This is a genomic window from Mesorhizobium sp. M2E.F.Ca.ET.219.01.1.1, assembly GCF_004016445.2.
Classification (GTDB): Bacteria; Pseudomonadota; Alphaproteobacteria; order Rhizobiales; family Rhizobiaceae; genus Mesorhizobium.
Map to the genome: position 1 here is coordinate 287,755 of NZ_SADT02000008.1, position 57,671 is coordinate 345,425.

54 protein-coding genes, 1 pseudogene and 1 riboswitch (2 of these 56 only partly in view) are annotated in these 57,671 nt (G+C 58.9%); of the genes and pseudogenes, 31 read left to right on the plus strand and 24 right to left on the minus strand.

Features of this window, described 5'->3' with window-relative positions; translation table 11 throughout:
- Nucleotides 1-463, minus strand: partial view of an XRE family transcriptional regulator gene (locus EN862_RS32390; RefSeq protein ID WP_127864748.1) — the 5' portion only. 194 nt of this gene lie to the left of the window's left edge; 463 of the gene's 657 nt are visible here — the first part of the coding sequence; it begins with the start codon at nt 461-463; the stop codon falls past the left edge of the window.
- Between the two features lie 434 nt (nt 464-897).
- Between EN862_RS32390 and EN862_RS32395 the strand changes: the two genes are divergently transcribed.
- Nucleotides 898-1,962, plus strand: coding sequence for an ABC transporter substrate-binding protein (locus tag EN862_RS32395; protein WP_127864858.1), 1,065 nt, complete (start codon nt 898-900; stop codon nt 1,960-1,962).
- A gap of 200 nt (nt 1,963-2,162) precedes the next feature.
- On the opposite strand, the gene EN862_RS32400 is transcribed toward EN862_RS32395, so the two are convergent.
- From EN862_RS32400 to EN862_RS32410, 3 genes are all read right to left on the minus strand, one after another.
- The gene (locus EN862_RS32400) at nt 2,163-3,311 is read right to left on the minus strand and encodes a mandelate racemase/muconate lactonizing enzyme family protein (protein ID WP_189401913.1); all 1,149 of its coding nucleotides are present in this window, start codon (nt 3,309-3,311) and stop codon (nt 2,163-2,165) included.
- Nucleotides 3,312-3,374: 63 nt separating this feature from the next.
- Nucleotides 3,375-4,871 carry an aldehyde dehydrogenase family protein gene (locus EN862_RS32405; protein WP_127864750.1) on the minus strand — a complete coding sequence of 499 codons (1,497 nt, stop codon included), beginning with the start codon at nt 4,869-4,871 and terminating at the stop codon, nt 3,375-3,377.
- Between the two features lie 70 nt (nt 4,872-4,941).
- Nucleotides 4,942-5,781, minus strand: coding sequence for an enoyl-CoA hydratase/isomerase family protein (locus EN862_RS32410; protein ID WP_189401911.1), 840 nt, complete (start codon nt 5,779-5,781; stop codon nt 4,942-4,944).
- Between the two features lie 163 nt (nt 5,782-5,944).
- On the opposite strand from EN862_RS32410, the gene EN862_RS32415 reads away from it, so the two are divergent.
- The 12 genes from EN862_RS32415 to EN862_RS32470 all read left to right on the plus strand — a co-directional run bounded on the left by EN862_RS32415 (nt 5,945) and on the right by EN862_RS32470 (nt 17,899).
- On the plus strand, nt 5,945-6,265 hold the full coding sequence (locus tag EN862_RS32415) for a hypothetical protein (RefSeq protein ID WP_127864752.1): 321 nt from the start codon (nt 5,945-5,947) through the stop codon (nt 6,263-6,265).
- Nucleotide 6,266: 1 nt separating this feature from the next.
- Entirely contained in the window at nt 6,267-7,436 is a 1,170-nt protein-coding gene (locus tag EN862_RS32420; protein WP_127864753.1) for an LLM class flavin-dependent oxidoreductase, read from the plus strand.
- A gap of 16 nt (nt 7,437-7,452) precedes the next feature.
- Nucleotides 7,453-8,397 carry an ABC transporter permease gene (locus EN862_RS32425; protein ID WP_127864754.1) on the plus strand — a complete coding sequence of 315 codons (945 nt, stop codon included), beginning with the start codon at nt 7,453-7,455 and terminating at the stop codon, nt 8,395-8,397.
- Nucleotides 8,394-9,215: an ABC transporter permease gene (locus EN862_RS32430; RefSeq protein ID WP_127864755.1), complete on the plus strand. Its 822-nt coding sequence runs from the start codon at nt 8,394-8,396 to the stop codon at nt 9,213-9,215. The genes EN862_RS32425 and EN862_RS32430 overlap by 4 nt, the downstream gene beginning before the upstream one ends.
- Nucleotides 9,212-10,303, plus strand: coding sequence for an ABC transporter ATP-binding protein (locus tag EN862_RS32435; protein WP_127875783.1), 1,092 nt, complete (start codon nt 9,212-9,214; stop codon nt 10,301-10,303). Before EN862_RS32430 ends, EN862_RS32435 begins: the two co-directional genes overlap by 4 nt.
- Before the next feature lie 37 nt (nt 10,304-10,340).
- Nucleotides 10,341-11,951, plus strand: a complete 1,611-nt coding sequence (locus EN862_RS32440) for a GMC family oxidoreductase N-terminal domain-containing protein (RefSeq protein WP_127864756.1) — start codon at nt 10,341-10,343, stop codon at nt 11,949-11,951.
- Between the two features lie 167 nt (nt 11,952-12,118).
- A complete protein-coding gene (locus EN862_RS32445) occupies nt 12,119-13,435 on the plus strand; it encodes a D-serine ammonia-lyase (RefSeq protein WP_189401909.1) in 1,317 nt (438 codons plus the stop codon).
- Nucleotides 13,436-13,440: 5 nt separating this feature from the next.
- Complete coding sequence (locus EN862_RS32450; RefSeq protein ID WP_127864758.1) at nt 13,441-15,066, plus strand: class I adenylate-forming enzyme family protein; 1,626 nt, start codon at nt 13,441-13,443, stop codon at nt 15,064-15,066.
- Between the two features lie 2 nt (nt 15,067-15,068).
- A complete protein-coding gene (locus tag EN862_RS32455) occupies nt 15,069-15,527 on the plus strand; it encodes a PaaI family thioesterase (protein WP_127864859.1) in 459 nt (152 codons plus the stop codon).
- A gap of 47 nt (nt 15,528-15,574) precedes the next feature.
- Nucleotides 15,575-16,063 (plus strand): flavin reductase family protein, encoded by a 489-nt coding sequence (locus tag EN862_RS32460; RefSeq protein WP_189401907.1) that lies wholly within the window; start codon nt 15,575-15,577, stop codon nt 16,061-16,063.
- Nucleotides 16,056-16,895, plus strand: coding sequence for an amidohydrolase family protein (locus tag EN862_RS32465; RefSeq protein ID WP_127864760.1), 840 nt, complete (start codon nt 16,056-16,058; stop codon nt 16,893-16,895). Before EN862_RS32460 ends, EN862_RS32465 begins: the two co-directional genes overlap by 8 nt.
- A 38-nt stretch (nt 16,896-16,933) precedes the next feature.
- Nucleotides 16,934-17,899, plus strand: coding sequence for a D-2-hydroxyacid dehydrogenase (locus EN862_RS32470; RefSeq protein WP_127864761.1), 966 nt, complete (start codon nt 16,934-16,936; stop codon nt 17,897-17,899).
- 156 nt (nt 17,900-18,055) lie between these two features.
- On the opposite strand, the gene EN862_RS32475 is transcribed toward EN862_RS32470, so the two are convergent.
- Nucleotides 18,056-19,225, minus strand: coding sequence for an MFS transporter (locus tag EN862_RS32475; RefSeq protein WP_189401906.1), 1,170 nt, complete (start codon nt 19,223-19,225; stop codon nt 18,056-18,058).
- Nucleotides 19,226-19,595: 370 nt separating this feature from the next.
- Here EN862_RS32475 and EN862_RS37040 point away from each other — a divergent pair, with 370 nt between their 5' ends.
- Entirely contained in the window at nt 19,596-19,766 is a 171-nt protein-coding gene (locus EN862_RS37040) for a hypothetical protein (RefSeq protein WP_245519795.1), read from the plus strand.
- Nucleotides 19,702-19,866 (plus strand): HAD hydrolase family protein, encoded by a 165-nt coding sequence (locus EN862_RS37045; RefSeq protein WP_245519776.1) that lies wholly within the window; start codon nt 19,702-19,704, stop codon nt 19,864-19,866. Before EN862_RS37040 ends, EN862_RS37045 begins: the two co-directional genes overlap by 65 nt.
- Before the next feature lie 241 nt (nt 19,867-20,107).
- Here the strand turns inward: EN862_RS37045 and EN862_RS32485 are convergent, their stop codons facing one another.
- The 5 genes from EN862_RS32485 to EN862_RS32505 are packed head-to-tail and all read right to left on the minus strand — an operon-like array spanning nt 20,108 to nt 24,994.
- Entirely contained in the window at nt 20,108-21,028 is a 921-nt protein-coding gene (locus EN862_RS32485) for a 5'-methylthioadenosine phosphorylase (RefSeq protein WP_127864763.1), read from the minus strand.
- A 13-nt stretch (nt 21,029-21,041) separates the two neighbouring features.
- Entirely contained in the window at nt 21,042-21,833 is a 792-nt protein-coding gene (locus EN862_RS32490) for an ABC transporter permease (protein ID WP_127421430.1), read from the minus strand.
- On the minus strand, nt 21,826-22,701 hold the full coding sequence (locus EN862_RS32495) for an ABC transporter permease (protein ID WP_127864764.1): 876 nt from the start codon (nt 22,699-22,701) through the stop codon (nt 21,826-21,828). Before EN862_RS32495 ends, EN862_RS32490 begins: the two co-directional genes overlap by 8 nt.
- An 8-nt stretch (nt 22,702-22,709) precedes the next feature.
- Nucleotides 22,710-23,747, minus strand: a complete 1,038-nt coding sequence (locus EN862_RS32500; RefSeq protein ID WP_127421431.1) for an ABC transporter ATP-binding protein — start codon at nt 23,745-23,747, stop codon at nt 22,710-22,712.
- A 35-nt stretch (nt 23,748-23,782) separates the two neighbouring features.
- Nucleotides 23,783-24,994, minus strand: a complete 1,212-nt coding sequence (locus EN862_RS32505; RefSeq protein WP_245519777.1) for an ABC transporter substrate-binding protein — start codon at nt 24,992-24,994, stop codon at nt 23,783-23,785.
- Between the two features lie 35 nt (nt 24,995-25,029).
- On the opposite strand from EN862_RS32505, the gene EN862_RS32510 reads away from it, so the two are divergent.
- Entirely contained in the window at nt 25,030-26,028 is a 999-nt protein-coding gene (locus EN862_RS32510) for a LacI family DNA-binding transcriptional regulator (protein WP_127864765.1), read from the plus strand.
- A gap of 213 nt (nt 26,029-26,241) precedes the next feature.
- On the opposite strand, the gene EN862_RS32515 is transcribed toward EN862_RS32510, so the two are convergent.
- The 7 genes from EN862_RS32515 to EN862_RS32545 form a co-directional block, all read right to left on the minus strand.
- Nucleotides 26,242-27,033: a hydroxymethylpyrimidine/phosphomethylpyrimidine kinase gene (locus tag EN862_RS32515; RefSeq protein WP_127864766.1), complete on the minus strand. Its 792-nt coding sequence runs from the start codon at nt 27,031-27,033 to the stop codon at nt 26,242-26,244.
- Entirely contained in the window at nt 27,024-27,629 is a 606-nt protein-coding gene (locus tag EN862_RS32520) for a thiamine phosphate synthase (RefSeq protein WP_127864767.1), read from the minus strand. Before EN862_RS32520 ends, EN862_RS32515 begins: the two co-directional genes overlap by 10 nt.
- A complete protein-coding gene (locus EN862_RS32525; protein ID WP_127864768.1) occupies nt 27,626-28,399 on the minus strand; it encodes a thiazole synthase in 774 nt (257 codons plus the stop codon). Before EN862_RS32525 ends, EN862_RS32520 begins: the two co-directional genes overlap by 4 nt.
- A 5-nt stretch (nt 28,400-28,404) precedes the next feature.
- On the minus strand, nt 28,405-28,602 hold the full coding sequence (gene thiS, locus EN862_RS32530) for a sulfur carrier protein ThiS (protein ID WP_127864769.1): 198 nt from the start codon (nt 28,600-28,602) through the stop codon (nt 28,405-28,407).
- Nucleotides 28,586-29,569 (minus strand): glycine oxidase ThiO, encoded by a 984-nt coding sequence (gene thiO / locus EN862_RS32535; RefSeq protein WP_127864770.1) that lies wholly within the window; start codon nt 29,567-29,569, stop codon nt 28,586-28,588. Before thiO ends, thiS begins: the two co-directional genes overlap by 17 nt.
- A complete protein-coding gene (gene thiC, locus EN862_RS32540) occupies nt 29,566-31,386 on the minus strand; it encodes a phosphomethylpyrimidine synthase ThiC (protein ID WP_127864771.1) in 1,821 nt (606 codons plus the stop codon). The genes thiO and thiC overlap by 4 nt, the downstream gene beginning before the upstream one ends.
- 112 nt (nt 31,387-31,498) lie before the next feature.
- Nucleotides 31,499-31,610, minus strand: a riboswitch (TPP riboswitch).
- A gap of 85 nt (nt 31,611-31,695) precedes the next feature.
- On the minus strand, nt 31,696-32,877 hold the full coding sequence (locus EN862_RS32545; RefSeq protein ID WP_127864772.1) for an MFS transporter: 1,182 nt from the start codon (nt 32,875-32,877) through the stop codon (nt 31,696-31,698).
- 668 nt (nt 32,878-33,545) lie between these two features.
- On the opposite strand from EN862_RS32545, the gene EN862_RS32550 reads away from it, so the two are divergent.
- From EN862_RS32550 to EN862_RS32565, 4 genes are all read left to right on the plus strand, one after another.
- Nucleotides 33,546-34,688: an ABC transporter ATP-binding protein gene (locus EN862_RS32550; protein WP_127864773.1), complete on the plus strand. Its 1,143-nt coding sequence runs from the start codon at nt 33,546-33,548 to the stop codon at nt 34,686-34,688.
- 21 nt (nt 34,689-34,709) lie between these two features.
- Complete coding sequence (locus tag EN862_RS32555; protein WP_245519778.1) at nt 34,710-36,083, plus strand: extracellular solute-binding protein; 1,374 nt, start codon at nt 34,710-34,712, stop codon at nt 36,081-36,083.
- A gap of 12 nt (nt 36,084-36,095) precedes the next feature.
- Nucleotides 36,096-37,028 (plus strand): sugar ABC transporter permease, encoded by a 933-nt coding sequence (locus EN862_RS32560; protein ID WP_127864774.1) that lies wholly within the window; start codon nt 36,096-36,098, stop codon nt 37,026-37,028.
- A gap of 153 nt (nt 37,029-37,181) precedes the next feature.
- A complete protein-coding gene (locus tag EN862_RS32565) occupies nt 37,182-38,060 on the plus strand; it encodes a carbohydrate ABC transporter permease (protein ID WP_127864775.1) in 879 nt (292 codons plus the stop codon).
- 330 nt (nt 38,061-38,390) lie between these two features.
- Here the strand turns inward: EN862_RS32565 and EN862_RS32570 are convergent, their stop codons facing one another.
- Entirely contained in the window at nt 38,391-39,986 is a 1,596-nt protein-coding gene (locus tag EN862_RS32570) for a GMC family oxidoreductase N-terminal domain-containing protein (RefSeq protein ID WP_245519779.1), read from the minus strand.
- Between the two features lie 464 nt (nt 39,987-40,450).
- On the opposite strand from EN862_RS32570, the gene EN862_RS32575 reads away from it, so the two are divergent.
- Both EN862_RS32575 and EN862_RS32580 read left to right on the plus strand, forming a co-directional pair.
- The gene (locus EN862_RS32575; RefSeq protein ID WP_245519780.1) at nt 40,451-41,158 is read left to right on the plus strand and encodes a hypothetical protein; all 708 of its coding nucleotides are present in this window, start codon (nt 40,451-40,453) and stop codon (nt 41,156-41,158) included.
- 154 nt (nt 41,159-41,312) lie between these two features.
- Nucleotides 41,313-41,903 carry a DUF1349 domain-containing protein gene (locus tag EN862_RS32580; RefSeq protein WP_245519781.1) on the plus strand — a complete coding sequence of 197 codons (591 nt, stop codon included), beginning with the start codon at nt 41,313-41,315 and terminating at the stop codon, nt 41,901-41,903.
- An 86-nt stretch (nt 41,904-41,989) separates the two neighbouring features.
- On the opposite strand, the gene EN862_RS32585 is transcribed toward EN862_RS32580, so the two are convergent.
- Nucleotides 41,990-42,373, minus strand: a complete 384-nt coding sequence (locus EN862_RS32585) for a hypothetical protein (protein WP_127864777.1) — start codon at nt 42,371-42,373, stop codon at nt 41,990-41,992.
- A gap of 97 nt (nt 42,374-42,470) precedes the next feature.
- Here EN862_RS32585 and EN862_RS32590 point away from each other — a divergent pair, with 97 nt between their 5' ends.
- From EN862_RS32590 to EN862_RS32615, 7 genes and pseudogenes are all read left to right on the plus strand, one after another.
- Nucleotides 42,471-43,349: a dihydrodipicolinate synthase family protein gene (locus EN862_RS32590; RefSeq protein ID WP_127864778.1), complete on the plus strand. Its 879-nt coding sequence runs from the start codon at nt 42,471-42,473 to the stop codon at nt 43,347-43,349.
- 76 nt (nt 43,350-43,425) lie between these two features.
- Entirely contained in the window at nt 43,426-45,006 is a 1,581-nt protein-coding gene (locus EN862_RS32595; RefSeq protein ID WP_245519782.1) for an ABC transporter substrate-binding protein, read from the plus strand.
- A 64-nt stretch (nt 45,007-45,070) separates the two neighbouring features.
- Complete coding sequence (locus tag EN862_RS32600) at nt 45,071-46,039, plus strand: ABC transporter permease (RefSeq protein WP_127864779.1); 969 nt, start codon at nt 45,071-45,073, stop codon at nt 46,037-46,039.
- A 17-nt stretch (nt 46,040-46,056) separates the two neighbouring features.
- A pseudogene (locus EN862_RS37565) lies at nt 46,057-46,128 on the plus strand (hypothetical protein); the annotation flags it as partial.
- A gap of 156 nt (nt 46,129-46,284) precedes the next feature.
- The gene (locus EN862_RS32605) at nt 46,285-46,887 is read left to right on the plus strand and encodes an ABC transporter permease (protein WP_245519784.1); all 603 of its coding nucleotides are present in this window, start codon (nt 46,285-46,287) and stop codon (nt 46,885-46,887) included.
- 1 nt (nt 46,888) lies between these two features.
- Nucleotides 46,889-48,466 carry an ABC transporter ATP-binding protein gene (locus tag EN862_RS32610; RefSeq protein ID WP_245519785.1) on the plus strand — a complete coding sequence of 526 codons (1,578 nt, stop codon included), beginning with the start codon at nt 46,889-46,891 and terminating at the stop codon, nt 48,464-48,466.
- Nucleotides 48,467-48,525: 59 nt separating this feature from the next.
- A complete protein-coding gene (locus EN862_RS32615) occupies nt 48,526-49,341 on the plus strand; it encodes an IclR family transcriptional regulator (RefSeq protein WP_245519786.1) in 816 nt (271 codons plus the stop codon).
- An 89-nt stretch (nt 49,342-49,430) separates the two neighbouring features.
- On the opposite strand, the gene EN862_RS32620 is transcribed toward EN862_RS32615, so the two are convergent.
- Nucleotides 49,431-50,486 carry a Gfo/Idh/MocA family oxidoreductase gene (locus EN862_RS32620; protein ID WP_245519787.1) on the minus strand — a complete coding sequence of 352 codons (1,056 nt, stop codon included), beginning with the start codon at nt 50,484-50,486 and terminating at the stop codon, nt 49,431-49,433.
- A 131-nt stretch (nt 50,487-50,617) separates the two neighbouring features.
- On the opposite strand from EN862_RS32620, the gene EN862_RS32625 reads away from it, so the two are divergent.
- Nucleotides 50,618-51,439 carry a helix-turn-helix transcriptional regulator gene (locus tag EN862_RS32625; protein ID WP_127421570.1) on the plus strand — a complete coding sequence of 274 codons (822 nt, stop codon included), beginning with the start codon at nt 50,618-50,620 and terminating at the stop codon, nt 51,437-51,439.
- 544 nt (nt 51,440-51,983) lie between these two features.
- Here the strand turns inward: EN862_RS32625 and hisN are convergent.
- The 3 genes from hisN to EN862_RS32640 all read right to left on the minus strand — a co-directional run bounded on the left by hisN (nt 51,984) and on the right by EN862_RS32640 (nt 55,577).
- A complete protein-coding gene (gene hisN, locus EN862_RS32630; RefSeq protein ID WP_127864781.1) occupies nt 51,984-52,775 on the minus strand; it encodes a histidinol-phosphatase in 792 nt (263 codons plus the stop codon).
- 506 nt (nt 52,776-53,281) lie between these two features.
- Nucleotides 53,282-54,307 carry a glycoside hydrolase family 3 protein gene (locus tag EN862_RS32635; protein WP_189401904.1) on the minus strand — a complete coding sequence of 342 codons (1,026 nt, stop codon included), beginning with the start codon at nt 54,305-54,307 and terminating at the stop codon, nt 53,282-53,284.
- A 100-nt stretch (nt 54,308-54,407) separates the two neighbouring features.
- Nucleotides 54,408-55,577 carry a Gfo/Idh/MocA family oxidoreductase gene (locus tag EN862_RS32640; RefSeq protein WP_127864783.1) on the minus strand — a complete coding sequence of 390 codons (1,170 nt, stop codon included), beginning with the start codon at nt 55,575-55,577 and terminating at the stop codon, nt 54,408-54,410.
- Nucleotides 55,578-56,079: 502 nt separating this feature from the next.
- On the opposite strand from EN862_RS32640, the gene EN862_RS32645 reads away from it, so the two are divergent.
- Nucleotides 56,080-56,838 (plus strand): DeoR/GlpR family DNA-binding transcription regulator, encoded by a 759-nt coding sequence (locus EN862_RS32645; protein WP_127864784.1) that lies wholly within the window; start codon nt 56,080-56,082, stop codon nt 56,836-56,838.
- 46 nt (nt 56,839-56,884) lie between these two features.
- Here the strand turns inward: EN862_RS32645 and EN862_RS32650 are convergent, their stop codons facing one another.
- A protein-coding gene (locus EN862_RS32650; protein ID WP_127864785.1) for a sugar phosphate isomerase/epimerase family protein crosses the window boundary here: on the minus strand, nt 56,885-57,671 show its 3' portion. It continues 98 nt past the right edge of the window; the window shows 787 of its 885 coding nt (coding positions 99-885); the start codon falls outside the window, past its right edge — the gene reads right to left on this strand; its stop codon occupies nt 56,885-56,887.

A 57,671-nucleotide genomic window follows, 5' to 3' on the forward strand; every position in this document is an offset into this window, starting at 1 on the left:
TCACGACGAAGATGAATTCTTCGCCGTCGTGTACTGACCAATTAGCCCGCGGTGGAACCTCACGCGTGCGAATTGTCATAACCAACGGGATCATGCCTTTGTGAAGAAGTTCGGACGAATGGACTTCATAATCATAGTAGTCCGACGCAAACGGCTGCCCTTCACCGCGGCGGGTGGAGACCCTCCTTGCAGTATAGTGTCTCGGCGCTTCCACACCTGGAGCTGAATTATGCTCTGTACTCTCGAAAAGCTCCGCAACAGGCATTCCAAGTCCGTGAGCGATCTTCACCACGGTGTCGAATGATGTCGACACCTGCGCGTTTTCGATCTTCGAAAGAGCGGATATGGACAGCCCCGAAGCTTCACCCAATGTCTCAAGTGTCCAGCGCTTCTTCCGGCGCAGGTGTTTGATATGGGCCCCGAGATTGAACTCGCTACCGTCCTGTTCCATAGGTTTTTTCATTACTTGCTCCGCTTTGCCTTGCGGCCGAAAAGATAGTTCTCACACGAAAAATCGTTTTACTATAATCAAATTTGGTTCGCTAGGGGCAGACGACACCTGCGGTATGCGTTTGAGCCACTTTCCCTGGCCGCAGCGCGGCAAACAAACTACCGCGAGAAGGCTCTTCCGTCCGCAGAATCCTTGGGAATTGGCGTTGGCGAACCGCAAACGGGGACATAACGCACTCGACGCAAATGCGGGTGCGCACGTTACCCAGTTTCGCTCCTTTCGGTCCACCGCAACCGGGACGAAGGGAAAATTTGCCCTCTACGTTTTCCGATAGGAGAAATCCTTGACATTTTTCCCATAGGAATGTTCAGTCTGCAAACCATGGGTGCGAGGCGGTGGCATGCGTGGGTAGGAAACGAGAGCTAACTCAACCAAAGGGGACTGCGATGATCATGCAAAAAAATAGACTGAAAATGAGCCGACGCGATATGCTCAAGGCTGGTGCGGGCCTGGCGGCCGCTGCGACCCTTGGCGCCCCCAGCATTGTTCGAGCGCAATCCAAAACGATCACCGTTGCAAACAGCGGTGGCGCGCTCGAAGCCGCGTTCAAGGCTGCATATTTCGACACCTTCGAGCAGAAGACCGGGATCAAAGTCATCAGCGCGCCCTACCTGGACTCGGCAAAGCTCAAAGCAATGGTCGACGCGAAGTCAGTCGATATCGACGTTTCGGATCTCGATGCCGCGGAGGCTGCCCCCGCCGCCGGGTTGGGACTTCTTGAAGAAATTGACTATAAGATCGTTCCGACCAAAGGTCTTCAGAATGGCTCTGCAAACCCATACTGGACCAACATCTACATTGCTGCTTCGGTGATCGCCTGGAACGTCGACGCCGCGAAGAGTATGGCAATACCGAAGAATTGGAAGGAGTTCTTCGATCCGAAAATGAAGGGTCAGCGAACGCTCTGGAAGAGCGCGAACCAGACTCTAGAGCTTGCGGCGTTGGGATCCGGTGTCGACCCCAAGAAGCTCTATCCGATCGACCTCGATGCGGCCTTCAAGGCTTTAGACGGAATTCGTTCGGACATTTCGTGGTTCGAGTCCGGCGCGCAGGCAGCGCAGCTCGTAAGCGACAACCAAGTCGATTTTGGCATGGTCTGGAACGGCCGTATCCAGCCGCTGAAGGCCAAGGGTGCGCCCGTCGATTACACTTTCAATAATGCACTGTTCACCTACGGAGACCTTTGCGTCCCTAAAGGCGTCCGAGATAAGGCGCTCTCCATGGAATTTGTCGCCCACTGCGTCGATCCCAAGAATCAGGCGATCTTTGCCGAAAACATCGCCTACGGCCCGACAAACCAGGAAGCGTTCGCCCAGCTGTCCCCTGCTCGACTGGCGGAAATCCCTAACTCGCCGGAGAATTTCCCCAAGGGAACGATGATCGACATCGACTACTGGGTCAAGAACGGCAAGGAGGTCTTCGACCGGTTCAACAACTGGGTGGTCGGCTAGAGATTGCTAACTGAACGTATCCCGCCGCAGTGTGGAAACCTGCGGCGGGAAGAGGTGGTCATAATTTCGAACAGAATGCCAACAGCTGGGTTAGGCATTCGCTACTGTCGTGAACGTATTTTCGACCACAACTGCCCAAACAAAGGCGCGGACCCATCGGCCAGCGCCTTCCATCGTTGCTATCGATCGCTCGCAGTGGACTACGTCTCTGCAGACACCGTGCGCAGCGTCCTGAACGGCGTGCCGATCGCCGCGCGCTTTAGCAGCTCGTCTTCTTTCAGCGCGATCCCGATGCCCGGCCGTTCGGGCAAGTCGATGAAGCCGTTCACGGGAATGAGTGGCACATCGCAAATCTCGCAACCGACCTTATCGAAACTTAGGAAATACTCGGTCAGCAGGAAGTTCGGCATTCCCGCGCTCGCCTGCATGGTGGCGGCAAGTGAGACCGTCGTCGAATTGTAGTTGTGCGGGCTGACACCGACATGGTGCGATTCCGCGGTAGCTGCGATCTCCTTCAGCTCCAGAAGGCCTCCGCACACCGAGATGTCGGGATTGATGATGTCTGCGCCGCGAGCTGCGAAAAGTGAGCGAAAGTCGTCCTTGGTGTATAGGGTCTCGCCCGCCACAATCGGAGAATCCGAAACCTGCCGCACTTCTTGCAGTCCCTCCAGATCGAACGCAGGTACAGGCTCCTCGATCCAATAAGGGTGCAGTTGCGCGATTGCCTTGGCGAAACGGGAAGCGATGTTGGGGCTGAAACGTCGGCTGCATTCAATGAGCATTTCTACGTCGTCGCCGACGGCGTCGCGTACCGCCGACACCATTGACACGGCATGCCGCTCGACATCCTTGTCGATGTAGGTGCGCACGGGCAGGGGAAATGGATCAAACTTTAGAGCCGTGAACCCCCGGCTGACGACAGCCTCGGCCGCCTTCGCTATGTCAAAGGGCGTTTTTGCCTCGTAAGCCCAGCCATTCGCATAGACCCTGATCCTGTCGCGGTATCGTCCTCCGAGAAGGTTGTGAACAGGCTGATTGCAGGCCTGCCCGACGATATCCCAAAGCGCTATCTCGAGCCCGGAGAGCGCACTGTAGAACTCCATCGATCCGCGGCGATGCACGTAATCGTCGCGCAGCATGGTCACTGCGTACTTGATCTGAAACGGATCGCGGCCGACCAGGTATCGGCCGAATTGGACGAGGTGACTGACAATGGCATTTTCTCTGTCCGATTGCGAATACGCTTCGCCCCAGCCAACAATGCCGGCGTCCGTCTCGATACGAACAAATATCCAGTGTTTCTTCGTTCCGTTATCTACAACGTAGGACCTGATACTCTTGATCTTCACACTGTAGTCTCCGTGTTTGCCCACTCGGGAGCATGGAGCCTTGAGGCCCATGGGGTCGGCAACTCAGTCCGACGGCGCAATCCAGACCGATTTGACATTTGTGTATTCTTCAACGTGCTGACGACCCGACTCCCGCCCGAAGCCGCTCATTTTGTATCCCCCAAAGGGAACCGCCGGATCGGCAAGTTGGTATGAGTTCGCCCAGACAACTCCGGACTTGATACGTCTTGCCAATGCATGCACGGTGTCAAGCCGGCTAGACCAGACGCCCGCGCCAAGGCCAAAAACGGTGTTGTTCGCCAAAGCGACGACCTCTTCCAGGCTGTCGAAAGGAAAGACGGTCAGCACAGGACCGAATATTTCTTCCCGCCCGATGGCCGCGTCGGGGCTAACGTCCGCGAATACCGTTGGAGCGACAAAATTTCCCCCAGATAATTCGCCGTCGATAAGGCGGCATCCTCCCGAGACAAGTCGCGCTCCTTCGCTGATACCGCTTTCAAAGAAGCCACAGACGCGGTCCAGTTGTTTCATCGAAACGAGCGGACCGATTTGCGTAGAGGGATGAAGGCCGTTTCCGATCTTGAGATTCCTGCCGTATTCGGCAACGCCATCGACCACCTGGTCGTAAACCGACCGTTCGGCAAAGAGGCGCGAACCGGCACTGCAAATCTGTCCACTATTGTTGAAGATGGCCTGCGCAGCCCCTGGTATCGCTCTACCCAGATTGGCGTCGGCGAAGACGATGTTCGGCGACTTGCCGCCGAGTTCCATGGTCAGTCGCTTCATCGTTGGCGCGGCAGCCTTCATTATCCGTTGACCAGTCACATGGCTTCCGGTGAACGCGATCTTGTCGACTGCCGGATGTTCCACGAGCCTTGCGCCCGCTACCGTTCCGGACCCGGTGACAATATTGAACACGCCCTTCGGTATTCCTGCCTCCAGGGTCAGTTCACCCAATCGCAACGGCACAAGGGGAGCCTCTTCCGCGGGCTTCAGCACCATGGTGCAGCCGGTTGCCAGCACGGGGCCCAGCTTCCAGATGGTTGAGGGGATCGGACCATTCCAGGGGGTTATCGCTCCGACGACGCCGATGGGTTCACGAAGCGAATAGGAAAAAATGTCGCCGCCATGGGAATTCTGGATTGTTTCGCCGTGTATGGATACCGCCATCGCCGCGTAGTACCGAAGCAGACCGACCGCGCGTTTACAAAATCCCATCTGACGTGAGATCGGCGCGCCCATGTCGATCGTCGCAAGTACAGCGAGTTCCTCGAAGTTCGCATCCACGAGATCGGCAAGCCTCAAGAGGAGGTTCTGGCGATCGTATGGTGTCATCGTGGTCCACGGACCTGTCTCGAAGGCGCGACGCGCCGCCGCGACAGCGCGATTGATGTCCTCCTCGTCGCCCATGGCAACATCGACAATGGTTGTCCGGGTCGCGGGGTTGATAGAGGGATAGGTGCCGCCAGATGCTGGTTCGACCCACTCTCCGTCTATGAGAAGTTTTTTGGTTCCCCGTAGGAACGAGTAGTCGGTTCGCACGGACGGATCTTGAGGCACTTCACTTCTCCTTTTCCCCGCTCGCAATTGTTCCCGACGCCGGCCCCGCGCGCAGTGCGCGCCTTCAGTTTCATTCTTCGTCGGAGGGTTCGGTCTTGCGCTTTTCGAATGGGGCGAACTGCTGCTTGCGCCATTCCAACGCGGCTTGAAGACTTACATTCGTCCGAAGCTCGTCGAAGGCGTCGCGTTCGGGCGACCCGGCGGTCCGCATCATGGCGGCCATATCCGCGCCGTGGCGCAAGGCCGTGAACAGGCCCATAGTCTCAAAGCTTTGATTGATCGAGCGCTTGTTCCACCGTTGGCAATTCGCGGCGACACGTGACATCCGCTTTGCAATAAGCAAAGTCTCTTCAAAGAGCGAGGCCGCTGGAAAAACGCGCTCGACCAGGCCCACTTCCAAAGCTTCGTGCGCATCCAGGACGTCGCCGGTATAGATAAGCTCGCGGCATCTGCTCCCGAGTATCCAGGGAGCCATCATCGTGCCGATCGCGCCCGCGAACCGAGCCTCCAAGACGCCGATTCGGGATCGGTCGGAGCAATATCTAATGTCGCAACACAACGCCAACTCAAGGCCGCCCGCCAAACAAAACCCGTCGATCATGGCAATCACAGGTTTACTGCAGCGCCAGTTCGACAGAAGGAATTGCTGCTGATCCAGATACCGATCATTGATCTGTTCGATGTTCCGTTTGGCCCCGGGATACTCCTTTAAATCGTATCCGGCCGAGAATGCGCGGCCTCCGGCGCCCCTCAAAATGATCACCCGGACATCCTCGTTGCGATCGAGGTCAGCGATCAGTTGCCGGTATTCGACCGTCAACTGATCATTGATCGCGTTCATTCGGTCCGAGCGGTTGATGGTGATCACGGCGACACGATCATCGACTTCGACAAGAAGCGTTTCGTACATTGGGGGCCCCATTTTTCGGATCGCACTTTTACCGAATTTGTTCTGGGCGTCTAGTTTTTTTCTTATGGGAAAGATATTTCTTGACACGCAATGTTCCGAAAGCTTTGAATGCCCTTCATCAAGGACGCTAAAAGCGCCGAAAATGAAAACGGGGAGGGTCTGTGTGATCGTTAGTCTGGGCAGGGACCTGACAGCTGCGCTGTTAGCTCCAGACGATTTCAAGGCACTTTCCCTAAGGCTGGATGCGAGCTGGCCCGCGGGCTTATCGGATGAGGATATCCGATCCGGCCTGTCTGAGTGGGGTAGCCTCGAAGACCTCAGTCACGTCTGGGTGCCAGTCCAGCAGTTGCGACGACTCGGCCCTCAAGATGTCAACTGGCTCACCCGTTTCGACGCGATGATCGAAAGGGCCGCCCAATACGGCTGGACCCGCAAGCAGGCGGCCGAGGTCCGCATGCATATTGACCCATACTCAAGAAAATAAAGTGACGAAGGAAAAACGCATGTCTCACCTGCCTTTAAAGCACGGGCTCTTCCTACCGCCGTTCCACAAGGTAACCGAAAGCCCGACAATCTCGCTGCACCGAGACATGGAGATCATTCGCTGGGCGGATGAGCTTGGCTTTGACGAAGCTTGGGTCGGAGAGCACCATTCGGGAGGATTCGAGATCATCTCGTCACCGGAAATTCTGCTGGCCGCCGTCGCGGAGCGGACTCGCAGGATCCGGCTCGGAACGGGCGTGGTATCGCTGCCCTACCATAACCCCTTGATGGTCGCGAACCGGATCGTCCAACTCGACCACATGACGCAGGGACGGGTCATCTTTGGCGTTGGCCCTGGGCTGCTTGTCACGGATGCGAGGATGCTCGGCATCGACCCTCAGCACACTCGCGACCGGATGGCGGAAGCACTCGAAGTCATCGTGCGTCTTTTCCGGGGCGAGACCGTTAGCCACACCTCCGACTGGTTCGTCCTGAAGGACGCACGGCTGCATTTTGCACCATTCCAGCTCCAACACCCTGAAATAGCCCTCGCCAGCTCGATTTCACCGTCTGGTGCGAAGGCAGCTGGAAAATTCGGGTTTTCCATGCTTTGCGTGGCCGCGGCTGATCGCGCCGGCTTTGACGCCCTTAAGACGAACTGGGAAATCGCCAACCAGGTCGCGGAAGCCAATGGCAAGAAAATGGACCCGCGAGGGCTTCGTCTCGTCGCACCCATTCACATCGCCGAGACCCGCGAGCAGGCGGCCAAGAACGTTCAGTTCGGCCTTCGCGACTACATGGACTACTCGAACAGCGTCGCGCCGGGCCGTTTCCCCGTCGACGGCGATCCGGTCGCCTACATGAACGGAATCGGCGGCGCCGCAATCGGCACGCCCGACGATGCGATTGCTTTGATCGAGCGCCTGATCGGCCGCCAGGGAGATTTCGGAGTCTTCCTTCAGATGGCACACAATTGGGCGGATTGGGATCAGACGCGTCGATCCTACGAACTCTACGCGCGCTATGTCATTCCACACTTCACGAAGGTGAATGCCAATCGCAACGCCTCGCTGAGCGAGATGGCGCGTAATGCCTCGAACAACGAAGCCGAACGTAGGCGAGCGGTCGACGCCCAGATCACTAAGTACGCGACAGAATCGAAGAAGGGCTAGCCTCTATTGAGGTGTCATGAGTGAAGCTCCGCGCGGCCCAAGTTTGCTGGCGCGATCAACAAGGAGCCGTTCAGGCAAATCGGCAAGGCTTTGGGAATTAGCTATGGGTGGACATCTGGAAAAGCGACGTTCCCGCGGTTTGAACGGCCATCTATGGCTACTGTTGCCCGCCGCGTTTCTAATCCTGCCGTTCTTTGTTTGGCCTTCCGTGCTAATTATCGGCAAGAGTTTTTCCGGCGATACGGGGCCGTTAGAGCAGTACAGGATCGTGTTCGCGAGCCCCGGCATCAGAACCGTGATGGCCTACACCTTCTATGTTTCCGCTGTAGTCACGGGGATCACTCTCGTTATCGGGTATCCGGTTGCCTTTGTCGTGACCCATCTACCCAAGAAGATCGCTGCTATCTGTGTTGCTTTGATATTCCTTCCATTCTGGGTCAGCACAGTCATCCGGACTTTTGCCTGGATGATCATTCTGGCGCGTAAAGGTCCGCTCAATGAAAGTCTGCTGGCGATTGGGATCCTCAGCCAGCCACTGCGCCTGCTCGATAACGGAGTGGGGATGATCCTCGCGATGGTCTATATCCAGATACCTTTCATGGTGATCCCCCTCATCAACACGATGAGGACTATCGACCCGAGTTACATGCGAGCGGCAGCCATATTGGGAGCCAACCCATTCTGGCAAATCGTCCGGGTCTATTTTCCGCTGTCTCTGCCCGGCGCAATGGTCGGATCGATACTGGTCTTTATCTCCTCCCTGGGCTTCTTTGTCACTCCCTCGCTTCTCGGAGGGTCTCGAACGATGTTGTCCATCCTCATCAACCAGCAGGCATCTCGACTTCTGAACTGGCCTCTTGCGTCCGCCCTGGCGACGGTCGCGCTCGTTCTAACCGCAGCATTGTTCCTTATTTACAAAATGGTGCGCCGCGCCGCCGCAACCAGCGGAGGCATCGCATGAAGAACGAAGGTGTCCTGTGGAAGATCTTACGGTTATCCGTTCGCGCCATGACGATGCTGCTGTTGCTTGCGATGCTCGTGCCTCTGGCGATCATCGTCATACTGTCGCTATCGGATCAGTCGTATCTTTCGTTTCCACCAACCGCCTATTCATTCCGTTGGTATCGGTCGTTCCTCGCGAATTCGGACTACCAGAGCGCGATCATAAACAGCCTGACCATCGGCGTGTCGGCGGCATTTTTGGCTACCGTCGCCGGAACACTGGTGGCGATAGCCGTTATTCGTGGAGCAATCCCAGGCAAGGACCTCCTGTCGACCTTGATGATGGCTCCGGCGATCTTGCCACAGATCATCCTGGCGATCGGTCTTTATCCCATCAGCGTGCTGCTGTCGTTGAACGGCACGTACTGGGCGGTAATCCTGGCGCACGCTGCGGTATCGATACCCTTTCCATTCATCGCTGTGTGCGGGGCGTTGCAGGGATATTCTGATCGCATCGAGTACGCGGCGATGAGCCTCGGGGCTTCCCCTCGCCAGACTTTCCGGCACATCACCCTGCCTATGATCGGCCCTAGCGTTTTCTCGGGCTTCGTCTTCGCGTTGGCTTTCTCGATCGACGAACTCGTCCTCGCAATTTTCCTGACAAGTCCGTCGACCAGAACGCTACCACTGCTCCTGTGGCAGCAGTTGAATTATCAAGTGACGCCCGAAATCGCAGCCGCGGCCACTGCCCTTCTCACGTTTACGCTGTTGCTGATCCTTAGCGCCACGATTGTGCGACGGTTCAGCCAACAGAAATACAAGGTCTCAGGCGCATGATGATGGGTATTGGAAAAATCAAGGCTGGTTGCGCTGTTGCCATCAGAGAACTCACCAAAGAATATTATCCCATTGTCGCCGTGGCCCCGACCAGCGTCGATGTGGCGTCGGGCGGGTTCTTTGCGATCATTGGTCCGAGCGGTTCTGGAAAATCCACGTTGTTGGGCATTTTGGCGGGATACGTGCAGCCCACAGCCGGCAGAGTCGAGGTCAATGGGAAGGACATCCTTTCCGAGCCGATGTATCGACGCAACATCGGCATGGTCTTCCAGAACTACGCGCTCTTCCCCCACATGACCGTTGCGGAGAATATTGCGTTCCCCTTGAAGATGCGCGGCCTGCAAAAGTCAGAGGTCACCGAACGAGTTAGACATTCGCTGGCGATGGTGCGGTTGGAACAGTACCGTGATCGCAAACCCGGGATGCTATCGGGTGGACAACAGCAGCGTGTCGCGCTCGCGAGAGCGGCAATCTACCAGCCCTCGCTACTGTTGATGGATGAGCCGCTCGGCGCCTTGGACAAGAACCTGCGAGACGAAATGCAGGAAGAAATCAAACGCTTCCAGCAGGAACTCGGCATAACGGTCATCTACGTCACGCATGATCAGCAGGAAGCTGCGTTTCTGGCGGACCGTATCGGCATAATGAAGGATGGAGCCATGGTGCAGATCGGCACTCCGCGAGAGCTTTATGAGCGTCCGACAAGCCGATTTGTCGCGGGCTTTCTCGGTGAAGCCTCTGTGTTTGCGATTACCGGCTTGTCGGCAGGCTCCGAGGCTTCAGCTACCATCGAAGGAGGCCTTTCGATGAGGATCAATCCGGCCAACGCCGCCCGCGGCGGAAAATATGTCTGTATTCGCCCGGAAAATGTGATGATCGGCCAGGAAGCGGCCCGGTTGCCCAACGTCTACGAGGGCGTCATTACCGAATCCTTATACACCGCCGGGAGCGTTAGGTATCGCATCACTGCACCGGCTGGACAGAGCCTCGTTTCGCGAGCGCTGCCCCACACTGGGTTTCAGCTTTACGAGACGGGCCGGACGGTCAAGTTCGGCTGGTCGCCCGACGACGTCTGCGTCATCAACTAACAAGCTGCGTGCTTGCCCTTTCCCCGGAGAAAATGCGGTGTCGCATTCAAAGACTTTTGATTTCATCGTGGTGGGCGCAGGTTCGGGCGGCGCGGTCGTGGCGGCCAGACTCAGTGAGTCGGGTAAATACAGCGTACTTCTGCTCGAAGCCGGACCCGAAGATAGGAGCCCACTGATCAAGATACCTCTCGGTCACCCGCTCCTTTACAACAATCCGAAGTATAACTGGAACCTGGAGAGCGAGCCGGAGCCCGAGCTCAACAACCGGACCTCCTTCCAGCCTCGGGGCCGTGTACTTGGTGGCACCAGCAGCATCAACGGCATGATCTATGTCCGTGGTAATCGCCTTGACTATGATGACTGGCGCCAGATGGGATGCATCGGCTGGTCGTACGACGACGTCCTTCCATTCTTCAGGAAGGCAGAATCCAACATGAGGATATTCGACGAATATCACGGGAACGAAGGTCCGCTGACGGTGTCCGATCAGTCGCCACCGAACCCGCTGGTCAGGGCGGCACTTAAGGCGTACGGAGAATCCGGCATCCCACATAATCCGGATTTCAACGGAGCCGTGCAGGATGGTTATGGACTTTATCAATTCGCCATCAACAACGGGCGCCGAGCAAATACCTCGGCAGCTTACCTGCGCCCGGCTCGGTCGAGGAAGAACCTCGTTGTCCAGACCAATTCCAACGTGAAGCGGATCTTGTTTAAAAATCACCGCGCCGTAGCAGTGGAAGTGTTTCGGGAGGGCGGGACTGAGACGGTATTCGTCCGCCGTGAAATCGTCGTCTCCGGGGGTGCGTTTCACAGCCCGCATATCCTCCAGCTCTCCGGCATCGGCCCGGGCGACCTCCTTCGACGCCACGGGCTGGCGATCGAGGTCGACCTGCCCGGCGTTGGTGAGAACCTGCAGGATCACTTCTGGACGTCGATCATCTACAGGTCTTCCGCGGCGATGACCCTGAACGACATCGCAAACAGCTATCTTAGGCGCGGTGTAGCCGCGCTCCAGTACCTATTTGGCCGGGGGCCGATGCGCGGTACCGGAATGCACATCGGCGGCTTTGTGCGAAGCGACGAGCGATTGGACCGCCCAGATCTCCAAATCCACATGGGGACCTGGGGGGCGAAATCACGAACGGCCGCCGGCGTCGTCCCGCATCCGTTTTCGGCGTTCTCTTTAAGCCCTGTGCATCTGGCGCCCCAAAGCCGCGGCATGGTGCGGATCAGAAGTTCGAACTTCCAGGACAAGCCGGAAATACGCTTTAATTTCCTCAAGCACGACGAAGATATGGAGACGCTGAAGCGCGGCATCAAACTGTCCCGCAAAATCGCGCGTCAGGCTGCATTGAGAGAATTCATCGTCGAAGAGGTGCTGCCCGGCCCGACGGTGAACACCGATGACGAGATTGAGGCCGACATCCGCAATCGGGGTATGTCGAACCTGCATCCGACCAGCTCATGCAAGATGGGCGTCGATAACGCAGCCGTAGTCGATCCTCGCCTTAAAGTGAGGGGGGTCGAGGGACTTCGCGTCGCCGACGCGTCGATCATGCCGCGGATTATCGTCGGAAACACAAATGCACCCACGATAATGATCGGGGAAAAGGCCGCCGCAATGGTACTGGAAGACGCACGTTGACCATGCAGGCCTAGCTTCAGTCTCGTCCACGAAGGGCCGGTCGCAATTATTTTCTGTGGCTCTAAATTTTCCTATAGGCAATAATTTTCTAGATATGTCCGTGGTTGTCAGATATGTTTGGCTTTAGGAAAACCACCAACTCTCTCGTCAAAAACGAGGAACGAACCATGCAGGAAATTTTGCCGCAGTTCGCGGGAGCAGGGTCGTCTTTAACGGTGGTGCAGGACGAACTGAACTCGCTGAAGGCCGGCTACCCGATGGTGTGGCAGAATGGTCGTTGGCGGCCCTTTGTAGAAGCGGTCACGCACGCTTCGATTACGGCGACGGATTTGGAGGCCGCCGCAGCATCCTGGAAAAGCTACCGGGCGGTGCTTGCGGCTCTATTCCCTGGAGAAGTCCCGGAGTCGGGCGTAGTCGACTCGGAACTTGCGGACATCAGCTCAATTGCGGGCCGGAAAAACACCTTTCTCAAAGCGGATCATGACTTGGCGATAGGTTCGTCTATTAAGGCGCGTGGGGGTGTGTTCGAAGTATTGCAGCACGCCGACGATCGTGCAGCCATAGATGGCATTCCGTTTGACCCCGCAACGCCCGACTGGGCGCTGCTGCGTTCAAATCTTCGGACGCGAAGAATTGTCGTTGGAAGCACGGGCAACCTTGCCTACAGCGTGGCGCGCACGGCGCAAGCGTTGGGTTTTCAAGCCGAAGTCCACATTTCCGTAGACGCCACACCTTTCAAGAAGGGTAGGCTCCTCGAGCTGGGTGTCGAAGTAGTCGAGCATAGCGGCGACTATAGGCAGGCGGTAGCGGCCGCCCGGAAGTCGGCGGCGCATGACGACGCGGCCTATCTGATTGACGACGAGAGTTCCTCGCGCCTGTTTCTAGGCTATTCGTACGGCGCGCGGCTTCTCGCCGACCAATTGGCGTCGCGCGGGATCAGCATCGACGAAACCCGTCCCCTCGTGGTTTATCTGCCGTGTGGCGTAGGCGGCGCTCCGGGCGGATTGACGTTCGGGCTCAAGGCGATTTTCGGGGACAACTGCGCTTGCGTTTTTGTAGAGCCCACTCAGTCGCCATGTTTTCTTGTCCAGTTGATGTCGGGCAAAAATAACCCGACCTCTGTCTACGATATCGGGCTCAACAACAAGACCATCGCAGACGGCTTGGCGGTGCCTTCGGCGTCGCTCTTCGCGGTCGCTCAGGTCGCTGAGATGGTCGAAGCCTGCGTCACTGTCGCAGACGTCGATATGCTGGAACTTTCGGCCAAGCTCGGCAAGCACGGATACCCGGTCGAGCCATCGGCAGCGTCAGCGCTCGGCGCGTTGGAGCCCTTTACCCAAGCCTGTGGCGAGCATTTGGACGAACGGAAAAGGCGCTTCGCCAGCGCTAGTTCCACTCATGTCGTCTGGAGCACGGGCAAGAGCACTCCGGATACCCTCAAGCTTCTATCGCAGGTCGCAAATCAGAATAGAGTCGGAGCATAGAAGTTATGACCCCGCGCGAGGAAATCGAGCTTATTGAAAATGGTCGGCGAGTTATCGAAGCCGGAACCCTCGCGGCCAGTCTGAGCGAACTGCTCAGGCTTAATGCCGACAGGTATCCTCAGCAGACGGCGTTAAGGGAGATCGACGGGCAGGGGAGGGTCCTTACGTATCGTGGTCTCAACGGCCTCGTCTGGCGGGTAGTGGCGTTGCTCTCCTCGCTCGGAGTTAAGAGAGGCACGCATGTTGCCATCGCGTTGTCGAACTGCGTCGAAATCATTGCTATCTGGATCGCCCTCTCCCGTATCGGGGCGGTTGCGGTCGGCGTCAATCCAAGCCTGACTGAAAAAGAGCTCGAGTACATCCTGGATACGTCGGACTCGGAATTCCTCGTCCTTGATGAAGGGCGGCGGGATTGGGTGTCCGATTGGAAGCGCTTTCTACTCCCCTCGGAGCGGATAATAGTGGTCGGGACCGGGGCCGGGCAGGAGGTCGGCCGATCCTTCAACGCCGACCTAGCTGGGCAGGGGTACCGAGAAACTCCGGTCGCAAGCCCCGATATCGATGCGCCGGCGAGCATTCTCTACACCTCAGGTTCAAGCGGTCGCCCCAAGCCCGCGCTCTTGCCGCATCGTTGGCACACCATGATGGGACACGTGCGTTCTCTGCAAGGCCCCCGAGTTACAAACGTTCTGATCGAAAATCCCATCTATTACATGGGCGGGCAATGGCGACTGGCAATGGCCCTGACACAAGCCGCCACAGTGCTGGTGGCCAGCAAGCCTACGCTCAATCATTTTGCAGAACGAGTTGCTGGTTACGAAGTCGAGTTTTCCTCCCTGTCAAACTTGATCGCCAAACGACCGGACTTCTCACTCGATGTCCAGTCTCGGTTGAAATGGATGGCGTGCTGCGCCCTTCCCAAAGAGTTGCATGCGGAAGCCGAGAGAAAAATCCGAGCCCCAATCCGCGAAATCTACGGCTCGACGGAGATGGGTTCGACGATCGTGATGCCGACGCAGGCGACAACCATGGTTGGATCCGGCTCAGTTGGCCTTCCCGCAGCCTTTCGGTCCTGCCGTATCGTGGACGCGCTTGGCAACGAAGTTTCGCGGGGAAGTGTCGGCGAGCTACAAGTTCGAGGGTCGGGAATGCTGACGGGCTATTACAAATTGCCTGAGGCCTCCGCCGATGCCTTCGACATGGGATGGTTCAAGACCGGCGATCTGTTCCGTCAAGACAGTGACGGTTACTACTTCTGGGTTGCCCGTGCCAAAGACGTCATCAGGCGAAGCAATGAAAACATCTCGGCGACCGAGTTGGAGGAGGAAGTCGGTAAACTCGCCGGCATACTGGAGGTCGCGGCACTTCCCGTGCCCGATGATTACCGTGGGGAAGAGGTAAAACTATACATCCGCCTACAGCCCGGGTTTTCGAACAGCGAGGTATCGCCAAAAGCGATCCTTGAGCACTGCCGCAGTCGACTGGCTACTTATAAGCTGCCGAGATACATCGAGTACGTCGACGAGTTTCCGCTCACTGTCTCCCTCAAGATTTCGAAGCCCGACCTGAAAAAGGCAAAACCCGATCTGCGAGTGGGCAGTTTCGATCTGGCTGAGAACCTGTGGCGATGACAATGCCCCCAAGGCCAGACACACGAGGGCTCATCGAACGAATAGGTGCGAGCGATCGCCATGAATTCGGGGACTTCTTCATTTCAAGGCTTCTCGGGCTAAGGATCGAATACCCAACCGAGGGATGCGACGTCACGTTCGAAGTAGTGCCGGAGCTAACCAATCCCGTGGGCACTCTCCACGGAGGAATTATGGCAACGGCGATCGACGTATCCATGGGCCATCTTCTCTTCAAAACCCACGCGTCTCCGGCGGCCACTCTCGAAATGAAGATTCAGTATCTAGCCCCGGCGTTAGTGGGCGAGATGGTGGTATGTCGGGCGTCATTTCTCAGGGCAGGCAAGTCGATCAATTACGTCAGATCGGAGGCGCGCAACGCCTCCACGGAGGCACTCTACGCCTTTGCAACCGCGACATGGAAGGCAACAAAACCGTCAGGCAATGAGGGAAGACAGTCATGAATGCATGCCCTTCGAATGCACATCCGCTAACAGGATCGTCAAATCTCATGAACAACCCGGAAGTTGCGCGTGACGTTTTCCGTTCGATCGCCGGGCATTGGCCGAGTGGCGTCGCAGTGATTACGAGTGTCAGTGAATCGGATGAGCCGGTGGGGCTGACGATGAGCGCCGTCATGTCGCTTTCGGTTGAGCCGCTTCAGTTTCTTATCAGCGTCGACAACAAATCGAACACGCTGCCTTCGATCATTTCCAGCGGCCGCTTTTGCATCAATTTCATGGCGCAAGGTCAGGAAGCTATCGCGATGCGTTTTGCCAGCAAGAAGGGCGAGAAGTTCGAGGGCCTTGCCTCAAGGCGGCTCGAGAGCGGATCAATCTTGATTGAGGGCGTCCTCGCTTATGCCGATTGCGAGGTGGGCGCGGTCTACGACGGAGGTGATCATCGTATTCTGGTCGGGAGGGTGAAAGACATGGCGCTGCTTGGAAGTGTGCCGCTGGCATACTTCGCAGGAAAATTTCGAAGGGTAACGGATGCCTGAGAGTCAGGATCTCACCTGGGATTGCCATGTCCATGTCTTTGGCGACCCGCGGCAATTTCCCTTCGACCCCTCAAGGACATATACGCCGGGGCTGGCGGACGCAGATGCCCTCAAGAGTTTCAGGCTACGCCACGGCATCGACCGTACAGTAATTGTCCAGCCGAGTGTGTACGGCAACGACAACAGCTGCCTGATAGATGCGCTCCAGCGTTTCGACGGAAGCGCGCGGGGAATTGTGTCGCTCAATCCGGAGACGAACATCTCCACCCTTCGCGATTACCACTCCGCGGGCGTTCGAGGTGTGCGTCTCAACCTTGAAACAACTGCGCTCAGAGACCATCCCGCGCTAGCGCGTAAAAGGCTGCAGGATGCTGCCAGGCAGATCGACGGGTTGGGGTGGCACATACAGATATACACCAACCTCGCAGTGATAGCCGCTGTTGGCAAAGTAGTCGCCAGTCTGCCGGTGCCAGTTGTCGTCGATCATTTTGGCCTTGCCCGAGCCGAATACGGTCTCGATCAACGGGGCTTCGCCGAGCTTACCGACATGGTCAGCCGTGGCTCCTATGTGAAGCTGTCGCTCGCGGATCGGCTGGCCAAGTCTCCAGATGAGATGATCCCTTTTGCAAAGCGACTCATCGATGCCAATCCAGAAAGGGTGCTTTGGGGATCGGACTGGCCGCACTCCAGGCGGGGAGCCCGTGTAGACGAACCAGCGCCGTTCGGAGCCGTCGACGATGCGCTTTCAATGCGGCTGGTCCGAGATTGGTGTGAGACCGAAGAGCGACTCAGGCTGACGATGAGTACCAACCCGGCCCGTCTTTTTGCGTAAAGGCGAAGCCATGCCAACTTTCGAAGATATCCAGTGTCATGATAAATTTCGTCTTCGTTCCACCTCAGTCAGATGTGTCGCGAGCTTTCGGAGCGCAGTTGCGGCGTGACGTCGAGGGTATGGTCGTTCATGTCCCCGAGACAGAAGCGGAAGCGATCGCGTACCTGGCGGATGCTGACGCAGCTTTTGGAGCGCTCTCTCCGGAACTGCTTCAACATGCCCGGAAACTGCGCTGGCTTCACTCCCGGCAGATCGCTCCGCCGCCTGGCTATTTCCACGAGGCTCTCATAGAGCATCCGGTGATCGTAACCAACACGCGGGAAGTCTATAATGACCATATTGGCGCGCACATCCTGGCTTTCGTTCTCTCGCTTTCGCGGGATCTGCCTTACTATCACACTGAGCAACTGAAGGGTCGATGGGCTCCCAAGCCTTTGAATAGCGGGGTCGTGTTCCTTCCGGAAGCGACGGCCCTCATCGTTGGCGTGGGCGGCATCGGGGCAGAAGCTGGACGCATGCTTTCGGCTTTCGGCACGCGAATTGTCGGGATCGATGCACGACGCACCTCGGTGCCGCCTGGCTTTGCCGAAATTCACGGCGTCGAAGCTTTGAATGATTTGCTTCCGTCTGCGGATTTCGTGATCCTTACTGTACCTCATACTCCGCATACCGAAGGCATGATGAACCTCGATCGGTTTCGACGTATGAAAACGTCGGGCTTTTTCATCAATATCGGCAGGGGGTTGACCACCCGACTTGACGATCTGGTCGTCGCGCTCGAGGAGGGAAGCCTGGCAGGAGCGGCGCTTGACGTGTTCGATCAGGAGCCACTTCCGGAAGGCCATGCGCTTTGGGGCATACCAAACGTGCTGATCACGCCTCACATGGCAGGGTTCGGCCCGTATCTTGAGAAGCGTCGGTACACAATACTGCGTGACAACTGCTTGGCCTTTGTCCAGGGCAGGCCCCTCGCAAACATCGTTCAGAAGCAGTCCTGGTTCTGATTGAAGAAATCCCATGCCGGGTGGCGGTGAACAAGAAAGTGTTCACGTAAAGACGTCAAGCGCAAGCGTCTGTAATCATTCGACAGCGATCCTCATCATTGGATGAAAAGTGACAGCGACCGAAACAGCTTACCTTTCTTAGAGTCAAATCCGCATTCAGAATCGGTTGGCGACACGAATTGAAGCGGCTCCAGCTAACGCAAACATAGCTGCCAGCAGAAGGTAGATGTTGGCCAGGGAGGTTGCCTCGGCCAATGTCCCGAAGCTGGGCGCCGCGGCCAGTGCAATTGCATACCCGGTCGCGAACACGACCACGATGCCTGATGCGTCGCCGCGCCGTCCTGCCATGCTCAGCAATGTGGGGAAGATGTTGGCCACCCCGATGCCGAGCAAGACAAAGCCGGATAGCGCCATTGCCGCGAGGTTGGCAAAGGCGACGATCGCAAGGCCGATGATTGCTAGGGATACCGAGATCGCGAGAAGTTGCTTTTCCCCAACCGAGGTCCTTACGCGATCGCCAGCCAGCCGGCAGATTGCCATCGAACTTGCAAATGCGCCGTAGCCAAGCCCCGAGTAGCCGAGATCGAGCGCAAAATTGCCAGTGAGGTAAAGAGGGCTCCAGTCACGGACCGCTGCGTCTGTCGACATACAGACGCCAGCAAGCAGGCCCGCGACAATGAGCAACCACTTGGCACTGAGTGGCCGGGCTGCCGTTCCCTCCTGACGTGGTCCTGCGGCAAGTAGCTTGCCCTGGTTCATCGCAAAAAGCACCGAGAGCAACAAAGCGGCAATCAGGGCGCCGAAGGAGCTTCCTGCGTTCTTGACAAGCAGGCCTCCCAAAACCGCTCCAGTAAGGCCGCCGAGGCTCCACATGGCATGGAATGAGGACATAAGGGCTTTTTCGGAGGAGCGCTCAGCCTCGACGGCCTGCGCGTTCATGGCGACGTCCATGGAATTGCCCGCAAGTCCGAGGACCAGCAAGACGAGGGCGAATACCAAAGGGACATGTGTGAATGTGGCCAGGACGACCGTCGTCAGGAGGAGCGGGCTTGCGACGCGAACCACTTGTCTGCTGCCAAAACGCGCAATCAAGGACCGACTGGCCAGCATTGCAAAAAGCGAACCGACGACAATCATGAACAGAGACCAGCCGAATTCACTATCGGATATCGAAAGGCGCACCCTGATCGCCGGTATGAGCGAAGACCATGTGCCGAAAGCGCTGCCGTGTACGAAAAAAGTGGAGAAGATCGCCGTGCGGATCTTGCGGGCCTCTGTAGACGTGACGGCAGGCTGCCCCGCGGAGCGCTTCGGACTTCCGAACAAGATTTGGTCTCCGGTGACGTGTCGCGCCTTTCGGCGACACCATCCGATCGGTTAGAATGGGCGTGATCGACCCTTCTTGGAACGGGTCTCGCTCGTGTGGACCTACCTTGGATAGAGCTAATTTGTAAAGGTTTTCAGAATTGCGCGAACCGAAATGAAGCTATCGATCCGTTAGGTGGTTTTCCAAGCGTCTGAATCGACTACGAGACAAATTGCTCGGCTTTCGCCGACGGCCGGTGGCATATCCCCGCTTTTTTAGAAACGCTGCAGTTGGTGCAACTGCCTTCGGAGCCTCGATGTCGATCTCGTTCTGTTTTGCGATGTGAACAGGACGCTGCTGACTCACGACTATAAGCTTCACCACCGCGTCGTGGCTGCGCTTGCTATGGCCCACGATGCGGGTCTGCGCATAGTGCTTGCCACAGCGCGCTCGCCTCGCGGCGTTCGGGGGGACGTCCAAGCAACTAGCCGCGGACATGGTTGCCAAAACGCTTGGCGTGCCAGCCGAGCGCTGTGCCGCCGCAGGAGATGCGGCCAATGACTTGTCTCTTCTGCGTTGGGCAAAGGTGCGGCTGACGGTCGCCAACGCAATCGCTCCAATTCGCGACATGGGGACACTTTTGTGGAGACACCTGCGATGAGGGCGGCTTGGCGGAGGCCATCGAATGGCTATTGCAGTAGAGGAGAGATTGGCACCGAAGTCGATTATCGTTCGCTCTCGCGCTGGTTCCATTAACGCAGCACCCACTCATTACAGAAAACCCAGTGCATGAAAGGAAACCAGGCCCTGCATCCAGACGGCAATCTGGCTCAGTTGCTCTGAAGCTGCTCGGCTTGAGACCACCGGGCCTTGGAGGACGGCTCCAAAGGGTTAAGCGCTCGCTAGAAGCGGCTGGAGCGTTCTTCTGGCTGAGGCGACTTCAGACCCTGGCATGAGCATTCCGGGTAAGCCGGCAGTCTGGCGGCGGTCTCCAAAGCGATCCGCGAGGCCTTCATGGAGAGGGTAGGCAGAACGTCCTCCTGCAGGAGTTTTTGACGGTTTCGATCCATGTAGTCGTTGAACCCAGCCGTGACGAATGCACAAGGTACGAAACAAGCGCCGATTTCGCGCGACAGGGTGGCCTCGGGGGCGATCGAGTGGTTGAGTACGTCTGCCCCCATGCTGCGAAACGCCAGGGCTTCGGCCGGGCTTGTCAGTCGCGGCCCGTAGCAGTGGGCAGCCACCAATTGCTGTTCGATGCCATGAACGCGGCATTCGGGCGGCCAATGACGGCGGGCGGTCTCGACCAGAACCGCCGCGCATCTTGGGCAAACGATCTGCTTGCCCGAGCAGTCGAAGGTTTGACGACCGGGCAGCAGTGAAAACGGCGTTTGCGTGAGTTCGATGATATCGGCGTTGATCACCATATCACCGGGCTGGATCGCTTTGTTCACCGCGCCGATGGTCGAGCACGCCAGGACCTGACGCACACCCGCGGCCATCAATACCCAAAAGGCGCGACGGTGGCAGGAATGGTCGATATGGCTCCGCGGATTGCCATGCGAATACATGCACAAGGCGCGTTTCGGCTTGCCTTCGGCGGTGATGGAGGCGTCGAACTCGAGCAGCTTCCAGTTGTCGGTGCGGCCAAAGGGCGTTTCAAAGCTGATATCCCTTTCTAGGGTCCGAACGCCCTCGACGCCGATATCTTCCGGAAAGGCCAGCCCCCAGTTTGCCGATCCCGTGATAATCCCCAGCCCTACCTGGGGTATATCCATTACTCGATCCGCCTGGTCATCGGCGGCCTGAAGGTCAGCAGTCATATTCGATTCTCGGTCAAGATTTTTGGCGAAGGGTCACGAAGAGGACGACGATCACGACGATGGCGGTCCACAATGTCGAGATCGCCGCGATGGTCGGATCGATCTGGTCGCGCAGCGACAGGAACATTAGCTTCGGGAGCGTGCTGTTTTGGCCACTGGCGACGAAGATCGAAATGACCGACTCGTCGAGCGACGTCAGGAACGCCATCAATATCGCCGACAGCAGGCTGATCCTGAGTTGCGGAACGATTATGCCGCCGATCGCGCGTGCCCAACTGGCTCCCAGGCTACGCGCCGCCTGGACCTGGTTCCAGTCAAAGCGGGCCAGAGCAGGCAACAGGACGATGCACGCGACCGGAATGGCCAAGACGACATGTCCGACCAGCACACCGAACAGCGTTCCGACCAGATGCTGCACCGCCAGCACAATGAAGAGACCGATCGCCAATAGGATGCCCGGCGTGACCGATGGAGTGAGCAGGATGCCCTGAAGGGTCACTGCGGTCTTTCCGCCGAGACGATTCATGGAGATGCAGGCGAGCAACGCCGAAGGCACCGCGATCAGCGCCGTCAACGTTCCCAGCGTGATGCTGGTCCTGAGCGCGGCCATCCATGTCGCTGAACCGAAGAAGTTCTCGTACCAGCGCAAAGAGTATGCACGGGGAGGAAATTCGAGAAGATCGGACGCTGAGAACGAAAGCGGCACCACTACGATGGTGGGCAGGATCAGGAATGCCAACACGAGCGCGGAAAAGGCCCAAAGAAGGGCGAGCGCCAGCCTGTTCTCCGGATAGGCGTCAAGCATGAGCCACACCGAGTTTGTTCTGCGTCAGCAGGAGACGCGCTGCCCAGAACGTCACGCCCACCAGCGCCAGGAGAACGAGTAGGAGAAGGCCTAGCACGCTCGCCGCACCCCAGTCCTGAAAAGTCGACAGCGTTCGCTCGATCCGGATCGAGATCGGATTGACCTTGCCGCCGCCAAGAACCGCCGGCGTGATGAAGAAGCCGAGCGTGTAGATGAAGACGATCATCGAGCCCGAGACGATGCCCCCCGCCGAAAGGGGCAGGATGACCGTGCGGATCGCCAGGCCAAGACCGGCTCCCATGCTCGCGGCGGCGCGGGTGAGGTTGGGGTCGATATCGCGCATCGCGGCATAAACAGGCAGCACAAAAAGCGGCAGCATGTAGTGCACCATGCCGATCAGCGTCCCCGTGAAATTGTAGACCAGCGGCAGCGGCTCCGTCGTCAGGCCCGAACCTGTCAATACCGCGTTGACAAGGCCGTCGCGGCGCAGGAGCACGAGCCAGCCATAGGTGCGCACCAGGATCGAGGTCCACAGCGGCAGCATGATGAATGCCATCAACAGGTTGGCTACTCTTGGTCTGGCGCTGGCGAGCGCAAGCGCCAGGGGGAGACCGAGAAGCATGCAGACCGCCAGCGTCCCTATCGAGAGCTCGAGAGTGGTCAGGAGAGCCGACCAGGTCAGTCCACTTGAAAGCACCTTCTCGTAATTTCCGACGCTGTATTCGCCCGCGGTGGTCAGGAATGATTGCCGGACAATCCAAAGGATCGGCAGGATCGCCGCTGACCCAACGATAACCAGAGCCGGTAACGAAAGAGAAAGGAAGAACCGGCGCTCTCTGCGCGCATCGGCTGCCAGTGCCGGATCCATGGCGACTTTCACACCTTCGCCCCCGCTATTGCGTGAACTTTGGCCGCCGGTGCGAACGCGGCCACTCGCTGACCTGGAGCAAGGTCGGCGCAGCCCGCGGCGAGGGTTGCCGGAACGCTTATCAAAACCTCTTGCCTGGTGTCGAGCTCGAGCGTCAAAAGCCAGTTCTCGCCCCGGAACGACTTGGCCCGCAGCACGCCTTCGAGCGCCACTCCGTCTGGCCCGGCAAACGCTGGATCTAGATGGAAGCTCTCTGCGCGGATCATCAATGTTTCTCGTAACGCATCAACGCCGTCGATCCTGCGGACTGAGCCCGGTGGAACAATATTGGCCTCGCCCATGAACTCCGCAACGAAGCGGGTGAGCGGGCGGTGATAGACGCGCTCAGGCGTATCGATCTGCTCGATGCGGCCGGAATTCATCACCGCAATACGATCTGACATCGTCAGCGCTTCCCGCTGATCGTGGGTCACATAGATCGTCGTGATGCCCAGGTCGTCGTGCAGGCGCCGGATCTCATATTGCATGGCTTCGCGCAGGTTCTTGTCGAGCGCCGACAGCGGCTCGTCCATCAGCATCACGCGTGGTTTGAACACGATCGCCCTCGCCAGCGCCACCCTTTGACGCTGGCCTCCCGACAGAGCAGCGATGTCTCGTTGCGCAAAGCCTTCCAACTTTACGCGGGCCAGGGCGTCAAGCGCCCGCCGGCGAGCGTCCACTCGCGGGATCTTCCTCAATGCTAGTGGATACTCAACGTTGGCGAGCACGTTCATGTGCGGAAACAAGGCATAGTTCTGAAAAACGATGCCGAGCTCCCTTTTGTTAGGGGGCAAACGGGTGATGTCGCGACCTCCCAACAAGATCTTGCCATTGTCGAGCAGGACAAAACCCGCGACCGCCATGAGCAAGGTGGTCTTGCCGGATCCGGATGGCCCCAGCAGCGTCAGGAATTCGCCCGCCTCAATTTCGAGCGAGACGTCATCCAGCGCCAGGTAGGAGCCGTACGCCTTGCGCACGCTTTCGACGGTGATGGGAAACGATTTCATCTTCCTGGTCCCCCTCCCAGACGGCAGATTCGAACTCAGCGGCTCATCATCTCGTCGAAGGCCTTCTGGGCAGCCTCGCCGTTCTTGAGCCACCAATCGGGATTCGAGAAGACGGAAGTGCCCGCGTTCTCAGGAGCGGTCGCCAATGTCTTCAGTCGCTCGTCAGGGATGAGCCCCGCCTTGTAAGCTGCCGGGTTGACCGGGCCATAGGCGATGAAGTCGGTCAGCTTGGCCACGCGTGCCGGCTGCGTCATCGCGGCGATCAGCTTCATGGCCGCTTCCTTGTTCGGGGCACCCTTCGGCACGGCAAGGCAGTCCGTACCGATTACCGAACCTTTGAAGGAATAATCCACCATGCCGCCATCGGCTTTCACGGTTTGAGCCCGACCGTTCCAGGTAACGACCAGATCCGCTTCGGCATCCTTCAGCAGTTGGGCAGACTGGGCGCCGGAAGTCCACCAAACCGCAACGCTTGGCTTGATTGCCTCGAGCCGCTTGATCGCGCGCTGCAAACCCTCAGGCGTGCTGAGCACCGAGTAAACGTCCGCCGGGGCCACGCCGTCGGAAAGCAGCGCGATTTCGATCAAGTCCTGCGCGTTGGAGCGCAGGGCTCGGCGGCCTGGGAATTTGCCGACGTCCCAGAACTCGGCCCATGTCTTCGGCGGATTGGTGCCATAAGTTTTCGTGTTCCACGACATGACCGTGCCGTAAGAGTCGAACGGGTAGCAGTAGTCGGATCTTGCGCCGGCCGGCACCGCGTTGAGATCGATTATATTGCCGTCGAGCGGCTCCAGCAGAGACTGCGCGGCTGCCTGCGCGCCTTCCGGGGAACCGAGGTGAATGATGTCTGTCGTGACGGCTCCAGACGTGACTTGCATCTTGAGTGCGGCAAAACCATCGCTTTGCGTTTCCTCCCTCACGTCGTAGCCCAGCTCCTTTGCCGCGGGAGCCCACATGGCCTCCTGCATGGCTTTGCCATAGTCGCCGCCAGCGGTCGTGATCGTGACGGATTGGGCATAGACGGGCAATGCGGCCGACACTGCAATGACGGCCACTGAAATTCGAAGTTTAAAAGACATGGTTTCTCCTCCTCCGGATTTGCCGAAGCCGACGGAAATAGGCCCTTTTTCGCAAATCGTAACGTTACGGTTACCGTGAAAACACCGAGAGTCAAGTGGCTCGGCTGGAACGCGGTCAGCTTTGTTTGAACGTTTGATCGAATCCGGTAACGTTACGGTGTTCAGCAAATCAGCCGACACGTTCGGAGTGGAAGACGGGCGAAATGGCCAACCTGAAACAGATCGCGGCGGAGCTTTCCCTTTCGGTGACGACAGTAGCGCGCGCTCTGAAGGATGGGCCGGAAGTGCATCCCTCGACCGTCGCCCGCGTCAAGGACGAGGCGGCGCGAGTGGGCTACGTGCCGAACCAGCACGGTCGCGCGCTAAAAACCGGGCGGACCTCGACACTGACCGCGGTGCTGCCGATGGAGACACGCGATTATCTGTCGGATTTGGCGAAGCTCCCTTTGATCGAAGGCATGACACTGGCGGCGAGACAGTTGGGCTACAGTCTCAGCGTCTATTCCACCACACCGGAGGAAGACCCCGTCGAAACCTTGCGGCGCCTCCTTCGGGCGCGCAGTGCGGATGGCCTGATCATCACCCGAATGGTCTCGGCCGATCCCCGAATTAAGCTGCTGCTCGACGAGGATGTACCTTTCGTCACTTTTGGAAGGACTGACCTGGACCTAGCTTACCCATACGTCGACGTCGATAATGAGCAGATTGCCTATGACGCAACTCGGCGCCTCACGAAGAAAGGTTGTCGTCGAATTGCCTTGCAGTTGCTGGTTCCTGAGGATCAGGCAAGCACAATGCGTCTCTTGGGCTATGAGAGGGCCATGAATGAGGCGGGCAACGTGATTGACCCTGAGCTGATCGGCCATGCGACATTCACGATGGAAGCAAGCACTGACTGGTTCGATCGCGTGCTCGGATCGCCTGATCCGCCAACTGGCTTGGCCTGTGCCAACGAACTCGGCCTTCTCGGAGCATTGCGGGCTCTTGGTAGACGAGGCTTGGTGCCGGGCCGCGATGTCCATATCGTGACGCGCGACAACACGCATCTTTCGCGCTTTCTCCCGGCGAAGATCGGAATTCATTCAGTGGATATGGCGGACGTCGGACGAAAACTAGTCGAAATATTGGAACGGCAAATCGCCAATCCGACTGGCCAGGCGGCGACAATATTGTTGAAGGGTAGATTCGAGACCCTCGGGTAGCCGCGAAAGAAGATCGTTGGGCCTCCACCCTCGACACCAACGCGGTCGGAAATCGTCATCTTCCGACTTCGTGGGCCAAATTTGAGATTTTCTCCGTCCTGGCTGATTCCGTCGTCCCGTCTTGCATGTTTGTCGCGACCGTCCTTTCATTCCGGCCGGTCGCTCGTCTGGACTGACCTTGCAGCGGAAAGTGAGCGCAAGTGCGTTTTTTCCTCAACGAACACATCGCTGAGAGTGGTGGGCTGCCTCTCCTTGGGCTTCCGCTCGAGCAAACTTGTCGAAAACATATTGCTTGGCACCACGAACGCTCTCTTCCAGTGAAGCGCCGAGGGCAAGAAAGGCTGCGACAGCGGTGGAGAGCATGCAACCCGTGCCCCGCATGCTGCACTTCAGGCGCGTCGAGACGAACCGAATGGCCGGGCCGTCCGGTGGAACAAGCAGGTCAGCGGCTTGCCTTCCCTGCGCATGTCCGCCTTTTACCAGCACGGCGGTTCCCACAGCGCCCGATAATTGCTTGCCCTGCTGGCAGGCCGCTTCGTCGTTTGACGCCAAGACCGACCCTGTCAGCGCCGCCAGCTCGAGTAGATTGGGTGTAACCAGCCGGCATACCGGCATGAGATCGCGACGCATCGCGTCGACGGCGTCCTCCTCTAAGAGCGCTCGCCCCGACGTGGAGGCCAGCACAGGGTCGAGCACGACAGGCACGTGGCGGTTGCGCGCCAAAATCGAGGCGACGGCCTCGATCGCCGCGGCTCTGCCCAGCATGCCAACCTTGACCGCAGCGATTTGGTTGGCCGCAAAGGCAGCGCCCATCTGGGCGGCGATGAGGTCCGGCGAAATGTATTCGATGCGCTCGACGTCCTCGTGCGTCTGTACCGTGACGGCCGTGACGGCGAGGCAGCTGCGCTGTCCAAGCGCAGATAAGGTCTCGACGTCGCGGGCTAGTCCGGCGCCGCCGCTCGAATCTGAACCAGCTACGACGAGCACGTGCGGCGTCATCGCCATTGGGCTGTCGCCGCCAGCCATTCGGCCGTGCGTGCCTCGGGGCGCATGTTGCGAGTGATGTCGGTGACGACCGCCGCACTTTGCGCGCCGTGCGCGAAGACATTTGCAATTCGCTCGGCGGTGAGTCCGCCGATGGCTACGAGCGGGATGTTGCCTACGCGCTGCTTCCACAAAGCGATGCGCTCAAGCCCCTGCGGTGCCCATTTCATCGCCTTGAGGATGGTTGGGTAGATCGGGCCAAGCGCGACATAGTCGGGCTCGGCCTGCAGCGCGGTCTCAAGTTCGGCGTCGTCGTGGGTGCTCAGGCCAAGCCTCACACCCGCCCTGCGGATGGCCTTCACATCGGCGGCGGCCAGATCTTCCTGGCCGAGATGGACGAAATCGCAATCCTCCTCGATCGCGATACGCCAGTAGTCGTTTACGATGAGCTGACAGCCGCGGCGGTCGCATACCGCCTTCGAAGCGCGGATCTCGCGGCGCAGCGAAGCTTCGTCCAGGTCCTTGATGCGCAGTTGCACAAGCTTCACGCCAAGCGGCACGAGACGTTGGACCCAGGCGGCGGAATCGACGATCAGGTAGAACGGATCGAGCTTCATGACAATGCTGCCATGCCGATGACTGGGGTAGAGGGGACGGCCATGTCGCGCGGCTCGAGCAGGCCGGCGCAATGGGCCCCCCAGCCAGCTTCGATCGCCTTGCCAAACGCCGCGGCCATGGCCACGGGATCGCCGGCCTTGGCCACGGCCGTGTTGAGCAGCACTGCGTCGTAGCCGAGCTCCATAACGGCTGCGGCGTGCGAAGGGCGGCCGATGCCAGCGTCGACGATCAGCGGCACGTTGGGGAAATGGCCGCGCAGGCTTCTAAGCGCATCGGGGTTTTGCGCCCCGCGCGCGGAGCCGATCGGCGCGCACCAGGGCATCAGCAGCCGGCAGCCGGCCTCAAGCAGCCGCTCGGCAACGACGAGATCGTCGGTCGTGTATGGGAAGACCTCGAAGCCTTCCGAGGCAAGGATCCTTGCCGCTTCGACCAGCCCGAAGACATCAGGCTGCAGCGTATCGTGGTTGCCGATCACTTCGAGCTTGATCCAGTTGGTGCCGAACACCTCACGCGCCATCTGTGCCGTCGTGACTGCCTCCCGCACCGAATGGCAGCCGGCGGTGTTGGGCAGGACGCGAACGCCCAGCGACTGGACCAGCGACCAGAACTGACCGCCGGCCTTGCCGCCGGAGGTCTCGCGGCGAAGCGACACGGTGACGATCTCTGCGCCGGACGCCTTGACAGCCTCGGCCATGACGGCAGGTGAGGGGTAGAGCGCCGTGCCAAGCAGAAGGCGCGATGAGAATTTTTGTCCGTAGAGTTCGATCATTTGGATCAACCTCCCTGCATCGGAGAGAGGATCTCGATGCGATCGCCCTCAGTGAGCCGGCAGCGGTCGCGTTCCTTTGCCGGCACGACCTCGCCGTTCAGCGCCGTGGCGAGCCAGCCACCTTCAAAATCGAGTTCGGTCAGCAGGGCGGCAAGCGTCTCGGCCGCGACGTCGTGGCTCTTGCTGTTAACGATGAGCTTCAAGAGCGGACTCCTTTGCTGCTGGATTTCCCAGGATGATGTTGGCGGCCTGCCGCGCCATGGCCGGCGCCAGCAGGAAGCCATGGCGGTAGAGACCGTTGATGCGAAAGTTGCTTCCGTCGCGCTCGACGCTCGGCAGGTTGTCAGCGAATGCGGGGCGCACGCCCGCACCCGTTTCAACCAGCTCGGCTTCGCCAAAGGCCGGGTGCAGAGCGTATGCGGCACTGAGCAACTCCATGGTGGAACGCGCGGTGATTGGACCCGTGGCATCGCATTCGATCATCGTCGCGCCGACCATGAAGAGGTTTTCCGAACGCGGCACCACGTAGATCGGGATCCGAGGATGAAGCAGGCGTACTGGCCGGGCTAGCGAGATCTCCGCTGTTCGCAGGATGAGCATCTCGCCGCGGACACCGCGCAAATCCGGGCGTTTGTCGGCGATGCCGGTGCAGTCCACCTCGATATCCGCGATAGCCGACACGATGCTGCGGCCGAATTCGAAACGCGCGCCCAAGCCGAGCAACTTGTCGCCCAGCGCAAGCAACGCCTTGCGCGGGTCGAGATGCGCTTCGTCAGCAAAGAACAGCCCGCGCCCGAACCGGCCGGCGAGGGCTGGTTCGAAGGCCGCGATCTCACCGGCGTCGAGCTGTCTGAAGCCGGATGTGCGGCGGCCGAACCGGTCCAGCTCGCCGACATCGCGGGCAGGCGCCAGCACCAATGTCCCGTTTCGCGAGACATGGCCGGGCAATGCCGCGTCCCACCAGTCGGCCGCGTCGCGTCCGAGTGTGAGCACCGCCTCATCAGCGCTCTCGCGCTCGCACCAAGGCGCGAGCATTCCGCCGGCCTGCCAGGAGGCATTGCCGGCGATCTCCTCGCGCTTTTCGACCAGGGTCACATCGGCACCGCGCGTTGCCAGCTCGTGCGCGAGCGTCAATCCGGCGACGCCAGCGCCGCGAATGAGCACCTTCATGGCGTATCCGTGCGCTCCAAGGTGCCGTCCACGGGCATGTAAAGATCGCCGCCATCCCGGTACTTGGCCGCCATAGCCGCGAGCCCTTCCTTCTGCGCTTCCGCCCTTATGTCGTGCGAGATCCGCATCGAGCAGAATTTGGGGCCGCACATGGAGCAGAAATGCGCCACCTTGTGCGCCTCTTTCGGCAGGGTTTCGTCGTGGAAGGCGCGCGCCGTCTGGGGATCGAGCGACAGGTTGAACTGGTCCTCCCACCGGAACTCGAAGCGCGCCCTGGACAGCGCATCGTCCCTGACCTTAGCGGCTGGATGGCCCTTGGCGAGGTCTGCAGCATGTGCGGCGATCTTGTAGGTGATGACGCCGGTCTTGACGTCGTCGCGGTCGGGCAGGCCGAGATGCTCCTTCGGCGTGACATAGCAAAGCATCGCCGTTCCGAACCAGCCGATCATCGCCGCGCCGATGCCTGACGTGATGTGGTCATAGCCTGGCGCGATGTCGGTGGTGAGCGGCCCAAGCGTGTAGAAGGGCGCTTCGCCACAGACCGCGAGCTGCTTGTCCATGTTCTGCTTGATCTTGTGCATGGGAACATGGCCGGGGCCCTCGATCATCACCTGGCAGTCCTTGGCCCAGGCGATCTTGGTGAGCTCTCCAAGCGTTTCCAATTCGGCGAACTGGGCGGCGTCGTTGGCATCGGCGATGGAGCCGGGGCGAAGGCCGTCGCCGAGCGAAAACGCCACGTCATAGGCCCTGGCGATGTCGCAGATCTCCTCGAAATGCTCGTAGAGGAAACTCTCTTTATGGTGATGCAGACACCACTTGGCCATGATCGAGCCGCCGCGCGACACGATGCCGGTGACACGGTCGACGGTCAGCGGAATGTAGGGCAGGCGCACGCCGGCATGGATCGTGAAATAATCCACGCCCTGTTCGGCCTGCTCGACCAGTGTATCGCGGAAAAGCTCCCAGGTCAGCGCCTCGGCGATCCCGCCGACCTTCTCCAGCGCCTGGTAGATCGGCACCGTGCCGATCGGCACCGGCGAATTGCGCACGATCCATTCGCGGATGTTGTGGATGTTGCGCCCGGTCGAGAGGTCCATCACCGTATCGGCTCCCCAGCGGATGGCCCACACCATCTTCTCGACCTCCTCGGCCATCGACGAGGTGACGGCGGAGTTGCCGATATTGGCGTTGATCTTCACCAGGAAATTGCGGCCGATGATCATCGGCTCGCTTTCGGGGTGGTTGATGTTGGACGGGATGATGGCGCGGCCGCGCGACACCTCGTCGCGAACGAATTCCGGCGTCACGAAATCCGGGATCGCGGCGCCGAAGCTCTCGCCATCACGTTGAAGTTTCGAACGTAACTGCTCGCGGCCGAGGTTTTCGCGGATGGCGACGAACTCCATTTCGGGCGTGATGATGCCGGCGCGCGCATAGGCAAGCTGGGTGACGGCACGGCCGCCGGTGGCGCGCAATGGCCTGTTACGCACCGGGAACTCCGGCGTCAGCCGATCGGCGGAGACGAAGCCGTTGTCCTCGGGCCTGATCGTGCGGCCCTCGTAGCGTTCGACATCGCAGCGCGCCTCTATCCATGCCTCGCGCAGCCGCGGCAAGCCGCGCTCGATCTCGGTCTTCACCGTCGTGTCGGTATAGGGACCGGACGCGTCGTAGACCGTGACCGGCGGCTCGCCGGCGCTCGGGTGAACCGAGATCTCGCGCATCGGGACACGCAGGCCCGGGTGAAGTTGGCCAGGTTTGTGGACCTTCTTCGAAGCGGGCAATTCGCCGACGGTGACGGTCGGGGTGTGGGCATTCATGAGTGAGCCTCCTTGCTCAAGTGCAACGGAGACCCAGTCCACGCGATGAGGAGGAAGTGACGCTTCGCGCAGGACGCGGGCACTGCCCGAATACCGAAGCCGGATTGCCGACCCGCGAAACCTCGCACCGTCCCTACGCCAGTATGAACTGGATCAGGTTCAACGGGTCACTGCGCGCGATAGCAGTATCTCAGCCCCTTGCCGGGACTCCCCTGGTGAGGCGCATACGTTGGACGATGAGGAGTGGCTGTGTCAACTCTTTACGGCGTACGCGGACTAGACCGATCTTCAAAGTGACGGTCGGTGTAGTCAGCTTCTGTGCATCAGAGATCGCGCCAACAAAGAAATTGCGACAAATGCAAGCGCGATGACGCCGAAGCTGGCCGCGAGCGAGGAGATTTGAGCGATCAGCCCTAGCAATCCTGGCCCCAACAGCAGTCCAGCATATCCGATTGTCGTCACAGTTGACATGGCACGAGCAGCAGACTTGCCGCCCACACGGCCTGCGGCCGCAAAAAGGGTGGGCACGATGTTGGCGAGGCCAAGACCACAAACTGTGAGCGCCACGAAAACAATAATAAGATTGCCGCCCATGAGGACCATTGCGAGCACTGAACATGCGCAAACGACCGCGCAGTAGCGCAGTGTTCGCACCTGGCCGATTGTGTTGGCGATGGCGTCGCCGAACAGGCGCCCGATTGCCATCATCGTCGAGAACGCTGCGAAGCCGTAAGCTCCCGCGCTTTCCGATCCACCCGATTGCGTCACGATATAGATCGCGCTCCAATCGATCATTCCTCCCTCGGCCAGCATTGCTAAAAATGCTAGACCGCCCAGGAGATAAAGATGCTTGTTGAAGGAACTTTGGGATCGAGCGTCCCCAGCCTCGAAAGCGGCGGCAGGGGCGTGGATCCAGCTGAACTGGTTCCATCCAGCCCAGGCGAAGAGCGCAACCGTCGCAACTCCAATTCCGGTAACCCCAAGGCAACGGCTTAAATCGCCGCCACCTGACAGTATCCGCCCCACAACCACAGCGCCGGCCAAGCTTCCAAAACTAAACATGGCATGGAATGAGGACATCACCTGCCGGCGCATAAGACGCTCCAAGGCCGAGGCGTCTGTGTTCATCGACACGTCCAGCGTTCCAAATCCGGCACCGGCAAGGAACACAATCATTGCCATGGAAAGGGCTCCTCCGGCCCAAGGAAGAGCCAACAGCGCGAAGCCGAATGTGAGCGAACCCATTAGGCTGAGTAGACCGCTCGGAACAATCACCACCAAGCGGCCGACGTTTGTCATCATCGCGATCGCGCCCAGAGCGAAGCAAATCAGGACGAGTCCAAGTTGACCCTTGGCGAGGTTCATCTGAACGCTGAGCACTGGTAGGGAGGATGCCCAGGCACCAATGCCGACGCCGCCACCCAGGAAAAAGAGACTGCAAAAGAAGCGGCTGATTCGGATGGCCGAGGGGATGGTCGAGCTTTCCTTCACTTTCGACGACCTCCGCCCGCTATCCTCATCTTCGTCAACCGCCGCTGCCCGTGCGAAGCAAAGCTTTGCCTCTCCAGCGGGAAAGCCAATGAGAACTGGTAACCTTCGCTCTAATGTCACCAGTCATCGGCAAGAGCGGATACTCGAGCAATTTCGCAAGTCACCGATAGCCGACGCATAGCGACGCGGTAAGGATCCTGGCTTGCCGATAGGCGATCCAGTTCCGCACCTGCCGACCATTTGGAACTTAAGACTCGTTCACCTAAATGTGATAACGTAGGAAAGCGTCAGCTGGGCGCAAAATCCCCGAATTGACCGCTTTCTTTAGCAGGGTGACGCACTCCCCGCGTCTTGCTGCAACAACATTCGCCCCCCTGCGAAATTGCTGTTCGAGCGGAAACGGCGGCAAATACCGGGCAAGTCGGGTCGCTCCGGTGTTACGAAAACAACAACATGATCCCTGCCTCGCGCAGAACCGGACACCAAAGAATGCGATCGACAAGGGAGGTTTTGACCACACAGGGTCGGCCGTCTTGCCATGGCTCGCGCCGTCCAGTGCGTTCTAGATCGCAGTAAAAGAACGTTGCCCGCACCTGTCGAATAAAGGAGTGCGCCCTCATGCCTTGCGTGTGGACGACCGATTTCTCTTGGCCTTCGGAATCGCAGCCATGATCCGCTTCGAGAACGTATGGAAGGTCTACGGCAACTATGCCGCCATATACGACCTTCAGCTTGAAGTCAGGGACGGCGAGTTCATGGTCTTCGTCGGGCCTTCCGGTTGTGGCAAAACCACGACGCTGAAGATGCTTGCCGGGCTTGAGTTGCCTTCCTTCGGTCGGATCTGGTCGGACGACAAGGACATCACGCTCCTGCCATCTGGCCAACGCGACGTCGCGATGGTTTTCCAAAGCTACGCTCTTTATCCTCATATGACTGTTGAGCGGAACCTCGCTTTCGGACCGACGGTTCGGGGCGAGCCCAAGGCAGAGATAGCCGAGCGCGTCAAGCATGTAGCCTCTCTCGTAGGACTGGAATCCCTGCTTCGGCGACGTCCGGATGAACTATCCGGTGGCCAACGTCAGCGAGTGGCGCTTGGGCGTGCGATGATCCGCCAGCCACGAATCTTCCTGCTCGATGAACCGCTCTCGAACCTGGACGCCGGTTTGCGCACGCGGATGAGGACGGAGATTGCTGAGCTTCAGCGCCGCGTAGGGGTGACCACGGTCTATGTGACCCATGACCAAGTCGAAGCGATGACGATGGGTCACCGCATCGCAGTGTTCAACCAGGGACGCATTCTGCAAGTTGATACGCCAGCCAACCTCTACCGAGCACCCGCCAACAAATTTGTCGGAACGTTCATCGGGTCACCCAAGATGAATATCCTCCCCGCCGCGCTTTCGGCGACCGGCGGTTCGGTGGACGTCAAATGCCTTGGAACAGAGTTTTCCGTGTCTGGGCAATATCTCGCCGGCAAGGATCTTCCCTCGTCCGTCGAGCTTGGAATTCGCCCAGACGACATACACTGGACGAAGGACGCCCCGTCGAGATGCACTCAGAAGATGCAGGGCATCGTCGGCGGAGTTGAAACGACCGGCTCGGAGACCTTCGTCCTCGTGAACGTCCGAGGAACCGAAGTAAATTCCAAGTTCCCGAGCTTCGCACCTATCCGGATCGGTCAGACGGTCGACCTCGTATTCGATCCGGTGGACTTGCATTTCTTCGATGCAGTAACCGGAAACACGCTGCGAAAAGACCCCCCGGGACAATCGGAAAGATCCGAATTTCGTCCCGCTCAGCCAATCAACTGAAGAATGGAAGGAACCTTTGCCATGAAGACCAAAATGCTTTCTGGGTTTCGATCTGCGCTGCTTAGCGCGACGGTCATGCTCGGCGCAACGATTGCTGCCGGCAGTTCGGCAATGGCCGGTGACACTTTGAAGGTCGCCTACAGCCAGGATTACTTCATGAGTTCCCCGAAATTGGCCAAGAAATGGTTCGGTGAGATGAAAACCCAGTTCGAGGCCGCCAACCCCGGTGCCACCCTGGAACCAATCCCGATTCCTGGCAGCTTCGATGATTTCAACACCAAGCTCAGCCTTCTTATGAATTCACCGGCTACCGCTCCCGACGTGATCCAGATTGCGGCGCAAAGCGCCGGTCAATGGTCCGGCAGCGGGCTCCTGGCACCGTTGGATGATGAGTTGAAGTCTCGCGACTGGTGGCAGTCCTATCCCGAACCCATCAAGCAGGAAGGGACCATTGACGGCAAGGTCTATGCCGTGAGCGAAGGCGTCAACACCTTCGGCCTGCTCTATGATCGTGAGAATTTCGCCAAGGCGGGCCTGCCAAAGGACTGGAGCCCGAAATCGTGGAAAGACATCCTCGACGCCGCCCGAGCCATCAAGAAGAGCGCCCCCTCCGTATGGCCGATATGGCTCATGACCGGAACGGCGCAGGGTTCGGAGGGTACGCTCATGGGCGCCGGCCTGCTCATCTCGGCTTCCAGCGACCCGACCATCTTCGACGAAAAGACCAAGAAGTGGGTGGTGGACAGCAAGGGCATGCGCGAGATGCTGAGCTTCTACCGCGATGCCGCTGCCGAGGGATTGCTGGCGCCCGCCTCCCAGATCTTGGATGCCAACGCTCCAAACAACGGCGCCCAGCATATGCCAAAGCACGAGCTCGGCATCGGATTTGCCGGCAACTATTGGCCGACCATGTGGAACAAGACGATCTGCACGCCCTGCTGGGATGATCCCGACAACTCGATCGCACTCGCTCCTTTGCCAACATCGCTTGGCCAGGCGCCGGGCTTCGCCGCGTCCTTCGGTGGGTGGAGCCTGTCGGTCAACAGCAAGGCCTCGAACATGAAGTTGGCCTGGTCCCTGATCGACATCATGCAGAAGAAGGCCAACATGGTTGAGCTCGACCAATATGGCGGCCTTGTGCCCCCAGTGCCGGCGTATGCCGAGGATCCTGGCTATGTGGCCTTTGCCAAGAAGCCGTTTCAGGTGGAGTATTCAAAACTGATCGCGAACGCACACAGCATGCCGGCCAGCACTGAATACAGCGTTTGGAGCTTTGCTGTAGCGCAGGCTACGGAAACTCTGGTTCTCAAGCCCGAGACGTCTATCGATGACGTCGTGAAGACGATGCGGGAATACGTCGTCAACCAACTCGGCGACGATCGCGTCGAGCCGTAGAGGAATGCGCAGATGTCGGTAACCCAAAACGCGCCCGCAAATACCTTAGGGTTGCCCGAAAAATTGCGCCTTGAAGCGCGCCTTGACAAGGCGCGCTTCAACCCGGCGAGCCTCGTGCTGCTCGCGCCGGCCACCGTGCTGCTGCTTGGTTTGTTTCTGGTGCCCGTCGTGTATGCGATTTATCTGGGCTTTACAAACCTTCAGCTCATTGGGCTGCACGCCGTGAACTACCGCTTCACGGGATGGGCAAATGTAAATACCCTGGTTCACGACGCGACTTTTTATCAATCGATCTGGCTAACTGTCTTGTTTGTGGTCGGGTCGGGAGCAGTGGGCGCGACCCTGCTCGGCCTTGTCATGGCAATTGCCATGCAGGATTGTTTGCGATTGATCCGCCAGATTGCAGGCGCCTTGGCAATTGTCGCATGGACATTGCCGCCTACGACAATTGCCATTGTTTGGAAAGCAAGCAGCACCGAGTCCGGAATTATTCCGACCCTGCTGGGAAACCCAAACTATGATTTGCTGTATGACCAAGCCATGCTGATTGTTTGCCTGGCGAATTCTTGGTCGCTCGCGGGGCTCGCGATGATTATGTTCTCGGCCGCGCTTCGCAACGTACCCGAGGAGATACTGGCTGCCGCCAGGCTGGAAGGAGCGTCTCGCGCCCAGACGTTGTTCAAGGTGACCTTGCCGATGCTTAGATCCACGATCGTCACATCCGCACTTCTAATGACACTTCTCACCTTTGGCAATTTTACGCTTGTCTACCTGATGACCGCCGGAGGCCCTGGAAATCAGACAAATATCTTGCCGGTCTATTCTTATCTGCAAGGCTTCAAGTTCTTCAACTTGGGTTATTCAGCCTTGCTCGGCAACGTGATTGTCCTGATCTCGGCCGTCCTGGGAGGGCTATTCGTCCTTCTCGGGAAACAGCGCCGATGAGATACCTCTATCCCGCCGCGGCAAGCGTGCCACGGCGGGGCGAGATGCGGACGCGGGAAATGGCAACGCAAACGCTCACCGGCTGGCCCGCCGCCGACAATAGTGCGCCCGCCGGTGAGCCTGATACAAATCGCGCAAGTGGGACTGACTTAAATGACTCGAGAAATTCAGCCTAGCAGATCGACCGAGTTGCCGCCCTGGTCTCATCTGACACCCAATAAGGTCAATCGCTGGAGCTTTTCCAAGGTTTTCAGCAACATCGTAATTTCTGCACTCTCAATTTTCTTTGCGGTGCCCATGTTATGGCTTGCACTGGCTTCGGTTGATAAGAACGCAACTTTTCAGACGAAGCTGCCAGTCCTTACCGCAGAGCATTACATCGTCTCTCTTGAGTCAGGAAACCTGGCCGCGCTGCGCAACAGCCTGGTGATATCCCTCGTCGCGTCGACCATTGGTACGGTTGCGGCCTTCTTTGCCGCCTACTCCTTTTCACGTCATCACATCGTTTGGAAAGGCCCGATCCTGCTGGGCATTCTGTTTCTATCGGGCGTTCCGATCACGATCCTCATAGTGCCAATGTATGAGATGTTTAGCTCCGCCGGGCTTCTGACGATGTTCCCGACGGCGGTGCTGCTCGGGGTTACCGCACTCCCCTTCCAGATCTATCTCATAAAGAACTTCATCGATGCCATACCGCGCGATCTGGAAGAGGCCGCCTATATCGAGCGGGCAAAGACATGGCACGTATTGTGGTCGGTGATACTTCCACTGACAATGCCTGGTCTCGCGTCGGCAGCTCTGTTTGGTTTCGTAAACGCTTGGGGGAGCTTCCTGATACCGCTTGTGCTGATCAGTTCCGACAATCAGCAAGCTGCTCCGGTCAGGCTCTTTGGTTTCGTCAATGCCACGTCCATCGACTACGGCGCGATCGCGGCTTACTCCATTATCTATTCACTGCCTGTCGTGGTCCTCTATCTGGCACTCTCGAGGCAGTTCAAAGCCGGTTTCGTTCTGGGCGGCGCAGTGCGCTAGCAAGAACCGCTACCATGCCTCGCAAGGTGCGGCATGGCTCGAGCGCGGGTGTGGCGAACTCGCTCGCTGGTAATCCGCGTCCTCGGTGTTGTCCAATGCAGGCTGTCGCTTGGCTTCTGCCGCTGCCTGGATAGCTGGACTAAAGAATCGACCATGCGATAGCATACGATACTTCTCGACTGCTTTGAAGAGCTTCGCAGCTGCTAACGCACGGGAACGGAATGTGGCTCTCAGGGGGGCCAAATGCTTGCGAATTGAGGCGCAGGTCACCGAGGGCACTGAGCGACGATCGTCGGCCCTTATCTTCACGGCTATCAAGGTCAGGCGATCCTACTTTCCTTGCTTGATGAAATCCGCTGTTCTTTCGCCGATCATGATGCAAACGGCGTTGGTATTGCCCGAGACGATGGTTGGCATGACGGATGCGTCGGCCACGCGAAGACCTTCGACACCGTGAACGCGGAGCCTCGGGTCGACGACCGCCATATCGTCATGGCCCATGCGGCAGGTACCGACGGGATGAAGCGCTGCATGCGCTACCTCTTGGCAAAACCTTCTTACCTGGATTGGCGTCGTTGTTGCGGGGGAGGGGACTTGCCTTGATGCTATGTAGCGCCGGATGGCCGGCTGCTCCATGATTTCGAAGGCTCCCATGGTCCCTTCAACCACCGCATCGAGATCATAGGGATCGGAAAAGTACCGTGGCGCCACGCGTGGATTGGCATAAGGATCGGCGCTTTTGAGCGTCACTTCCCCTCGAGACCGAGGCCGGATTTGTCCCAGATTTATCGTGCAGCCGTTTCCGCCGGGGACGGCGTCAATCCCTTCCTCAATGCCCGCACCCACGACCATGAAATATTGCACATCCGGGATCGGTTCGCTTGCGTTGCCCCACCAGAACGCGCCTCCCTCGATCAGGTTCGAAGAAGCCGGGCCATCCCTGAACAGCAGATAATTCAGGCCAGCCGCGGCTTTCCAAAGCGGCTTCTTGTATTTGTCGTAGCTGTGGGGTCCGTTCAACTGATAGACGAGTGAAACTTCGATGTGGTCCTGCAGGTTCTGTCCGACCCCCGGCAGATCGGCAACGACAGGAATGCCATGGCCGCGCAAAGCGTCGGCCGGGCCGATTCCCGACAACATCAGCAATTTCGGCGAGGCAATCGCACCTGCCGACAAAATCACTTCGCGACTGGCCATGAGCACCCATTTGCGGCCCTTCGCCACATACTCCACCCCGACAGCACGCCCCTTCTCTACAATAATCCGCGTGACCGTGGATCCCGTTCGAACCTGGAGATTGGGTCGGTGGCGAGCGGGTTTGATGAACGCCGTCGCGGCACTGCTGCGCCGCCTGTTCTTGGCAGTGATCTGGTAAAGACCGCAGCCGGCCTGGTCGCCCGAATTGAAATCAGGATTATAGGGCAGCCCAGCCTGCTGGCACGCCTGCAGCCAGGCGCGCGTGAGGGGGTGGATGTGATCGATGTCGGAAACGCCCAGCGGTCCCCCTACGCCGTGGGTCTGGTTGCAGAACCGGTTGTTGTCTTCCGACCGCAGAAAGTAGGGCAGCACATCATCATAATTCCAGCCATCGGCGCCGAGTGCTTGCCAGCGCGCATAGTCGGATGGAGCGCCGCGTATATAGATCATTGCGTTAACTGAACTGCCACCGCCGAGCACTCGGGCCTGGACCATGGTCGGCTGTTCCGTGCGCGACTGGGCTGCGGTCGGCTCCCAGACAATCCGTTTCAAGAGGGACCCTTGAGCGGTCTTGTAGTAGGCACCGGGTATATGGATGTAGGGGTTGAAGTCGCGCGGGCCTTCCTCCAACAGGAAGACAGAGGCATCAGGATCTTCGGAAAGCCGCGCGGCAATCACGCATCCGGCGGAGCCACCGCCAACGACAATATAGTCACAGGTGGTCTGCATGATTTCATCTCGTGGTCGAATCCCCAGGAGCGCCGATCCATACCTTGTCATGGGTTCGATATCCTCTGATCGAATTCCAGCCTGAGCTCCGCGGCAGAGTCGCGCCAGATTCTGGCCCGACGGATCTCCGTCCTGTCCGATCATCTGTAGAACGCATGTCGAAGCTGGCCCTGCCGATCTTCCACAGTAGGCAAACATCGCGAGCACATGACAAGTTCGCAAACCATGGAACGTCGAAGCAGGGTGACGCGCTAGGAGAGAAAGTTTGCGGTGGTTTAGGCATTCGATGCTGGCCCGGACCGAGGGCTCAGACACCGAGCCGCCAAGCTCGGCTTGGCCGCGCGGGATGCGGCGTCCTTTCGCGAAATGACGCAGAAGCGGCGTCAACTTACGACAAGAATCGTCCAGACGCGCACTTCTTTTGGCTCCCGCATTGTGGTGTGGTCTGGCGCAGGTAGACCTTGATGATGGACGACAAAGCCGTGCCGAACCAGACGAGAGACCTTTCGTTTGCCGACGACTTCATCTTCGCCAAGCTCGTCGAAGATGTCCGCGACTATCCAGTTGAAGATGCCGTCGTTGTAAACATCAGTCCCAGCGCGATGATCACCGGCGATGAGCACCCGGCGATCGTGCCAGCCTGGAAGTCGACATGGCTGAAGGGCGGGCAGATCAAGTCCGCGGAACGGGCAGCGCTTCTGAAGGTGCGAAAAGCCACCAATCTGGGCGGTTGCATGTTCCGCGGCTGGGACTGGCTTGGCAATCGAATAAAGAGTTTCCCACGCGACACGCCGCTGTTCATTTCCCCGCAGGATGAGATCGGCACGGTCAGCACCGATCCTCTGGTATTCACCAATGAGCGCGCATCACCCGGCTCTCCACAGACGTTCACGCTCAAGCTGAACCTTTGGTGGTCGCCGGGCGACACTGACTGCTTCATCCACAATGAGCACCGCTTCCTCGAAACACACACACAAATCCATGGCTCGGGACGGATGCAGAAATTTCGACTGCGCGACGAAACCACAATTTATGAAGACGTGGTGATGCCAGTCGGTTACTCGCACGACCCGTTTTGCAGGGTTACCGGCAAGAATGAGTGGACCTACCCCTGGCACCGCTACTACGCGGATACCGATTCGGTGTGGCTGGCCGTAGAACTCCATCCCTGATGACTTTTCGACCGGTCTCTGGCGATCGTCAGTGCCTCGCGTCAGCCGGCGATCAAGTGTCGGCGCCAAGGGCCCGGTTCCGAGCATTGTTCGAGCTGGTTAAGCCGGCGGTTTCCCGGCGGAGCTGTTAGATTGAAAGATTGAAAGGAAGAACATGAAGCTCAACGGCATGCGCGTTGAAGGAGCCGACAACGGTATCGCGGTAATTGAGGACGATCTGGTTCGGCTGCGGGCCAATGCTCGCACGGACTGGTTCTTCGCCCCAAGCGGCAAAAGCCGTGTCGCGAATGTCACGCGAGTGGTGCGCGAGATCGACGAGCAGCATTTTGCACTGTCTGCCAGGGTCTCTGTCGAATTCGCGTCTCCATACGACGCCGGCGCGATCTTCATCGAGTGCGATGACGACAACTGGGCGAAGATCGCCTTCGAATTTTCCGCCGCGCGCAAGCCCACCATTGTCAGCGTGGTGACTCGCGGTACATCCGATGACTCGGACGGGCCCCGTCACTCGGGCGACCATGTGTGGCTGCGTGCCTATTGCGACGGAGAAACGATCGCGTTCCATTTTTCCGAAGACGGCAAATACTGGAATTTCCTGCGCTGGTTCACTCTGCCCGGCGTCGAAAGGCGGCCGGTGCGTGTAGGACTCGGCGTTCAATCGCCGACGGGCGAGGGGACGACCGCTGTTTTCTCGGACGTCCGGCTTTCTGTGGCCAAGATCAGCGATCTGCGCAACGGACAATAGCTGACGGCAATTGGCCGTTGACGACAGCGGCTCAGCCCGCTTGGTCCCTCATCATCGATTTCGATTGGGGCCAACGGCGACCGGCTTTATGGCCTCCCCGCGTTTCCTGCCAAGGCGCCAGTAATGCCACGTGGCGGGACACTGGAAATCGTGATCCGAGTGACGGATGCAACGGATAGCGTTTTCGGGATGATCCGTTCCGCAAGATCACGATCTTTAAGGATCGACTGAGGCGTTGGCGCGCCTTGAGTACAGGCGCGGTCGCCCCACCAATGCAAGGTATTGGCGTCTTGGCCGCGCACCTGGCTCGATGCCAACTCGCAGCCGCGAGCTGCGGGCTTCGCCACAACGATCGTCATCTGACGGCGCTTGTAGCCCATGGGTTTTTTAGCCCCACGCAATGAATGAGTTCTGACGCTCACCGGGTCCTGCCGCCTGAAAACCAGGAGCGGCACGTCGCTCTTGTTCATTCGGAGCCACGGCCGCGAAACCTCTTGACAACCTCGGCACTTCGCGGGATGTTCATCCAGTAATAGTTACTTTCACTGAGTGAAATAAGGATTGGCAATGGCGACTGTGCTTCAAAAAGACGAGATCAAGGGGATCATCCCGCCACTCGTCTCGACCTTCAGACCCGATGGTGATCTCGACCTGGAGCTGTTCAAGGGTGAGCTTCGGTTCATGGAAGGCGCTGGCATTCGCCTTGCCGTGGTCGGCGGAAGCACCGGTTCCGGGGATGAGCTTTCCGCCGAAGAACTTGGACTCTTGGTCGAAACAGCCACGGCAAACAGCAAGCTGCGCGTGATCGCCGGGATAATCACGACCACCACTCGCGACGCGATAAAGCGTGGTCTGCTCGCCCAGCAGGCCGGCGCCTGCGCGCTGATGCTTGGCCCCCCAATCTACAATACCCCCTCGGGGGATGGGCTGGACAAGTTCATCCAGGACGTCGGGAGGGCGACATCTTTGCCCATCATCTACTACAACCATTTCTTCAACCCGCCGTCCGTCATGCAGCGCATTGCTCAGCTGCCGGAGGTCATCTGCGTGAAGGAAGTGGCGCTGGAGCCGGTGACGGAGCTGGTCCAGACGGTGGGCGACCGCGTCGCCATCGCTGCCGGCGCCGATAGCGTGAACATTGCGAGCTTTCTTTTCGGCGCGCAGGCTTCGATCTCCGGCATCAACACGGTCATTCCAAAGCAGTACGGGGCGATCTTTGCCGCGCACACCGCCGGTGATTACGTCCTCGGACGCAAGCTGACGGACAAGATCGCACCGCTGGCACGGGAGATGACCAAGAGCGTCAATTTCCCCGCCCGCATTAAGTTCGCGATCAACGCCCAGGGCCGCAAGGTAGGTGAACCGCGCAAGCCCAATGGCGACTTGGCCAAGGAGGATCAGGAAAACATCCTGAAGGCTCTCAAGCATGCCGGACTGCTTGCCTGAGACGTGACAGGCGTTGCCCGTCCGTTCGTTGAGTTAATGAGCCAAAACAAACCATCAAAACAGAGGGAATGAGGAAATGAGGAAGGACGTGTATCCCCCCAAGGCAGATTCGACGCTTATCGGGCGGCGCGATGTGCTGAAGACAGGCTTGTTGTTGGGCACCGGCATGATGCTTGCCGGGGCGGGGCTTCGCCCCGCCCTGGCCGACGAACCGAAGCGGGGAGGGACGCTCCGCGTCGGCCTTGGAGCTGCCGGGGCGAAATCGTCGCTCAACCCCTTCATCTCGACAGGTGATATGGATTTCGCCGTCGCCCAGTCGGTCTTCGACCGGCTCACGGACTTCGACAAGGATGGTAATCTCTACAACAAGTTGGCGGATGACTTCACTCACAACGCCGAGGGCAACGTTTGGAAAATCAAGCTCAAGAAAGGTGTGGTCTGGCATGATGGCGCACCTTTCACGGCAAAGGATGTGGTCTATACCATTCAGTACATCCTCAATTCCGACAACAAGGCCGATGCCTATCCCAACCTGGCGCCGCTCCTGGAGCCGAAAGGTGTGCGTGCGCTCGATGCCAATACCGTCGAAGTGGCGTTGAAACAGCCCTATGCGCTGCTGCCGCAAGTGCTGGGCAGCAAGGTCATGTTCCTCATGAAGGACGGCACGACAGATTTCGACAAGCCGATCGGGACCGGGCCCTTCAAGTTCGTGTCGTGGTCCCGCGGCCAGCGGGTGACGCTCGCGCGCAGCGATAACTATCGCACGCCCGGCCAGCCTTATCTCGATGGGGTCGAATTCATCGCGATCAACGACCCGACCGCCCGCATGAATGCGCTGGTGGCCGGCCAGGTCGATGCCGTGGCTCAGCTCGATGGAAGTCTTGCGCGCCTGATTGAAGCAAATCCAGCTCTCACCCTGCTGCGCTCCAAGAGCGGAGCCACGACCGATCAATTCATGATGACGAACCTGAAGCCCTTTACCGACGTGCGCGTCCGCCAGGCGTTCAGGCTCATGATCGACCGCCAGCAACTGCTCGACAACGCACTGTCGGGATATGGCAGGATTGGTAACGACCTGCACTGCATCACCGATCCAGACTATGCTTCCGAGCTGCCGCAACGCGCTTACGACCCCGACCAGGCGAAATCGCTGCTCAAGCAAGCGGGCTTTGACAACAGCCAGGCGATCACCCTCTACACCTCGGATGCCGCTCCAGGCATGCAGGCGTCGGCAACCCTCATCGCCAACCAGGCGAAGAAGATCGGCGTCGACATCGAGCTCCTCGTCGTGCCGCCCGACAGCTACTATTCCGGCCCGAACTTCAAAAAGACGCAGATGGGCAGTTCGGATTGGGGACAGCACACTCTCGAATCCCAATTCGGGCAAGGCTATGCGCGGGGGGCTTACTGGAACGAACCGGATTGGACCAGCGACGAGTTCGATAAGTGGGTAAGCAAGGCAAGGACCACATTCGACGGTCCCAAACGCCGCGAATATTACGTTGAGGCTCAGAAGGTCCTCTGGAATGAGGGAGCTTACATCATCTGGGGCTTCCGTGATCTTCTCGACGCCTCCAGTGCCAAGGTCAAGAACATCGTTCCCTCCACCCAGAGAAATCTTGGCTATTATCAGTTCGAAAGCGTCTATTTCGCGTAGGCTGCAAACCGCCGTGGCCGACCAGGCTGCGGCGGCACCCCCTTTTTTGTGAAGAGTGAGCTCCTTGAACAAGCCTTTGCTCCAGCTTCTTTTGACAAGAATAACCCTGGCTGCCGTCACGCTTTTTGCCGTCTCCATCGTCGTTTTTGCCGCCACCCAGTATCTGCCAGGAGATCCGGCCCGGGCTGCGCTTGGTGCCAAAGCTGATCCTTCGGCGGTTGAGGCGCTCAGGCGCGAGTTCGGCATGGACCGTCCCGCAGTCGTGCAATATGCGAGCTGGATCGGAGGCGCACTCACCGGCGACTTCGGTCGGTCGATACCGTCCGGGCGGTCGGTCTGGGAGGCGATTGGGCCAAGGGCCGTCAACACCCTGATACTGACGGTCACATCGCTGCTTCTGCTAATACCACTGTCCTTCGTGCTCGGCATTGCAGCGGCGATCTACAAAGACAGATTGGCTGACCACCTGATATCGGTTCCGACGATCGTGACCGTTGCCCTGCCTGAGTTCGTCATCGGCACGGTGTTGATCGTACTTTTCGCAGTTTATCTTCGTTGGTTGCCGCCGGTATCGCTGATCAACGACAGCCTCCCCCTCTCATCCCAAACCAGCCTGTTCATATTGCCGGTTCTGACGCTGCTCGGCACAACACTGGCCCAGGTCGTTCGAATGGTTCGAGCGGTGGCCCTGGAAGTGCTGAGCGCCGAATACATTTATATGGTGCGGCTGAGGGGCATAAGCCCCGCGCGGGTATTGCTGCGCCACGTTCTTCCCAACACCATCACACCGACCATCCAGACGATCGCGTTGAACGCGGCTTGGTTGGCTGGTGGAGTGGTGGTCACCGAGTCCGTCTTTCAACTGCCGGGCATCGGCAGCGCGCTCTCAGAGGCTGTCATCAACCGTGACATGCCGACGGTGCTCGCCATCACGCTGATCATCACGGCTACCTATGTGCTGATCAACCTGGTGTCCGAAGCGCTGATCCTTCTTCTTAATCCAAGGCTGCGCGTGGCGCGCGGTACGACCTAGCCGAAGGGATTGACCGTATGCGCCGCTCCGTCCTGCGCCTGACCTTGGCGAAGCCAGCAGCTCGTATCGCTCTGGTCCTGGTCGTCATCATAGTCGCCCTTGCCTCGCTCGGGCCATTTTTCAGTCCCTACGCCTTCGATGAAATCGTCGGCGCTCCATTCGCGCCGATAACCCACGAGCATTGGCTTGGAACCGACTTCCTGGGGCGCGACACTTTCAGTCGCTTCCTCTATGGCGGAAGGACTGTGCTCGTCGTCGCGCTTTGCGCAACAATGGCGGCCTATGTTGTGGCGGTGCCACTTGGCATCTACTCGGGCCTGCGGCGAGGCGCGCTCGATATCCTTCTGATTGCCATTTCCGATGTGATCTATGCGCTGCCGCCGGCAATCTTTCTTCTCGTCCTTCTCGCCTCGACGGGGCCAAGCCTGCCCACAGTCATCATAGGGATCGTGATCCTGCATTCGCCCCGCATCTTCCGTATCGTGCGACTGATCACCATGGATATCTCAAAGAACGAATACGTCGAAGCTGCCTTCGCGCGCGGGGAAAGCTGGGCTGCAATCTGCTTCCTCGACATCCTGCCCAACGTGCTGACACCGGTCCTGGCCGACTTCGGAGTGCGACTTTGCGGGTCGATCATTCTCTACGCTTCCCTAAGCTACCTGGGCTTGGGCCTGCCACCGCCGGCGGCCGATTGGGGTCTGATGATCAGCGAAAACCGCATTGGCATCACGATCTCGCCATGGATCGCACTCGCGCCAGCTCTGTCAATTGCTGCCTTCTCCGTTGCCGTCAACGTGCTTGCCGACAGCTTCGCGCGCTCGGTCGGTCGGTCGAAAGAGATCTGAAATGACCGAAGCAATCCCGCTCGTTGTGCAATCGCTTTACATGCATGATCTGAACGGCCGCGAAATCGTCAGTGACGTCTCCCTTCACGTGAAGCGGGGTGAAGTCCTGGCCATCATCGGTGAATCGGGATCTGGAAAGACGTCGGTCGCCTTGAGTTTGCTAGGCTTTGCGCGGCCCGGAATGCGTATTTCGTCCGGCAAGATTTTTATCGGCGGCACCGACATCCTCTCGCTCTCGGGCCGGGGGAAACGTGCCTTTCAGGGCGGCAAAGTATCGCTGGTTCCGCAAAATCCGACGACGAGCTTCAGCCCCCGCATGTCCGTCGGCAAGCAAATGGCCGAGCTTCTTGCGGCGCACGGCCATTCGGGCACCGGCATGAAGCAACTGATGCGTGATGCTTTGCGGAGCGTCGATCTCCCGGACGATGAAAAGTTTTTGAGACGCTATCCCTTCGAGCTGAGCGGCGGTCAACTGCAACGCATCGCAATTGCCATGGCCTTCATCACGTCTCCGCAGGTCATCGTGATGGATGAGCCGACCACCGGCCTGGATGTATCCACCCAGCAGACGATCCTCGAGCTGATAGCGAGGCTGGTCAAGTCCAGCAGCGCCAGCGTGGTCTACGTCACCCATGACCTTGCGGTCGTGAACGTCGTGGCCGACAGGGTGGCCGTCATGCTTTCTGGAAGAATGGTCGAGCAAGGGAGCCGCAAGCAGGTCTTCGCCGCACCGAGCGACGACTATACGCGCATGCTGCTCGACGCTATTCCACGACTGGTAACCGATGGTCCAGCGGCGGCGCCCGAGGCCGAGGGTGCAATTGAATTTCAGAACATTCTCGAGGTGAAGAACCTGCGCGCGGCTCATGGTCAGGTCGAGGTCGTGCATGGCGTTTCATTCTCGGTTGGCAAAGGCGAGTGCGTGGGTCTGGTCGGTGGAAGCGGCAGCGGCAAAACCACAACAGGCCGATGCGTGACAGGTTTGCACAGCAACGCCTCGGGCAGCTTGTCGTTCGAGGGCCATTCGATGCCATTCGCTGTCTCAAGCCGCTCCAAGGCAGATCTCAGCGCCATGCAGATCGTGTTCCAAAATCCCGATCGCTCTCTCAACCCGAAGGAATCTGTCGCCCAGAGCATCGCTCGTGCTGTTCGCCTGACGGGACTGGCTGATAGAGCACGGGTCGGCGCCGAAGTCCGGTCGCTTCTCGACCGCGTGCGGTTACCGCAACGCGTTGCCGACCTTTACCCGGCAGATTTATCCGGAGGTGAGCGTCAACGCGTAGCCGTGGCCCGCGCGCTCGCGGTCAAACCGAAGCTTCTGGTGTGTGACGAAATCACTTCGGCTCTCGACGTGTCAGTGCAAGCGGCCGTGGTCGAGCTTCTGCTCGATTTGAAGAGGGACGGCCTAGCGATGCTGTTCATAACGCACAACCTGCCGCTGGTCTCCGAAATTGCACAATCCATCATAATCATGAAGGACGGAAGCATCGTTGAGGCGGGACGAACGAATGACGTCCTGCGTTCGCCAAACCACTCTTACACAAGAATGTTGCTGGATGCCGCGCCGCGACTTAATTGACGGCCGGCTCGACTTGGAGCACCAAGGGACGATTGCTACGGGATTTTGCTGGGACGATCTTGCCAAACGACCTGTTCACCGATGAGGAAAAAGGTGCCCGCTTCGACGCTGTCGATCGGGCGGTTGCAGTGTTGCGCGTTCTTGAGCGGTCTGACCAGCCCATGTCGCTGTCGATGATCGCACGAGAGGTGGGGCTGGGACAGCCAACCACGTCACGTTATGTGGCCAGTCTCGTCGGGCATGGGCTCATCGAAAAGGTGAATGGAAATCGCTATGTCCTTGGCATTGGGCTTTATATTCTTGGGCAGAAATCACTCCACCGCAGGGACGTTCGAACGGTAGCCCATCCCTATCTGGAAACCTTGCACGAGCAGTTCAATGAGACCGTCAGCTTCGCCCTTTGGCTGCGCCACGAGGTTGTCGTCGTGGACTGTATCGAGGCCATGCAGACGCTGCGTCAGGGAGCATCCGTGGGAGTAGTCAACCCATGGCACGCCACTTCTCTCGGCAAGTCGATTCTCGCATGGCTTGATGCGGATGAAGTGGACGTTCTGCTGAAGGAGCCGGGGCTGCCCCGTTACACGTATAACACCCTCACCACCGTCGACCAGCTGCGTGCGGAATTTCCCCTTATCCGGGAGCGGGGCTATTCGGTCGACAACGAGGAGTCCGCAATTGGAGGGCGCTGCATCGGCGCGCCCGTCTTCGACCAATCGGGGCGCCCGCTCGGCGCAATCAGCATCAGCGGACCAGTCGCGCGCGTTACTGACGAGGATGTCCCGTCGACCGGAGGGCGAATTGCCGAGATCGCGGGTCAGATATCCCGCGCAATGGGGTATTCGGGAAAGCCATCCCGTGAGACCAGGCAATCCTGATCCGGTCCTGCTCATGCCTTCTGAAGCCATAGCCGCCTGTTCCGCAATAAAAGATTCGCTCGGAACACGACGGACCCAGCCGGTGCATTTCACTGGCCCGCAGCATCCTGTGCAGATTGCTCTCGCTTGAGGAGGCCGCTCGTTTGCTGCCCTCCTTGAACTGTGGCGGTGCGGCGCCTCGAGGCGGCCTTGGCCACAGCCTCCGCGGCGCGAAGGGCGGCCACATTATCTGACCCCCGTGCCAGCCAGGTCAGCCTTCGCTCCCCGGCGCTGACAAAGTCCTCGACTGCAGCAACATGCGAATCTCCGTCGCGAACCGGCACGAGCTCGTTCTTGGCTGCATGCCGACGCATGAGCGTACCCGAAGCCTTGCCGTTCAGCGTACCGTGGGCGATCAGCGTGCCCCGATCTCCAGCCACCACAACCGTGCTTTCCAGGTCGGCGATCGCAAAACTCTCGAACGCATGAAACAGGCTGCCATCGTTCAGTTCAAACGAATAGGAAATCTGGTTGGGTCTGCCATTGGCAATAGTGCAAATGGCCGAAACTTCACGCGGTTCTCCACCCGTCAGGAACCTGGCAAGGTCGATGTCATCGACGGACATGTCGAGATAGATGTCGCCTTCGCTGTCGAGATCGTCCTTTCTGCGCTTGGCCGCGGGCTTGTACGGTCCCTCGCGGGTAAGAAGGATCGATTGCACCTTGCCGATGTCGCCATCCAGGATCAGTCTGCGCATGGTCTGGTGGATGGCCGATGCACGGAACGGATGATGTACCGCAAGCACAATCCCGGCGCTGTCGCACAGACGCACAAGCTCAGCGGCTACTTTGCTGTTTTCGGAGATAGGTCCATCACAAAGGACGTTCTTGCGAGCTTTGGCCGCAGCGGTGATGTAATGGGCCCGCCGCTTCAGACGGGCACTGACATAGGTGAACTGGACGTTAGGATCGCCGAGAGCATCCGACAGGTTGGTCGTCCATTGCGGAATGTCGAGATCCTGAGCGAAATGAGCTGCATCCATCTTTCGGCGGCTGACCACCCACAACGGAGCATGCCCCTGCGCTCTGATGCCCGCGACCATCTGCTCCGTGGCAATTGTCCCGGTCCCCATAACTGACCACCCCGTCTTGCCGTGAGTTGCCATGCCGGGCGCTCCTGATCTGGCCCTGAGTATGGGCGCATTCGCCTCTTGCAGCCAACTTCGCATCTCGTTGAAGTCTGCATTAAAGTGACGTACAGATAGCGTCTGTTCGCGTCATAGGGGAGGCGATCAAGGTGAACCACATCGCAGGGGATACCGCGGCGCTCGCGGCAAATTTGAGGACCTTGTGCGATCGCCACGGGTCTGTCGCCGCTGTTTGTCGCAAATTAAACGTCAACCGGCAACAGTTTAACAAATATCTGTCAGGCGCCCATGTGCCGTCCAGTGCCAATCTGCGCACGATCGCGAATTTCTTCGGGCTGAGCGTGCCGATCCTTTTCTCCAACCCTGAGGAGTTCAGGACGCTCATTGACGGCAACTTTTTTCATGCGATGTCAACCGCGCGCCATTTGCCGGAGTTTGTCAACTTCCTGTCGAATATTGTCTTCGACGGAAGCGTGCAGGATTCGGAAATCCTGGGTGTCTATGACCGGTATCAGTTTTCGTCGATCTACAAAGGTTTCATTCTAAAGTCGGCATTTTGCCTTTATCGGAATAACAATTTTCTCCAGCATTACTATATCGAGAGGTTCCCGAGCTTCGACCGGCCGGGAAGAACGGAATACGTCTTCAAGTACTACGGGTTCAGCTTCCCAGTTGCGGACCGGCTGTTTACGGCTGATTTCGAAGGCATCCAGAGCAATGAGCTCACCTTCGGTGTCTATGCCCAGGTTAAACGAAACGCGAAGCGTTTCATGTTCGGCATCGCCAGCGGCATTGCCGCCAACGCCTTCCGACAGCCCTATGCTACTAAGGTTGCCTTGCACTACAAGGGGCCGGGCCTGCTCCAACGCAGTCACCTCAAGGAGCTTACCGTGATTGACAGGAGCGATCCGGGCATCCCCAGGGAAGTGCTGCAGTATTTGGGTGACGGGTCGGACATGATCCAGATGTGACATGCGCACGAAGTGCATTGCTCGTCAGCTTTATGCTCGGCCGGTGGCCCTGCCGGTTCAATCGCTTCCCGAAATCGCCAACAAACCGACCACGCCACCTTCCGCTGGTCCGTCACGGATCTGATGGCGCCCTAGACGTACTAGGATCACAGCAAAGAGAAGGCGGGCAACGTGGTTGCCCGCCCTTCAATGTGACGAGAAGTCCTGGGAGGACGTCAGACAAGCCTCAGATTCGACTGGCCGATGGAGGCCGAAGCCCAATTCGTTGCTGTTCTGTTGTATGCGCGAGTTAACCCCTGACCCTGTGGGGGCGCAACTTCGCACGGACAAGGTTTGTGAAGCGACATTATGCATGACGGGCGCCTTCTAACGTCAGCTGGATCGGACTTCCACGTTCGAGGTTGTTGACATCATCGCAACTCAGCGCCGGCAGGTGAGGCTGATCGCCAGACCGCCCAAAGCCTGCATGAGCAATCACAGGCTATTGTATCCACCGTGAAAGTGGCCGGTAAGCTGTCGGTTCTTGACGTCAGTTTCTTGCGCTTTAGGCGTTCAGGATAAGCTCATTCAGAGCCAACCGATGCAGCGACGGCGTCGCCGCGGCAAGAACGGGGCCTCCTTCCTCAGCTCGCCCGCCATCGAGACGCGTGATCACGCCCCCGGCCTTCTCGATGATCGGGATAAGGGCCACGATGTCGTAGGGCTGCAGGGAAGGTTCAAGCGCTAAGTCGATCCGGCCCGCCGCCAGCATGGCGAAGGCATAACATTCGCCTCCGTAGCGGGTCATCTTGACGGCGCTGTTCAGCCGCTCGAAGCCAGCTTTGAGATCGCCGTGAAAATGTTCGGGCGAGTTGGTGTGGAGAATGGCGTCGGAAAGGGTGTCGATGCTACGCGTCCTGAGTCGCTGGGGTTCGCCGGCGCGCTGGCGCCAAGCCCCGGTCGTGTCGGCCCAGAACCGCTCGCCAATGTAGGGCTGGCTAAGCATGCCCATTTCGGCGTGGCCGCGATTGGTCAAACCGATGAGTGTCCCCCAGACGGGAATCCCGCAAATGAAAGGCCGCGTTCCATCTACGGGATCAAGCACCCAACGCCAGTCGCTGCCGCCGCCGGTTTCGCCGAATTCCTCACCGAGTACGGCGTGGTCGGGAAACTCCGCTATTATGGCTGAACGCAACGCAATTTCTGCTTCTCGATCCGCCTCGGTCACCGGATCAAATCTATATCCGGGCTTAGGCTTGGTCTCGACGGCTAGCTCGACCAGATAGCGGGGCAGAGTTTCAGCATCCGCCAGATCAGCAAGACGGTGCAAGAATGTTGAGTCCGGTAGCTTCGACATGATTTCCTTCCGATTATGCCATGCAGCTGCTTTTAGGGGCGGGCGCTCCGTCCAATTCTATATTCTCGCATCTGCGGTTTGGCGGAAATAAAGCCGTGTTTGGCCGTGATGAGAGGCGGCTGCCGCTCCGCGACCATAACGGCGATGCCGTTGGTGTTGCCGGAAACAGGAATTGGCCCGGCTGAATTGTCGCGACGCGAAGCTCATCGATCCCGTGAACGCGCAGTTCCGAGTGCGGTGCTCCTCCGGCGGCGGCCGCGTGCGTTGATCCTATGGCGCTCATGGGATGAGTAGACTGCTGGTCCGAAACGGGGAGAGGCCCTCGGTGCCATGCAAGTCATTGGCGAAGCGGCCGTGGGATTCGCAGCGCTTATACTAGGGACAGATGTCATTCCAGCCCCAAACCTTGGCGCCCGCGCATGCCAAAATCTAGTCTCCAAAATGTGAGTAACCACAAGCCCGGTCACCATGACAGCATCTGCGCTGTCTCCGCTTCCGAACCCCGCTCAGGCTGCCTGAAGGCAGTGTCCCGCTTCCGAAGCCAGCCGACGAACTGCGCTCGCTGCTCGCGCGACCACCTCTCGTCGGAGATTGCCGGTCTGGACACTCGCGATGATGCAATTCGCCACCTCGTCGACCTGGGGACCGGAAGCCAACAAAAGAAGCTCGACGCCAGCTTCCAGCGACGCTACCGCGGTTTCCGGGACGGTCCGGCCACGCAATGTCCCAGGCAGATCAAGATCGTCCGAAACGATCAGGCCCTGAAACCGGTGGGTCTCGCGAAGCAATGCCACCACCTTCGCTGAAGTCGAGGAAGGCTCGCCCGGGTCGATCGCATCGACGGGTATTGGTCCGGTCATGATGGCGCGCACACCCGCCGCAATGGCCGCGTCAAAGCATGTAAGATTGGGTCTGAGATCATGCAGCGCGGCAGTGACCGTAACGGCGGCGCTGTCATGGGGATCCTCGGGAACATGGGGATGGCCGGGAAAGTGCTTCGCCGTTGCCGCGACACCCTGGCTTTGTACTCCGCGAATGAACGCAGAGGCGGCGCGACTGACGAGGTCGGCGTCCGCAGAGAAGGTGCGGTCACGCAGCCATGGGTTGCTCCCCGTCACCAGGTCGAGGACTGGTGCCAGGAAGAAGTTGACGCCGCATGCCCTTGCTGCGTGGGCAGCCTCGATTCCAAAATGCTCTATTTCGGCCTCCTTCATTTCCAGGACCTCGCGCGGGTGAGGAAGCTGGGGGGCAAGCTTGTGGAGGCGATGGACCCCTCCCAGCTCGTAGTCGATCGCGATCAGCACGTCACCAGCAAGCGACCGGGCGCGGTTGTGATAGTCAAAGAGAAGCTCTCGCGTCTCTGTTTGCTGCCTCTCTCTAGACATGCGACGCGCCACATATTCCTCGCGCGTTGATCCGAGCAGCGAAGCGACGCCGCCGGCATCGAAGAAAGACCTCGAGGCTTCCGTGAAATCAGCCCTTTCAAAGGCGGGCAGAAGTACTGCATAAGCGTCGCGTGCGATCTCATCCACGTTGTGCATTCCTTATTGTTTCCGCCCTCAAGGCTTCGTCCGAACGAGACAGCTCAAACGACATCGGACATTCATTCATAGTTATTTACGGCATGTCTGCTCAGGAGCGGGGGAACGAAACCCATGACTTCGAAGCTGAAGATCCGACGCTGATCTCGGACAGCAGAACGCCCCGCAGCCCTTCGTACACATCCTGGATCGGCACGGGGAGCGCTTCTCGCCAGTTTCGGCCGGCTTCGAGCGCCGTTGCATAGTCGCTGTAAAGGACCGCAAGAGCTTCGAGGTAGCCTTCGGGGGACCCCGCCGGCAGGCTCGTCGCAAGCTTCGCGTCTGAGGTGATGTCGGCCTGGCCTCGACGGTAGGTAAGATCGCTTTGGCCGAGCCGAGACATAGTCAGCGTTTCCGGTGCCTCCTGACGCCACTCGAGAGTGGCCTTGGAGCCCACGATCTTGAAACGCAGCCCGTTGCGGTGGCCTGGCGCGGCAAGAGAGGACCACAACACACCATTGGCGCCTCCCTCGAATTCGAGCTGAACAACATCGGTGTCGTCCAGTCCGAAGGAATCGACCGTTTGCATCAAATTGGCGCTGAGCGCGGTGCACCGAAGCCCCGAAACGAATTCGAGGATGTTAAAGGCGTGTGTTCCGATGTCCCCAAGCGCGCCGGTCGGTCCCGCCTTTGCGGGGTCGCCGCGCCATGTCCCGCCTTTGCCCAGCTTCGAGGGGTCGTTTACCAGCCATTCCAGGAGATACTCCACATGCATGAAGCGAACCTGTCCGATGTCGCCCGCGCGGATGCGGGCGCGAGCATCTCGAACCATCGGATAGCCTGTGTACGTATATGTCACGGCAAAAAACGTCTCGTTTGCCGCCGCGATCCGCTGGAGCTCGCGCGCCTGCTCCGATGAGTGGACCAGCGGCTTTTCGCAGATGACAGGGATGCCCGCTTCGAGAAAGGACTTGCATGGCTCGAAATGGAGATGGTTAGGGGTAACGACTATCGCGACTTCTATGCCATCATCGCGTGCCGCTTCAGCGGTAGCCATGTCAGTGAAGCTGGCGTAGATGCGGTCCCGAGCCACCCCAAGCGCCTCGCCGGCTTCAATGCTGGTTTGTCGGTCGGACGAGAACGAGCCTGCGACCAATTCGAAGCGATTGGTTAGCCGCATGGCAGTTCTATGCCGGCTTGCAAAGAAAGAACCTCGCCCTCCTCCCAACATGCCCGCGCGAAGGCGACGTCTGCCCGGGATGTCATCTGTCAGAAGATTCATGGATCCCCTTGCGTAATTGGCCCGGCTCTTATCGGGCCTGGAAAGACAGGTGTCGCACGTCGCTCAATCCGGCAGCGGCAGCGTCATGATTAAAGTCATCCTTCCACTCGCTGAATCGAGCGACAAGTTCGCACGGCGCCAATCAGTGACGCACAGTGATGCGATCGGTGACGCCGTTCGGTCGACCGAATGAGACGCGAGCGCTCCATTGCGATCGCCGCAACCACATCATAGGGCTCAACAATGCGCCAAACGCAGGCATCTCCTGGAGGAGCAACGGCGTCCACGCGATGAGCTAAGAATCGGTCCTGCCGGGGTTGAAGTGCATTCCAAACCTCGTCGGCAGGATCAACTGCCGAGTCGCCCGCAGGCACGCGGTCCTGTCGTTCAAGGGGGGTGTCGGTTAACGATGACGTTGCAGGGTGAGGCGCTTGGGATTTATATCCGCTGGGCACGACCCGAAGAGACAACCGGCTAGGGTCGCCGTAGGGACTTCTGGACAATGCTTGCAGAAGAACGCCAAGAGATCATTCGCGACAGATTGGCCGAGCATGGCAAAGTCCTGGCCAACGCGCTTGCGCTCGAGTTCCGCGTCTCTGAAGACACTGTGCGGCGCGATCTGCGCGATCTTGCCAGGGCCGGACTTTGCCGCAGGGTCTATGGCGGAGCCTTGGCCAGGGCGTCGGAGGCCAAAGCCGGGCCTGAGCGGTCGAGGACCTCGACCACGGATCTGGCGCCGCTGGCTGCCGCCGCAGCGAAGCTCGTTCAACCAGGCGCGACGATCATGACCGACCACGCAGCGCTTAGCGTTGCTTTTGCCGCCGCTTTACCTCGGCACCTGTCTTTGACGATCGTAACAAATTCCCCACATGTCGCGAGTGCCCTGGAGGGGCACCGTCAAGCCAGCGTCGTTCTTGTGGGCGGGCTTTATGACCAAGGCAAAGGATGCTGTCTTGGAACCGCCGCCATTTTGCAATTGGAGCAGTTCAACGCCGACATCTTTCTTGTCAGCGATTGCGCGGTCCACGCTTCCGTCGGATTGACCGCATTCGATCTTGCCGACGCCGAAATCAAACGGGTCATGTGTCGCCGAAGCGCCGTGCGGATTGTTGTCGCTACGGCCGACCGTATGGCGAAAATCGCTCCCTTTCAGGTTTCGGGACCTGATGCGATCGATCATATACTCGCAGCCCGCCAGCTTGATGCCGAGACCCTCGAACCGTTTCGCCGCCAAGGCACGCTTATCGACCACATAGGCTGAAGGCTGCGACAGATCCTTCGGGCCTTCCCTCCATCCCGCCGGATCATTAACCAGCGACAAGATCCTGCATCAGGATTTTCAGATCGCGCGCCACTTCGTAGCTGTCCATCTGATGCTGCTTGTTGCAAAACAGCTCGCAGCTCCACCAGCTATCGTAACCGGTCGCTTTCACGGCAGCCACCCATTCTCTAAGGTTCAATACGCCCTTGCCCGTTTCGACATCGCGGAGAATAGGCTCGTTGGGGATGCCGCCGGTGAACGCAAGAGAGTCACAGATGTGCACTCCGTAGATGAGGTCTTTGTCCAAGCGCGAAATGCGTTCCGGGCCGTCGCCGGAGGTGTAGCAGTGCCAGAAATCGACGACGAGGCGTATGTTGTCGCGTGCCGCCTTCCTTATGGTGAGAAGCTGCCTGTCAATCGTGTTGAGTGGGGTCCAGGACAGCGCCTCATGGTAGATGACCAGGTTGCGTTGGGCGGCGATGTCGGCGACGGCTGCCAGCCCTGACGCCGTGATGTCGATCTGCTCCTCGAGCGGCAACCCGACGACGCCTCGGTATAGATCCGGGTGCCTGGTGCTGGCCTCGGGACCGAGAGCCGCGAGACTGACTGGACCGGTGATGACCTGAATGCCCTTCGCTCCAACCGACACGGCAAGTTCCGTCAATTCTTCCGCGTCCCTCAACAATGCTTTGCGGGCATTGCCGTGGCGTTCCACATCGAGAAGAAATCCGATGCCTGGAATGAACGTGTCACCGATCAAGCGACGCAGCTCCTGGACAGTGAAGCCGGCGTCCAGAAAAGCACGGATCTTGGCCCCGGAGGCTTCCAGCCCG

Excerpts from the sequence above, each read along its gene's own strand:
- EN862_RS32585 (WP_127864777.1), bottom strand. The coding sequence starts at position 42,373 with ATGAACAAGAGCGACGTGCCGCTCCTGGTTTTCAGGCGGCAGGACCCG.
- EN862_RS32470 (WP_127864761.1), top strand. The coding sequence starts at position 16,934 with ATGATAAATTTCGTCTTCGTTCCACCTCAGTCAGATGTGTCGCGAGCT.
- EN862_RS32610 (WP_245519785.1), top strand. The coding sequence starts at position 46,889 with ATGACCGAAGCAATCCCGCTCGTTGTGCAATCGCTTTACATGCATGAT.
- EN862_RS32460 (WP_189401907.1), top strand. The coding sequence starts at position 15,575 with ATGAACAACCCGGAAGTTGCGCGTGACGTTTTCCGTTCGATCGCCGGG.
- EN862_RS32500 (WP_127421431.1), bottom strand. The coding sequence starts at position 23,747 with ATGAAATCGTTTCCCATCACCGTCGAAAGCGTGCGCAAGGCGTACGGC.
- EN862_RS32395 (WP_127864858.1), top strand. The coding sequence starts at position 898 with ATGATCATGCAAAAAAATAGACTGAAAATGAGCCGACGCGATATGCTC.
- EN862_RS32430 (WP_127864755.1), top strand. The coding sequence starts at position 8,394 with ATGAAGAACGAAGGTGTCCTGTGGAAGATCTTACGGTTATCCGTTCGC.
- EN862_RS32465 (WP_127864760.1), top strand. The coding sequence starts at position 16,056 with ATGCCTGAGAGTCAGGATCTCACCTGGGATTGCCATGTCCATGTCTTT.
- EN862_RS32445 (WP_189401909.1), top strand. The coding sequence starts at position 12,119 with ATGCAGGAAATTTTGCCGCAGTTCGCGGGAGCAGGGTCGTCTTTAACG.
- EN862_RS32510 (WP_127864765.1), top strand. The coding sequence starts at position 25,030 with ATGGCCAACCTGAAACAGATCGCGGCGGAGCTTTCCCTTTCGGTGACG.
- EN862_RS32645 (WP_127864784.1), top strand. The coding sequence starts at position 56,080 with ATGCTTGCAGAAGAACGCCAAGAGATCATTCGCGACAGATTGGCCGAG.
- EN862_RS32525 (WP_127864768.1), bottom strand. The coding sequence starts at position 28,399 with ATGATCGAACTCTACGGACAAAAATTCTCATCGCGCCTTCTGCTTGGC.
- thiC (WP_127864771.1), bottom strand. The coding sequence starts at position 31,386 with ATGAATGCCCACACCCCGACCGTCACCGTCGGCGAATTGCCCGCTTCG.
- EN862_RS32590 (WP_127864778.1), top strand. The coding sequence starts at position 42,471 with ATGGCGACTGTGCTTCAAAAAGACGAGATCAAGGGGATCATCCCGCCA.
- EN862_RS32560 (WP_127864774.1), top strand. The coding sequence starts at position 36,096 with ATGTCGGTAACCCAAAACGCGCCCGCAAATACCTTAGGGTTGCCCGAA.
- EN862_RS32410 (WP_189401911.1), bottom strand. The coding sequence starts at position 5,781 with ATGTACGAAACGCTTCTTGTCGAAGTCGATGATCGTGTCGCCGTGATC.
- EN862_RS32455 (WP_127864859.1), top strand. The coding sequence starts at position 15,069 with ATGCCCCCAAGGCCAGACACACGAGGGCTCATCGAACGAATAGGTGCG.
- EN862_RS32495 (WP_127864764.1), bottom strand. The coding sequence starts at position 22,701 with ATGGATCCGGCACTGGCAGCCGATGCGCGCAGAGAGCGCCGGTTCTTC.
- EN862_RS32570 (WP_245519779.1), bottom strand. The coding sequence starts at position 39,986 with ATGCAGACCACCTGTGACTATATTGTCGTTGGCGGTGGCTCCGCCGGA.
- EN862_RS32435 (WP_127875783.1), top strand. The coding sequence starts at position 9,212 with ATGATGATGGGTATTGGAAAAATCAAGGCTGGTTGCGCTGTTGCCATC.
- EN862_RS32490 (WP_127421430.1), bottom strand. The coding sequence starts at position 21,833 with ATGCTTGACGCCTATCCGGAGAACAGGCTGGCGCTCGCCCTTCTTTGG.
- EN862_RS32550 (WP_127864773.1), top strand. The coding sequence starts at position 33,546 with ATGATCCGCTTCGAGAACGTATGGAAGGTCTACGGCAACTATGCCGCC.
- EN862_RS32450 (WP_127864758.1), top strand. The coding sequence starts at position 13,441 with ATGACCCCGCGCGAGGAAATCGAGCTTATTGAAAATGGTCGGCGAGTT.
- EN862_RS32575 (WP_245519780.1), top strand. The coding sequence starts at position 40,451 with ATGATGGACGACAAAGCCGTGCCGAACCAGACGAGAGACCTTTCGTTT.
- EN862_RS32640 (WP_127864783.1), bottom strand. The coding sequence starts at position 55,577 with ATGAATCTTCTGACAGATGACATCCCGGGCAGACGTCGCCTTCGCGCG.
- thiO (WP_127864770.1), bottom strand. The coding sequence starts at position 29,569 with ATGAAGGTGCTCATTCGCGGCGCTGGCGTCGCCGGATTGACGCTCGCG.
- EN862_RS32565 (WP_127864775.1), top strand. The coding sequence starts at position 37,182 with ATGACTCGAGAAATTCAGCCTAGCAGATCGACCGAGTTGCCGCCCTGG.
- EN862_RS37045 (WP_245519776.1), top strand. The coding sequence starts at position 19,702 with ATGGTTGCCAAAACGCTTGGCGTGCCAGCCGAGCGCTGTGCCGCCGCA.
- EN862_RS32620 (WP_245519787.1), bottom strand. The coding sequence starts at position 50,486 with ATGGCAACTCACGGCAAGACGGGGTGGTCAGTTATGGGGACCGGGACA.
- EN862_RS32425 (WP_127864754.1), top strand. The coding sequence starts at position 7,453 with ATGAGTGAAGCTCCGCGCGGCCCAAGTTTGCTGGCGCGATCAACAAGG.
- EN862_RS32520 (WP_127864767.1), bottom strand. The coding sequence starts at position 27,629 with ATGAAGCTCGATCCGTTCTACCTGATCGTCGATTCCGCCGCCTGGGTC.
- EN862_RS32485 (WP_127864763.1), bottom strand. The coding sequence starts at position 21,028 with ATGACTGCTGACCTTCAGGCCGCCGATGACCAGGCGGATCGAGTAATG.
- hisN (WP_127864781.1), bottom strand. The coding sequence starts at position 52,775 with ATGTCGAAGCTACCGGACTCAACATTCTTGCACCGTCTTGCTGATCTG.
- EN862_RS32595 (WP_245519782.1), top strand. The coding sequence starts at position 43,426 with ATGAGGAAGGACGTGTATCCCCCCAAGGCAGATTCGACGCTTATCGGG.
- EN862_RS32555 (WP_245519778.1), top strand. The coding sequence starts at position 34,710 with ATGAAGACCAAAATGCTTTCTGGGTTTCGATCTGCGCTGCTTAGCGCG.
- EN862_RS32580 (WP_245519781.1), top strand. The coding sequence starts at position 41,313 with ATGAAGCTCAACGGCATGCGCGTTGAAGGAGCCGACAACGGTATCGCG.
- EN862_RS32515 (WP_127864766.1), bottom strand. The coding sequence starts at position 27,033 with ATGGCGATGACGCCGCACGTGCTCGTCGTAGCTGGTTCAGATTCGAGC.